This is a genomic window from Loktanella sp. M215 (assembly GCF_021735925.1).
Classification (GTDB): Bacteria; Pseudomonadota; Alphaproteobacteria; order Rhodobacterales; family Rhodobacteraceae; genus Loktanella.
In genome coordinates this window covers 2,121,768-2,177,480 of sequence record NZ_WMEA01000001.1, presented here as the reverse complement: position 1 = coordinate 2,177,480, position 55,713 = coordinate 2,121,768, and the positions used below count along the sequence as shown (strand labels likewise).

Here is a 55,713-nt window from a genome sequence, read left to right as displayed (position 1 = left end):
CTCGATCTCGCCCTTTTTATAGATCTCTTCAGCGCTGTAGGCGTCCAGCGCGCCCGGCGTCTTGCTGATCGTGCTGCCGCACCCGGCCAGCAGCGCAAGGGCGAGGACAACACCAAACCGTGCCCGCGCACCCGTGCCGATCAAGCTGCCTGACATGGAAAGTCCCCGCAAATTCTGCCTGTTGGGGATGTGGCATCCCCGGTTGTTCGTCGGTCTAGCAGAAAACAAACGGGGGCAAAATGCCTTTTGACCGGGTTGCATCAGTTGTGCGTCAATCGCGACCGTCCGGTGTCAGGCGACGGCGTGCAGGTCTGCGACCGACACACCGACGCCCGGCAGGCGCGCGGCAATCTGCGCGTCGCAGGTCACGGGGCGCCATGCGTCCGGGTGCGCGAACAGCGCACGCAGCAAGGCGTTGGTCAGGTTGTGACCAGCCTTGTAACCGGTGTAGCGGCCCAGAATCGGCAGCCCGGCGGTGTAAAGGTCGCCCAGCGCGTCCAGCATCTTGTGCCGCACGGGTTCGTCCGCGTGACGCAACCCGCCCGGCGTCAGCACCCGCGCACCATCGACGACCACCGCGTTTTCCATCGTCCCGCCTAGCGCCAGCCCATGACTGCGCATGTCGTCCACGTCCACGTTGCGGCAGAAGGTCCGGCTGTCGCTGAGGTTACGCACGAAGCTGCCGTTCGCCATGTTCAGCGTCTTGTGCTGGTGGCCGATGGCGGCATCGGGAAAGTCGATCTCGAAATCGATCTGCAGGCTGGTCGCGGGGCGCAGGCTGGCCCACGCGCCGTTGTGATCGACATGGACCTCGTCCAAGATCTCGATCGCGCGCAGGGGGGCTGCCATCTGGGTCAGGCCGGTGGACACGATGCCACGGACAAAGGCCGCGGCACTGCCGTCCATGATCGGCACTTCGGGGCCGTCGATGTCGACAATCACGTTATGGACGCCACAGCCCGACAGCGCCGCCATCAGATGTTCGATGGTCGAAATACTGACATCACCCTGCGTCAGCCGCGTGTTCAGCGGCGAGACTTCGACATTGTGCCACAGCGCCGCAATCCGCGCGCCCTGCCCCGCCGCGTCCGTGCGGACGAAGACGATGCCGGTGTTGGCGGCCGCCGGACGCAGCGTCAGCCGGGCGGGCGCACCGGAATGCAGGCCGCGGCCGTCGAAGGTCAGAATGGAACGCAGTGTCGTTTGCATGGGCTTCAACGCCTCGATCTTGATCTTGTTTCAGTCTTGCTTTGTTAACGCATCAGATAGAGGCAGGGCGGCGCGCCCGCAATTCACACATTGCAACGATCTGAAACATCCCTTCGCAGCTGCGGCAAGTCCATGTTTCACAAACGAAAAAGGCCGCCCCATGGGGGCGGCCTTGTCGCGTTTTTGTTACGCCGTAGGGCGCGATCAGTTGGCCTGGCGACGCAGGAAGGCGGGAATCTCGATCCGCTCCTGATCGGCATCGGCCTGCGGGTCGGCACGCGGCTGGTCGCGCAGGGCGCTGACCTGCGGTTGCTGGCGCGGTGCCGGCTGCGCCGGTGCCTCGCCCTGACCGGTCATGCGGTTGATCAAAGAGTTGATGCCGAAGCGGGGCTTTTCACCCTCGGCAGCACGGGGCGCCTGTTCGGTCACGCGCGGCACACCACCGGTCCGCGGTTGACGGCCGACAGCCGCCTGCAGACGGGCCATCGCCTCTGGCGTCGGGGTGCCGGGTGCCGGCGCGCGGGGTGCGACAAAGCTTTCAGACGCTTCGATTTCCGGCTCGGGACGGGGACGGTAGGCGGGCGGCGGCAGCGCGTCGTCGTCTTCGTATCCGGTGTCCTGCATGTCGGCGTAGTCGTCCTGCGGCTGCTGGCGACGGTCATCTTCCATGCTCTCGAACAGGGACCGCTCCTCGTGGCGCGGGGCGGACTGACGCTCTTCCTGACGCGGAGCGGGCTGGCGTGCGGCAGGCTGCTGACGCTCGTCCTGACGCGGTGCGGGCTGACGCTCTTCACGGGCGGTGGGCTGCTGGCGCGGTGCTTCGCGGTACTCGGGCTGCGGCGCACGGGCTGCGGCAGGTTCCTCGCGGCGCTGTGCGGGCTCGGGGTTGCGGATCGGCTGGGTCATCGACATCGACCGGCGCGGGACGGGCACATCGCCGGTCTTGGCCAGCGCATCGATACCGGTGGCCACGACGCTGACGCGCATCTTGCCTTCCATGCTGGTATCCAGGGTCGAGCCCACGATGATGTTCGCATCCGGGTCGACCATCTCGCGGATCTCGTTCGCGGCCTCGTCCAGTTCGAACAGGGTCAGGTCGTAACCGCCTGTGATGTTGATCAGAACGCCCTTGGCCCCCTTCAGGCTGATCTCGTCCAGCAGCGGGTTGGCAATGGCCTTCTGCGCCGCCTGCTTGGCGCGGTCCTCGCCCTCGGCCTCGCCGGTGCCCATCATGGCCTTGCCCATCTCGTCCATCACGGCGCGAACGTCGGCAAAGTCGAGGTTGATCAGGCCCGGACGGACCATCAGGTCGGTCACGCCCTTGACGCCCTGATACAGCACGTCGTCGGCCAGCGCGAAGGCTTCGGTAAAGGTGGTGTTTTCGGTCGCCAGACGGAACAGGTTCTGGTTCGGAATGATGATCAGCGTATCGACGACCTTCTGCAGGGCCTCGACGCCCTCCTCGGCCTGACGCATCCGCTTGTTACCTTCGAACTGGAAGGGCTTGGTCACGACGCCGACGGTCAGCACGCCCAGCTCGCGTGCGGCCTGCGCGATGATCGGGGCAGCACCGGTGCCGGTGCCGCCACCCATGCCTGCGGTGATAAAGCACATGTGCGCGCCGGCCAGCTGATCGACGATCTGCTCGATGCTCTCCTCGGCGGCGGCGGCACCCACGGTCGCGCGCGCACCGGCACCCAGACCCTCGGTCACCTTCACGCCCATCTGGATCTTGGCGGTGGACTTGGACTGCTGCAGCGCCTGCGCGTCGGTGTTCGCGACACAGAACTCGACCCCGTCCAGTTCCTTCTCGATCATGTTGTTGACCGCGTTGCCGCCAGCCCCGCCCACACCGAACACGGTGATGCGCGGCTTCAGGTCGTCGTGTCCGGGAAGGGAGAGGTTCAATGTCATGCTCAGTCCGCCTGTCTGTATGAGGGGCCCGTCCCACCGGGCAAATCGGTATTTGGGCTGATATTAACGCGTCATTGGTGTTTCGTCACCCGATATTGTCACAAAAGCAACAAAATATGGTAGGCTCTGCAGTCAGATCAGAGATATTTCGCCGACTGAACTAGATGTAGCGGCCCAGCGAAGAAACTCGCCAAGGCAAGACGCCGAAGTCGGCGTATTCCGGCTGACCCTGCAGCCGCGCTCTGTGTCGGATTGGGATGCCTGCCCGGCCGCCCCGCCTATCGCTGTCCTTCGACCTCTGTCGGGTCATTCCGGTAATTGTAACAGGCCCGAATCATCGCGTCATGCGAAAAAGCGTGTCCCGAACGACAAAAGGGCCCCGAAAGGCCCTTTTTCATGTCACGCATGCGCGAGCAGTCAGCTGTGCGGCGACCAGACCCGCATCCGGCGGACCGAACGTCACGTCCGGCCGCGCCGACGACACCACCACATTGCCAGACCTCGGCCATGCTCTGGCCGCGGATGCGCCCTACCAGTTGTCCTTGAACCACTTGACGGCCCGTTTCAGCGAACGCGCCGGATAAGTCTCGGCGGGGATGTCGAAATCCCACCATTCGTCCTGCGGGTGCGCGGCAAACAGCGCGCAGCCCACGGCACCGGAAAACGCAGGCCCGGTTGCCGCCTGCGGCAGACCCTGCACGCGCATCGGACGGCCCAGACGCACCTGCTGACCCAGGATCTTGGCCGCCAACCCGTCAAGGCCGGGGATCTGGCTGCCGCCGCCCGTCAGCACGATCTGCTGGCTGGGCAAATGTTCGAACCCTGCGGCGTCCAGCCGGGCGCGGACCTCTTCCAGAATTTCCTCGATCCGCGGACGCATGATGCCGATCAGCTCGGCACGGCTGACGGTCCGCCGGTCACGCTCCCAGTCGCCGGTATCGCCGCCGATCTCGATCTTCTCGCGGTCGTCCATGCCGGTCGCCACGACGCCGCCGTAAAAGGTCTTGATCCGCTCTGCCACCTGCATAGGCACCTGAAGGCCCATGCTGATATCGCCGGTCACGTGATCGCCACCCATCCGCACCGCGTCGGAATAGATCATGTGCTTCTTCATGAAGACAGAGATGCCGGTGGACCCGCCGCCCATGTCGATGCAGGCGGCACCCAGCTCCTGTTCGTCCTCGACCAGCGTGGAAAAGCCTGCGGTGTAGGCAGAGGACGCCAGACCCGCCAGTTCCAGATCGCAGCGCTTGATGCAGAAAAAGATGTTGCGGATCGCGGTGGCATCGACGGTCAGCAGATGCAGGTCGGTCGCCAGACGGTTGCCCACCTGCCCCCGCGGATCGGCCATGCCGCTGCGGTGATCGAGGGCAAAGTTCACCGGATGCGCGTGCAGCACGTCGCGGTCGTGGCCGAAATCCGGTGTCTCGCAGGACGCCAGCACCCGGCCGATATCGGCCTCGCTGACCATGCCGTCGGCGACATCGACAGCCCCGTCAAGGCCATAGGACCGCGGGTTGGCCCCGCTGAAACAGGCGATGACATGATCGACGCGGACCTCTGCCATCTTCTGCGCGGCCTGTACGGCGGTGCGGATCGCGCGCTCGGTCTCCTGCATCGCGTCGATCTCGCCAAAGCGGACGCCGCGCGACCGGGTGGTGGCGGCGCCGATCACGCGGAACTGCGACTGCCCCGCCAGCGCGCCGATCCCGTCCATCTGCGGCATCCGGCCCGGTCCGTCGAAACGCAGCACCAGGCAGGCGATCTTGGACGTGCCCACGTCCAGGATCGCGATCACGCCACGCTGCATCGCCGCCTTGCGCACGTTGCGCATCGCACGTTGTGTTTCGTAAAGGTCCCGCATCAGTTGTTCGCCCCTGTCGCCCCTGCGTTGCGTGTCGCCGCAACTGCATCATGTTGTAGTCTCACCGTCGGCCGGCCCGGATTGCGCATGTCCACGACCGAGACATCGCGCGCCAGCAGATCCTGCGTCGCTTCCATCTGCATCACCCGGTCCAAGGCCACCGTCGGTTTTTCCGTCGGCAGCATGATCCGCTGGCCCCGGTCCAGCACCATGTCCCAGCGCCGCTCGCCGATCCGCACCAGACCGCGCACGCGTTCGGCCACCGGGGCCGCCGTACGGAACAGGGCCAGCGCTTCGGTCAGGTCATCCTCTGCCCCATCCCCCGCGATCAGCGGCAGGTCGCGGCGCTCCGCCCGCTGTGCCACATCACCGGCAAAGACGCCGTCCGCATCGATCAACCGCAGACCCGCCGCGGTGCGCCACAGGGCGACGGGCTGGCGCGGCGTGATCCCGATCTCCAGCGCACCACCGTCGCCGACGCGGACAAAGACATCCTTGACCGCCGGCATCTCGGCCACCTTTTTGCGCATCGCCTCCAGATCCAGATCGAAGGACGAAACGGGAAAGACCACCGACACCAGTTCGGTCACGACATCGGCCAGTTCCTCGTCAGCGCCGGTGATCGCCAGACCCGTCACCATGAAGGCGGGGCGGTGCTGGATCGCGGCCTTGGCCTGCGTGTACTGCGCCACGATCATCGCGCGGTTCGTGTCATTCGCGGCCCAGGCCGTAACCATCAGACCCACCACCAGCAGCGGCACACCGACGCGCAGACCCGTCCGCACGCCCGGCGTCAGCATCCAGCGCTGCCAGCGATAGCCCCATTTGCTGGGGGCCGGATCGCGCACCGGACGGGTGCGCGGGCGTGCCGGTGCTGTCATCGTCCGCATGAGGCATCCTCCACCAGCCAGCGACACAGCGCGCCGAAGCTCAATCCCGCATGCGCCGCCTGTTCCGGCGAGAGCGATGTCGGCGTCATGCCCGGCTGGGTATTCGTCTCCAGCAGGATCAGACCGTCCATCCCGCGCGCTTCGTCCCAGCGAAAGTCGGTGCGGCTGATCCCACGACATCCCAGCGCGTCATGCGCGCGCACGGCGTAGTCCATGCAGGCCTCGAAAATGTCCGCAGGAATCTCTGCCGGCACCACGTGCCGCGACCCGCCGGGCTTGTATTTCGCGTCGTAGTCATACCAGCCGTCGGTCAGGATATCCGTAACCGTCAAGGCGCGATCGCCCATCACCGTCACCGTCATCTCGCGCCCCGGCGCATAGGTTTCCACCATCACGCTGTCCGGCATCTCGGCGGACAGCTGCGGCGGGCCGTTGGCGCCGTCGTGCACCAGATAGATGCCGACGCTGGACCCTTCATTGTTCGGCTTCACCACGTAAGGCGGCGGCATCACATGGCGCGACCGCACGTCGTCTGCGCTGGCGATCACGCTTTCGACCACCGGCAGCCCCGCCGCGCGGTACGCTGCCTTGGTCCGCTGCTTGTCCAGTGCGAGGGCCGAGGCGAGCACGCCCGAATGGGTGTAGGGAATGCGCATCCACTCCAGCAGGCCCTGAACGCAACCGTCCTCGCCCCAGCGGCCGTGCAATGCGTTAAAGACGACGTCGGGTGCGATATCGGCCAGCCGCGCCGCAAGGTCAGCACCCGCGTCCAGCTCCACCACATCGTATCCCTCGTCCCGCAAGGCCTGTGCACATTCGTGACCCGTCGAGAGTGAGACTTCACGCTCTGCGGACGGACCGCCCATCAACACTGCAACCTTGGGGCTTGTCCTGCTCGACATACCCGACCGCCTCTTCGCGGGTCTTTGCGACCCGTCTGTCATTATAAGCCCCCTGTCCGGGGGACCCCTTGGTGGGGCTTTTATGCATCATCGCGGGGGATGCGTTCGCCCACCCGCATAATTTCCCACTCTAGCGTGATCGCTTGCGAATCGTAAACCACTTTCCGCACGCGCTCGCCCAAATCTTCCAGATCGGCGGCACTGGCGCCGCCCGCATTGGTCAAAAAATTGGCGTGCATCGGGTTCATCACCGCACCACCCAAGGTTGCGCCCCGCATCCCCGCATCCTCGATCACCTTCCACGCCTTCAGATCATGGCTGTCGTCAGCCCGTCCGGTGCTGGAATGGCCCACAGGATTGCGGAACGTGCTGCCCGCCGTGCGATCCTTCGTCGGCTGCGTCTGGTCACGCTTGGCCAGCTGATCCGCCATCCGCTGCGCCAGCGCCTCCGGATCGCCCGCGGGCCCGGTCAGCGTGGCACCGATCAGCACGGTCCCCTCCGGCAGCGATGACGACCGGTAGGCAAAGGCCAGATCATCGCCCGCAAGCGTCACCGGCGATCCATCGCGCAGCACCGCCTGCGCCGCCTGAAAGACGTCCGCGACATAGGCGCCGTAACAGCCCGCATTCATCCGCACCGCCCCGCCGATGCTGCCGGGAATGGTGCGCAGGAACGTCAGGTCCACCCCCGCCTCTGCCGCGCGGCGCGCCACATGGGCATCCAGTGCCGCCGCACCCGCGGTGACCGTCGTCCCGTCGACGGCGATCCCGTTGAACCCGCGCCCCAGCCGGATCACCACGCCGCGCACACCGCCATCCCGCACGATCAGGTTGCTACCGACCCCCATCGGGAACACAGGCACGCTCGGATCGAGCGCTGTCAGAAAATCCCGCAGATCATCCACATCCGCAGGCTGGAACAACACGTCCGCCGGACCGCCGACGCGCAGCCACGTCAGATCGGCCAGTGGCCGGTCCATGGTCAGCGTCCCGCGGACGGAGGGCAGGATCATTCCACAGGCTCCGACCGCTTCGCCCCGCGCAACCACCGCATCAGATAGATCAGCGGCCAGCGCAGAACGCTCGCCCCCGCCGCCAGAAACAGCAGACCCACGATCGGCCCCTGCGTCCAGGTCACCCAGCCCAGCAGCGGAATGCCCAGCGCGATCATCACGTAGGCAAACCGCCAGTGGTAATCCTTGGTGGGCAGCAGGCCGCCCACGTTCACCGCGACCAGCCAGACCAGCGCCAGCAGCAGCGGCGCGCTCATTCGTAGATCTCCGGCGGCAGCGCCGGGTTCTGCCCCCGCGCCCGCGCGATCAAATAGCGCAGCGGATTACGAAACATCGACGCAAAGGCCAGCAGCCCGACCACCGCGACCGGCCAGCCGAAATCGACACCCAGCCACACGATCAGCACCGGTGCAGCGACCAGCAGCGCCACGCCCGGCACGAACTGCCGCCGCAACGGCAGGAACGCCGTGACAGTCGCGGCCAGCACCCAAAGGGCGGCAATGACCCCGGACCAGATCACTTGTCCAGCCTGTCGCGCAACCCGTAGGCCCAGGCGCTGATCGTGCCGGCCCCCAGACAGACCACCATGTCGCCCGGCCCCGCCTGCTCGCGCACCAGACGCTCCAGATCGTCTTCCGATGCCACGGCCCGCGCATGCCGGTGCCCGTGCCGGATCAGCCCCGCGACCAGCGAATCCCGGTCCGCCCCTGCAATCGGCTGCTCGCCCGCGGCATAGACCTCCGCGATGCCCACGACGTCGGCGTCGTTGAAACAGGCGCAGAACTCCTCGAAGTGATGGCTCAGCCGTGAATAGCGGTGCGGCTGATGCACCGCGATGACACGGCCCTCCGTCGCCTGACGCGCGGCTTTCAGCACGGCGGCGATCTCCACCGGGTGGTGACCGTAATCGTCGATGATCGTCACGCCACCCACTTCGCCCACGCGGGTAAAGCGGCGGTTGACCCCGCCAAAGGCCTTCAGCGCGCGGCGGATCTCGTCCTTCTTCATCCCCAGATGCCGGGCGACGGCCACGGCACTCAGCGCGTTGCTGACGTTGTGATCCCCCGGCATCGGCAGGGTGCAGCCCTCGATCATGTCGCCCTCGGCCTGCAGGGCCACATCGAAATGCGCCACACCCTTCTCGTAGGTCAGATTGACCGCCCGCACATCCGCCTGAGCGTTGAAACCGAAGGTCACGACGCGGCGGTCCGTGATCCGCCCCACCAGCGCCTGCACTTCCGGGTTGTCGGTGCAGCACACCGCCAGCCCGTAGAACGGAATGTTCGACACGAAATCCAAAAACCCCTGCCGCAGGTTCTCGATCGTGCCCCAGTGATCCATGTGCTCGGGATCGATATTGGTCACGACGGCGATGGTCGCGGGCAGACGGTTGAAGGTGCCGTCGCTCTCGTCGGCCTCCACCACCATCCACTCGCCCTGCCCCATCCGCGCGTTGGACCCATAGGCATGGATGATCCCGCCGTTGATGACCGTCGGATCAAGCCCGCCCTCGTCCAGCAAGGCCGCGACCATCGTGGTCGTCGTCGTCTTGCCGTGCGTCCCCGCAATGGCCACGTTGGATTTCAGACGCATCAATTCGGCCAGCATCTCGGCCCGCCGCACGACCGGCAGGCCGCGCGCCCGCGCCGTATCCAGCTCCGGGTTGCCGGTCTTGATGGCGGAGGAGATCACGATGACCTCCGCCCCCTCCAGGTTCTCGGCCCGCTGCCCGATGAACACCGTCGCCCCAAGACTTTCCAGCCGCTCGGTGATCGGCGTGGCCTTCAGATCCGACCCCTGCACCGTATAGCCGTGGTTGATCAGCACCTCGGCAATGCCGGACATGCCGATCCCGCCGATCCCCACGAAGTGGATCGCGCCCACGTCCAGCGGCAGTTTCGTCGGTGCCATCATCTTGAAATCCCCGTCCATCATTGCGTCCTTCCCGCCAGTTGTTCCACCAGCGCGACCAGCCGCGCTGTAGCGTCCGGTGTCCCGCACGACAAGGCGGCGCGCGACATCTGCAGCGCCCCCGACGGGTGCGTCAGCACCGTTTCCATATGTTCCGCCAGACTTTCCGCGTTGAACTTGCTCTCCGGCATCAGGATCGCGGCCCCCGCATCGACCATTTGGCGCGCGTTCGCGGTCTGGTGATCGGCGGCGGCAGCGGCAAAGGGGACCAGCACCGCAGGCCGCCCGATGACACACAGATCCGCGATCGTGCTCGCCCCCGACCGCGCGATGACCAGCTGCGCCTCGGCCAGCCGCGTCGGCATGTCATCGAAGAACGTCCGGATATCGGCCGCAATCCCGCGCGCCGCATAAAACGCATCCACCCGGTCCACATCCTCGGCCCGCGCCTGCTGAAACACCCGGATGTTGCGCCGCAGATGCTCCGGCAAGGCGGCGATCCCCGCAGGCACCACATCCGACAGGATCCGCGCGCCCTGAGAGCCGCCGACCACCAGTACCGACATCGGATAATCGCCCGGTGGAATATAGGGCGCGCCCGCCCGGTCCAGAATGGCCTGCCGCACCGGATTGCCGACGTGGCTCCCCTGCACACCCTCCGGCAAGACCGTGGGCCAAGTCCCGCAGGCGATCACGTCCACCCGCCTGGCAAAGACCTTGTTCACCCGCCCCAGCACACCGTTCTGTTCGTGGATCATCCGCGGCACGCGCAGCAGCGTCGCCGCCGTCATCGCCGGAATGGCCGGATAACCGCCAAAGCCCACCACCACATCGGGCCGGTCCCGCCGCATCGCCAGCACGGCACTCAGCGCGCCCCCCGCGATCCGTCCCGGCACGGCGAGCTTCGCCAGCGCCCCGCCCCGCGCGAAGGTCCCGCTATCAACCTGCACGACCTCGACCGCTTCGGGAAACCCACCGACATAGCGCGCGCCCCGCAGATCGGTGCTCAGCTTCACCCGCCACCCCAGCGCCAGCATCGCCTCGGCCAGCGCCTGTGCCGGAAACATGTGCCCGCCGGTCCCCCCGGCCGCCATCATCAACAGCGGCATGACGATCCTCGCTTTTTCCCCAAATACTCCGGGGGGCGGCCGCTGGCCGGGGGGCTGGCCCCCCTCCACGCCGCCACGATCGCTGCGCGCGGAAACATCACCGCCCCACACGCCGCATCAGGATATCCCCGATCTCGCCTTGCGGGCGCGTCCGCGTCAGCGCCAGCAACATGCCCACGGCGATGCCGCCCGCGATCAGGCTCGACCCGCCGTAACTCACGAAGGGCAGCGTCATGCCCTTGGCCGGCAACAGCCGCACGGCCACACCCATGTTGATCATCGCCTGCACGCCAAAGGCACAGGCCAGACCCGTCCCCGCCAGCCGGATGAACGGATCGCGCTCCTTCATCAGCCGCATCAGCGACCGCACCACGATGACGCCGTAAAGCGTGATGATCGCCATCACGCAGACCAGCCCGTATTCCTCGGCCGCGACGGCAATGATGAAATCCGTATGCGCGTCCGGCAGCGACCATTTCACCTGCCCCTCGCCGACACCCACGCCAAAGAACCCGCCCTCGCGGATCGCGTTGGTGGCATAGCCCAGCTGCGTGCGCGGATCGACATCGGGGCTCAGGAAGCCGTCGATGCGGCGGGCAAAGTGCTCGGACGCGGAATAGGCAAAGGTGCCCACAGCCACGACCGCCCCCGCCAGCCCCGCCAGCAGCACCATCGGCGCGCCGGCCACGAAATACATCACACCCCAGGAAAACAGCACGAGGCACGCCTGCCCGAAATCCGGCTGCAGCGCGAGGAACGCCACGATCACGACCGTCAGCACGAAGGAATAGAACCGACCCGGCGGCCCGCCCACGCTTAAGCCCGCCGCCATCAGCCAGGCCGCCATGACGACGAAACCGGGCTTCAGAAACTCGCTCGGCTGCACGGAGGCGAAGCCGAAGGAATACCAGCGCACGGCCCCCTTGCCGAAATCGGTCCCGAACACCGGCAGCAGCGCCAGCGCCAGAAACGCCAGCGCAAACCCGATCACCGCCAGACGCCGCACCATGACCGGCGTCATCATCGACACGCCGAACATCGCGATCATTGCCATGCCGCCAAAGAACGCCTGCCGCGTGACATAATAAAACGGGTTCAGACCGTTCTTCGCGGCCAAGGGGGGCGAGGACGCCAGCCCCAGCAGCAGCCCGATGCCGAACAGCGCCAGAATGCAGCACATGCTCCACTTGTCGATCGTCCGCCACCAGCGCGGCAGAACGGGATCGCCTGTCACGACGCGTGGCGCGCCATACACCATTTCGGTCATCGAAAAGTCCGCCTGATTTGCCTCTGCGCCCGCGTTTGCCACGGATCTATCCGCCCATGGTAACGCGCCTCGCGAATCATTTCCACTTCAAATCGCGCGGACGCCCCGCAAGGGCGGATTTTTCGGCACCACACCGCCCACCCCCTTGCAACACCAGACGACCTGCGCCACGTGGCGTGGATGCATGTGAACACCCTGATCCTCGGCGCCGGCGCCGCCGGCATGATGGCCGCGGCCCACGCCGGGCCCGCGACGCTCGTCATCGACCATGCCAAGGCGCCGGGGGAAAAGATCCGCATCTCGGGCGGCGGGCGCTGCAATTTCACCAATCTCGCCTGCGCCCCTGACCGCTTCATCAGCAAAAATCCCCATTTCGCGAAATCGGCGCTGTCTCGATATACGCAGCATGATTTCATCGCGCTGGTCGCGTCACACCGCATCGCGTACCACGAAAAGAAGCTGGGCCAGCTCTTTTGCGACGGCTCGGCCAAGCAGATCGTGCAGATGCTCCGCGACGAGATGGCGCGCGCCGGCGCCGACCTCTGGCTCGACACCACCGTCGGAGAGATCCGCCATGACGGCACCTTCCGCGTCACACTCACCCGCGACGGCCGCAGCCACGTCGTGACTGCGACGCACCTCGTCCTCGCCACCGGGGCCAAGTCGATCCCGGCGATGGGCGCCACGGACCTCGCCTACCGGATCGCCGCGCAGTTCGGGCTGGGCCTGATCACGCCGCGTCCGGGCCTCGTGCCCTTCACCTTTGCCAACGACCGCTTCAAGCCGCTCGCCGGCACCGCCCTGCCGAGCCGCGCCACCACCGGAGGCCACAGCTTCGAGGAGGCGACGCTCTTCACCCACCGCGGCCTCTCCGGCCCCGCCATTCTGCAGGCCTCCTCCTACTGGACCGAAGGCGAAGCGATCACGCTCGACCTGTCGCCCGACGCCCCTCTCGCCGACGCCCTCATCGCCGCCAAACGCAACGAAGGCCGCAAGAGCCTGACAACGATCCTGTCGCGCCACCTGCCTGCCCGGCTGGTGCAATACCTGTCGCCCGACTGGCCCACGGACCCCATGGCCGCCCTGCCAGACGCCACCCTGCGCGATCTGGCTGAAAGCCTGCACCACTGGCAGCTGACCCCGAGCGGCACCGAAGGCTACCGCACCGCCGAGGTCACGCTGGGCGGCATCGACACCGCCGCCCTCAACGCCCGCACGCTGGAGGCCAAGACCGTCCCCGGCCTCTACGCCATCGGAGAGGCGGTCGACGTCACCGGCTGGCTGGGCGGCTATAATTTCCAATGGGCCTGGTCATCCGGCTGGGCCGCCGGCACCGCCATCGCCGCAGCCTCCTGACGCGCCCCATTCGCCTGGCCCCATGAACGCCCGCCGGAGGCTGCCGTACCGCAGGCCCGGCCCTCAGCCCCCCGCCAGCACCAGCGCCGTGAAATCGTCGCCACGCGCGGCGAAACTGTCGTATTGGTCAAACGACGCACAGGCCGGGGCCAGCAGCACCACCTCGCCAGGCTCGGCATCGGCACTGGCCCGCGCGACGGCCACATCCATCGTGCCGCAGACCTCGGTCTCGATCCCCGGCAGCTGGCGGGCAAAGGCCTCTGCCTCGCGCCCGATGACATAGGCCGTCTTCACCGCCCCCAGATGCGGGATCAGCCCGTCCAGACCGCCCTCTTTCTGCAAGCCGCCGCAGATCCAGCGGATCGCCGGAAAGGCCTGCAGGGCCTTCGCCGCCGCATCCACGTTCGTGGCCTTGCTGTCGTTCACGAAGCGCACGCCGCCCCGCTCGGCCACCAGCTGGCTGCGGTGCGGCAGGCCCGGATAGCTGTGCAGCGCCGCCTCGATCCCCTTGGGTCCGATCCCCAGCGTCCGCACGGCCGCATAGGCGGCACAAGCGTTCTGGTGATTGTGCGCCCCGGGCAGCCCCTTGATCTCGCGCAGGTCGATGGCACCCACCTGCTTGCCCCGGCGATATTCGCTGAGGAACCCCTTGCGGGCAAAGACGCACCAGCCGTCCGTCAGCTTGCGCGTCACGCTGATGCGGATCAGCCGGTCGTCGGACAGATCCTCGACCAACTGGTTCGCCAGATAGCGTCCTTCGTCCTCGTCCACGCCGATCACCGCGCGATCCGGTCCACCTTCCGCGAACAGCCGCCGCTTGGCCGCGAAATAGCCGCCCAGACCGCTGTGCCGGTCCAGATGATCCGGGCTGATGTTGGTCAGCACCGCCACGTCCGGCGTCATGTGCCGCGCAAGGTCGGTCTGATAGCTCGACAGCTCCAGCACCACGACCTCTCCGTCGTGGGCAGGGTCCAGATCCAGCACACCGCGCCCGATATTGCCCGCCAGTTGTGCGGGGCGGCCGTTTTCCACCAGCACGTGATGAATCAGCGCCGCCGTCGTGGACTTGCCGTTCGACCCCGTCACCGCGATCACCCGCGGCGGGCTGTCGAACCCGTCCCACTCGTCGGTGGCGTAGGAGCGGAAGAACAACCCGATGTCGTTGTCCACCGGCACGCCCGCGTCCCAGGCCGCGGCGATTACCGGGTTCGGGGCGGGGTAAAGGTGCGGAATACCGGGCGAGACGATCAGCGCCGCGATCCCGTCAAAACCGCCGGGCTTGGTCAGATCGCGGACCGTCCACCCCGCGGCCTCGGCGACTTCGCGCCCTCGCGGGCTGTCATCCCAGACCACCGGGATCGCACCACCTGCGGCCAGCGCATGGGCCGTGGCAAGCCCCGACCGGCCCAGCCCCAGCACCGCGACGCTGCGTCCCTCGTATCCCTGAACTGGTATCATCCTGCATCCCCCGGCATTTTGCCGGACATTGCCCCGGCGTGCCTGCGGTATGCAAGGGGGCTGCCTACAGCACCGGCGGTGTCCCGTACCGGCGTGCGCCGCCGTCACCCGCCCCGATCGACCACATCGCCGCGATGAACTGGTGTGTCACCTGCGCGAACCCTTGGGCGTCCTGATGCACCAGCTTGCGCCAGGCGCCGTCGATCCGCAGGGCCAGCGCTTGGGGTTCAGCGTCCGGCGCCGGTCCGCCCGCCGCGACCCGCTGCCGTCTGATCCGGTCCGTCGCCACGACAAGCGCTTGCGCATCCGCTGCACGCCGGCCGGCAAAGAACACCGGCACCCGGTAACCCCGGTCGATGATACCCGTAAAGATAAAGTCGTGACGGTCGTTGCGCCGCGCGCCCGGCAACAGCTTCACGTCGAGGCGGCACAACTCCGTGCCGAACAGCCCCGCGTCCTCGTACCTTGGAGTCACAAGATGCGCCCCCAGCCGCTTGTTGATCATCGCACCACTCCGTCCGCATCGAAACAGCGCGATCCTACGACGCGCCGCCCTAACGAAGGGTAAACGCCTCAGCGCACTTTCAGCGTGGCCAGACCGATCATCGCAAGGATCAGGCTGATGATCCAGAAGCGGATCACGATCTGCGGCTCGGCCCAGCCCTTCTTTTCATAGTGGTGGTGGATCGGGGCCATCAGGAACACCCGCTTGCCGGTACGCTTGAAATACAGCACCTGAATGATGACCGACAGCGCCTCGACCACGAACAACCCGCCCACGATGGCCAGCACGATCTCGTGCTTGGTGGCGACCGCGATGGCCCCCAGTGCACCGCCTAGGGCCAGCGACCCGGTGTCGCCCATGAAAACGGCGGCAGGCGGCGCGTTGTACCACAAGAACCCCAGCCCGCCGCCGATCAACCCGGCACAGAACACCAGAATCTCGCCCGAGTCCGGGACATAATGCAGCCCAAGGCTTTCGGAAAAGTCCACGCGCCCCACGAAATAGGCGATGATCCCGAAGGTGCCCGCCGCAATCATCACCGGCATGATCGCAAGCCCGTCCAGGCCGTCGGTCAGGTTGACCGCATTCGCCGCCCCCACGATCACCAGGATCGAGAATGGCACGAACAGGATGCCGAGGTTGATCAGCGTATCCTTGAACACGGGCACCGCCAGCTGGTTCGTCAGCTCGACCGGGTGATACTGCGCCGCCCAGAAACCGGCGATCCCCGCGATCAGCAGGCCAAGGATGATCCGCACCCGGCCCGACACACCATTGGTATTCTGCTTGCTCACCTTCGCGTAATCGTCGGCAAAGCCGATGGCCGCAAAGGCCAGCGTCACGAACAGCACCATCCAGATATATGCATTGTCCAGCCGCGCCCACAGCACGGTCGACGTCGTCAGCGCGCCCACGATCAGCAGGCCACCCATGGTCGGCGTGCCGGCCTTGGCGAAATGCCCCTCCGGTCCGTCGGTGCGGATGGGCTGGCCCTTGCCTTGGGTCCGGCGCAGCACGTTGATCAGCGGCAACCCGAAAATGAACCCGAACACCAGCGCGGTCATGAAGGCCCCACCGGCGCGAAAGGTGATATAGCGGAACAGGTTGAAGAAATCGCCGCCATCCGACAGCTCTGTCAGCCAATACAACATCTGGGTGGTCCCTGCCTTGTGGTTCTAGCTGCGATGCCCGAGTTTGCGGATCGCGTCAACAACGCGGCTGATCTTGCTGCCCTTGGACCCTTTGACCAGCACGACATCGCCGGCATCGACCAGTTTGGCCACCTGCCCCGCCAGATCGTCCGCCTCGGGTGCCCATTGACCGCGCAGATCGCCGGGCAGTGCGTCGAACAGCGCCCGCATCCGCGGCCCCGCGCAATGGACGACATGGGCGCGCGCCAGATGCAGGTTCTCGGCCAGATCGGCATGCATCTGCATCTCGTCCGCGCCCAGTTCCAGCATGTCGCCCAGAATGGCGATCCGCCGCCCCTTGACCACCCGGCCGATGCCGTCGCGCGGGTGGCTTGCGGCCAGCACCTCCAGCGACGCCGCCATAGAGGTCGGGTTGGCGTTGAAGGCGTCGTCGATCAGGTCCAGCGTTTCCTCGGCGATGCCCTGGTCCAGCACGATGACCTCGCGCGTGCCGCGGCCCTGCGGCGGCGACCACTGGCAGATATCCTGCGCCGCCTGCACCGGGTCCGCACCCAGCGCCTCGCATCCCGCCAGCACCGCCAGCGCGTTCAGCGCGAAATGCCGCCCCGGCACCGCCAGCTTGAACAGATAATCCGTGCCGTCATGCCGCGCCGCGATGACCGTGGCACTGTCGGTGATCCGCACGTCGCCCAAGGCCCAGTCGCCCTGCGCGCCAAAGGTCACGACCCTGTGCCCGCCCGCCGCCGCATGATCCAGCAACACGCCAGAGGTCGGCAGGTCCGCGTTCAGCACCGCAACGCCGCCCGGTTCCAGCCCGTCCATGATCGTAGCTTTTTCGGCAGCGATCCCCGCAAGACTGCCAAAGGACTCCAGATGGGCGGCGGCGACGGTGGTCACCATCGCCACATGGGGCCGGGCCAGCTTTGCCAGCGGCGCGATCTCGCCGGGGTTGCTCATGCCGACCTCGATCACGGCATATTCAGTGTCCGCCGGCATCCGCGCCAGCGTCAGCGGCACGCCCCAGTGATTGTTATAGGACGCCTCTGCGGCGTGGGTCCGGCCCTGCGGATCAAGTGCGGCGCGCAGCATTTCCTTGGTGGATGTCTTGCCGACCGATCCCGTCACCGCGATCACGCGCGCCGCGGTGCGCGCACGGGCGGCAACGCCCAGCGCCTCCAGCCCGCGCAGCACATCCGGCACGATCAGCAGCGGTGCATCCCCGGCCACGCCTTCGGGCCGGTGGCTGACCAAGGCCGCCGCCGCCCCCTTGGCCAGCGCTTGGGCGACAAAGTCATGCCCGTCACGCGCTGCCGCCAGCGCCACGAACAGATCACCCGGCCGCAGGGTCCGCGTGTCGATCGACACGCCCGTCGCGGCCCAGTCGCCCACCGCCTCGCCCCCCGTCGCGCGCGCGGCATCGGCAGCGGTCCACAGCGGGATCATATCTTGCCCTCCAGCGCCGCCACGGCCACGCTGGCCTGCTCTGCATCGTCGAACGGCAGCACCGTGTCGCCCACGATCTGCCCCGTCTCGTGCCCCTTGCCCGCGATCAGCAGCGCGTCGCCCGGCCCCAGCGCGTCGATGCCGCGCAGGATCGCCTCGGCCCGGTCACCGACCTCGATCACCTCGGCGCCGCCTTTGGCCCCCGCCAGCACGGCGGCGCGAATGTCAGCCGGCCGTTCAGAGCGTGGATTGTCGTCGGTCACGATGACCAGATCCGCATTTTCAGCCGCGGCCTTGCCCATCAGGGGCCGCTTGCCCGCATCGCGGTCGCCGCCGGCGCCCAGAATGACCACCGTGCGGCCCATCACATGCGGCTTCAACGCCTGCAACGCGATCCGCACCGCATCCGGCGTATGGGCAAAATCGACAAAGACAGTGGCCCCGTTATCGCGCCGCGCCACCAGTTGCATCCGGCCCCGCACGGTCGTCAGCTGGTCCAGCGTGTCAAAGACATCGCCCGGGATCGCCCCCGCCGCGATGCAAAGACCGCAGGCGAGTGCCACGTTATCCGCCTGAAATCCGCCGATCAGGTTCAGCCGCGCCGTATGCGGCCGGTCCTGCCAGGAAAACCGCAGGTCCTGCCCGGTATCGTCGAACCGTTGGCCCAGAATGCGCAGCCGCGCGTCCGGATGACGGCCCACGCCGATCACCTCGATCCCGCGAGTGGTGCACAGGCTCGCCACCTCCTCGCCGCGCGGATCGTCAAGGTTCACCACCGCCACGCCGTCTTCGGTCAGGACGCGGGTGAACAGCGTCATCTTCGCCTCGAAATAGGCCTCGAACGTCTTGTGATAATCCAGATGGTCCTGCGTGAAATTCGTGAACCCCGCCGCGTGCAGCATCACGCCGTCCAGCCGCCGCTGATCCAGCCCGTGGCTGGACGCCTCCATCGCCGCATGGGTGACACCCGCAGCCTCCGCCTCGGCCAGCACCCGGTGCAGGGTGACGGGATCGGGCGTCGTATGGCCCAAAGGTGCCGACCACGCGCCTTCGACACCCGTCGTGCCAAGGTTGATGCCGATATAGCCCAGCGTCTCCCAGATCTGGCGGGTGAAAGTGGACACAGAGGTCTTGCCGTTCGTCCCCGTCACCGCGACCATGACCTCGGGGTGCGCGCCGAACCACAGCGACGCGGTCTGCGCCAGCGCGGCCCGCGGGTCTTCGGCAACGATCAGCGCCGCGTCGGATCCGGCCAGCGCCGCGGCGGCCAGTTGTGCACCGACAGCATCGGTCAGGACAGCACCAGCGCCCTTTTCCAGCGCCATGCCGATGAAGGCCGCACCGTGGACGCGGGTGCCGGGCAGCGCCGCGAACAGCTGCCCGCGCCGCACCGCACGGCTGTCGGTCGTCACACCGGTAATATCGGCCCGCCGTCCGCCCTGTGCGGTCAGCCCCAGTTGCGCCAGCGTCTTGGTCTGTGCCATGTCGTGGCCCTCACCCGTTCAGTTAGAGGTGAGTGTTACACTTGCCACGTCGGTGGATTCAAGCTGCGGTCGCAGGCCCAGCAGCGGCGCCACCCGGCGGATCATTTCCGCCGCCACCGGCACCGCCGTCCAGCCCGCCGTGCGACGGGGTTTTTCACCGGAATTCTCGCTCGGTTCGTCCAGCGTGACGATCAGCACATACTTCGGATCATCGGCCGGAAAGATCGAGGCGAAGGTCGCGATGACCTTGTCATCGTAATAGCCGCGCCCGTCGGTGCGGGGCTTGTCGGCGGTGCCGGTCTTGCCGCCCACCTCGTAACCCGGCACATCCCCCATTGACGCCGTGCCTTCTTCCACGACCCGGCGCAGCATGTGGCGCGCCTTGGCGCTGGTATCTTCGCTGACCACCCGCGCACCGTGCTGCACGACATTCGTCTTCAGCAGGGTCGGCAGCACCCGCGTCCCGCCATTCAGCAGCGACGCATAGGCCGACGCCAGATGCAGTGGTGAATCCGAAATACCGTGCCCAAAGGAAATCGTCATGGTCGAGATTTCGGACCAGTTCTTGGGCACCAGCGGCTGACCAGAGGGCGCCTCGGACAGTTCGACCTGCGTCGGTTCCGTCAGGCCAAGGCTGGCCAGAAACTTGCTCTGCCGGTCGCCGCCGACCAGCATCGCGATCCGGCCGGTGCCGACGTTCGAGGATTCAGCGATCACGTCCTCGACCGTCAGGGTCGCCGGCATGCTGTGGCTGTCGCGGATGCGAAACCGGCCCCAGGTCAGCGGCCCCTTGGTGTCGATGATGGTCTGCGGGTTCACCAGCCCGAGTTCCATCGCCTGCGCCACGGCAAAAATCTTGAAGGTCGATCCCAGCTCGTAAACGCCCTGCACCGCGCGGTTGAACAGCGGGCTGTCGGACTGGTCGCCCTTCAGCAGCACTTGTGGGCGGTTGTTCGGGTCGAAATCCGGCAGCGAGGCCAGTGCGATGATCTCACCCGTATGCACGTCCATCAGGACCGCCGCGGCACCCTTGGCGTTCATCAGCTTCATGCCGCCGTCCAGCACCTCTTCGGTCGCCGCCTGCACGGTGAGATCAAGCGACAGTTCCAGCGGCTTGCCCTCGTTGGCAGGATCGCGCAGCAGGCTGTCGAAACGACGCTCGATGCCAGCCACGCCGATCACCTCGGCGCTCGCCACATCCTCGCGACCATAGCTTGCCCCGCCCAGCACGTGCGACGCGATGGGACCGTTGGGATACAGCCGCATCTCGCGCGGGCCGAACAGCAGGCCGGGGCTGCCGATGTCATGCACCAGCTGCATCTGCTCCGGGCTCAACTGCCTGCGGATCCAGACGAATTTCCGCTTGCCGGTGAAATCCTTGATCATCCGCTCTTCGTTCAGTTCCGGAAAGATCGCCTTCAACTCCTTGGCGGCACGAATCGGGTCGATCATGTGCTGCGGCTGGGCGTAAAGGCTGTGCGTTTCCAGATTGGTCGCCAGAATACGCCCGTTCCGGTCCACGATATCCGCCCGCTGGCCGATGATCGGGTTGCCGGTGGCTGCGGTGCGCGGCTCTTCGGGCATCGAATTGGCGATCGTCCCCATTCGCAGCCCGATTGCGACGAAGGCCACGGCAAAGAATGCCCCCAGCACCAGCAGCCGGCCTTCGGCGCGCGCCCGCGACTTGTCGGCGATGGCCTCGTGACGCAGACGCAGGTTCTCGGCGGCGATGGCGCTCGGGTCCTCGCCCTTTTCGCGCGCCTTGAGGATGCGGGCCAGCGGGCGCAGGGGCGTGCGGATCATAGGGGGTCCTCCTCGCCGGACGGCGGGATCGAGTTGATGTCGACGGGGTTCGTGATCGGCAGGATGTCCGGCAGCGGATAGACGATGGCCTCGACGTCACCGAAGGCTTCCGGCGACAGCGGCAACAGGCCAAGCCGGTCAAAGTTGATCTCGGCCAGATCGATCAGCCGGTCGGGCCGGTTGAGGTAGGCCCATTCCGCCCGCAACATGCCCAGCCGTTCATGGGCGTCACCGATCTGCGCGTGCAGATGCCGGACCTGACTGATCGACTGCTGCGTGCGATAGTTTTCCTGATAGGCCCAGAAGGCCAGCCCCATGACGGTCAACGCCGCCACAACGTACATCACCGCCCGCATCATGCGCCGTCGCCCCTCATCATCGGCATCCCCATGTCCTTGCGGTCCATCGGCTGGGCGGGCGCATCCGTGCGGATCGCCACGCGCAGCTTCGCGGATCTGGAACGTGGATTGACTGCTACTTCTTCTTTTGACGCCACAATCGCCTTGCGAGTCCGCTGTGTAAAGGCCGGAGTGATCGATTCGAGCACTGGCGCATAGCGATTCGCATTGGGCGTCGTGGCGCTGCGCGTCTGGATGAATCGCTTGGCCATCCGGTCCTCGACCGAATGGAAGGTCACGACCGCCAGCTGCCCGCCGGGCGCCAGCGCGCGCTCTGCCGCTTCCATCCCCGACGCGAGCTCTCCGTATTCGTCGTTCACCGCGATCCGCAGCGCCTGAAACGTCCGTGTCGCCGGGTGGCTCTGGTTCGGCTTGGCGCGCGGCAGGCAGGATTCCACGATCCGCGCAAGCTGCGCCGTGGTGGTCACAGGCCGCGCCGCGACGATGGCCTTGGCGATCCGGCGCGACGCCCGCTCCTCGCCGTAAAGATAAATGATATCGGCCAGTTCCGCCTCGTCCCTCGTGTTGACAAGGTCGGCTGCGGACGGGCCACTCTGGCTCATCCGCATGTCCAGCGGCCCGTCCCGCATGAACGAAAATCCGCGTTCCGCCAGATCAAGCTGCATCGAACTGACACCCAGATCCAACACCACGCCATCCAGGTCGCTGCCATACTGATCCAGCTTGGAAAACTCGCCCGCCACTGGCACGATCCGGTCGCCGTAGTCGCCGATCCAATCCGCCGCCATTTCGAACGCCAGCGGATCGCGGTCCACGGCGATCACCCGCTCCGCCCCCGCCTCCAGCAGGCGCCTCGTATAGCCGCCGGCGCCGAATGTGCCGTCAAGCCACGTGCCGTGAATCGGGGCGCATGCCGTGATGATCGCATCGATCAGGACGGGGATGTGGGGGGCATCGGTCATCGGCGATCCTTACGGGACAAGACTCATGGGATCGAAATCGTCGCCCATCTCGGCCAGCCATTCGTCCAGAGGCGCATCGACCTCCGTCTCGAAGTTCTCGACCTTCCAGATCTGGAAATACTCGCCCAGACCCATGAAGGACAATTCGCCCTCCACCAGTCCCAGCTTTTCGCGCAACCGCAGGGCAAGGACGACGCGGCCGTCCTTGTCGATGGTCAGGTCTTCGGAAAAGCCCATGAACAGCTTGCGCAGCTTGTTCTTGTTGGGGTCAGAGTCAGGCATCGCCATGACGCGCGCGATCTTGGCGTCGAACGCCTCCATCGTCAGCACCTGCAGGCTTTCGCCCAGATGCTTGCCGTACAGGATCTTGGCGGTCATCGGCTGGTCGGGGGCCCAGGCCGGGTCGCCCGCCTCGATCACGCGTCGAAATTTCGCCGGGATCGACATACGACCCTTGGCGTCAACTTTCGACTGATACGTGCTCGTGAACGAGAGGTTCAACCTGTGACCTTCTGACTGCCCGTCCCCCGGAATTCTGTGCTAGATGTGAAAACGGCGGATTGAGGTAGCTGCCACTACTCAACCCGCCGCCTTCTGCCCTGTGAAGGGCTGGACCGACTGCGCGCGCCACCTGGGGGGATGTCTGCTCGCTCGCGCGCCGGATCGCTGTGTTGGTAAAAACGAGGCCTGTATGAAACCTGACATTTTGCCGGTGGGGTTCTTGTGATGCCCCTTGTTTGTCTGCCCGTCGTTACCGTGAGACTGTTTTGGCAGACCGGTTGGGATCGGGCAACGCCTAAATTGGGATTGCTGTGAACTTCACGGAATCTCCGGTCTTCTCACGGCCCTGTGATTCGGATCTTGTCCACAGGGCGGCGGTGGCATGTAGTATGCCTGTGGATAGTTTTCCCAATATATTGTATAAATCTGAAACGAACGGCGCGGGTCACAGCGCCCCCAAAAAAGTTTTGGCCCACCTCCGAGTCGGTCCAAAAGCGTGTCGCCGCAGACGCAGTCAATCCCCTAACGTAAAGGTTAATGCGCTAATTTTCGGCATTTGAAAACAGAATCGGGCCGCCCCAAGGGCGACCCGACATCGATTCACAAAGGTTCACGCAGAATCCGATTCGACGCTTAGGCCATCCCGCCGTCGATGAACCGCTGCGCGAGGGCGGCATAGGCCTCGGCCACCGGCCCGTCGCCCAGCGCCACCGGCGTCCCCGCATCCCCTGACAGCCGCGTGTCGAGGTCGATGGGCAGCGCGCCCAGGAACGGCACCCCCAGACGCTCCGCCTCGTGCGCGACGCCGCCATGGCCAAAGATCTGCGTCTCCTCTCCGCAATGGGGGCAATAGAAGGTAGACATGTTCTCGATCAGGCCCAGCAGCGGCGTGTTCAGCGTCTTGAACATGTCGATCGCCTTGCGTGCATCCAGCAATGCCACGTCCTGCGGCGTGGACACGATGACGGCGCCGGTGACACTCGTCTTCTGACAGAGTGTCAGCTGCACGTCCCCCGTCCCCGGCGGCAGGTCGATGATCAGCACATCCAGCTCGCCCCAGGCCACCTGCGTCAGCATCTGCTGCAAGGCGCCCATCAGCATCGGCCCGCGCCAGACCACCGCCTTGTCCGGGTCCACCATCAACCCGATCGACATCATGGTGACACCGTGGGCGTGCAGCGGGATGATCGTCTTGCCGTCGGGACTGGCGGGGCGTTTGCTCACCCCCATCATCCGCGGCTGGCTGGGACCGTAGATATCGGCATCCAGCAGACCGACCCGCCTGCCCTTTTTGGCCAGCGCCACGGCCAGGTTCGACGACACCGTCGATTTGCCGACGCCGCCCTTGCCCGATCCGATGGCCAAAATCCGGTCGACCCCGACAACGGGTGCGGGCCCCGCCTGCGGCGTCGGATGCCGCCCCACCTTCAGACTGGGCGGCGCCGGGGCCGCAGGCGCCGCCCCATGCGCCGTCAGCACGGCCGAGACCGTCAGCCCGTCCGTCATTTGCTGCACCGCAGCAACAGCCGCCTGCCGCACCGGCTCCAGCGTCGCCGCCGTCGCGGCATCCGGCGCCTCGATCACGAAGCGGACGCTGGCCGCATCGACCTGCACCGCGCGCACCATGTCACGCGACCCCAAAGTACCGCCGCCGGGCACAGCGATCGCTGCAACACAGGCCTGAATTTCCTCTTTTGACGCTGGCATATACATATTTCCTTCACAAACCCGGTCGCGATCATCAGTTGACGCGCACCCTGTGTCCCGACACCCAGCGGCGCAAGCCCCTATTTTCCATGGTGTACGCAGGGCCGTTGCCCGGTTGTTGGGCGGATTAATAACTGTCCCAGAGTAACCTTGCATCTGCTGCATAGCAGCATTGTCGATACAGCCGTTGTGCAGGTGCAGCATTATCATACATCATGGACACAAGCAGAACGACAAACACATCGCTCTGCACCGGACTTTAAGAAAGACGAGATGAAAATGGCATACGCAAACACGACGACCACCGCACCGCGCACCACTGGCCTGATGGCCCGCCTGTCCGACGCTCTGGCGGCGCGCAAAGTGTTCCGCACGACCATGACCGAACTTCAGGCGCTGGACAACCGCGATCTGGCCGACCTGGGCATCAGCCGGTCGATGATCCGTTCGATCGCTCACGAGGCGGCCTACGGCAAGTAATTCACTTCGGGATCGGCCAACCTCCTCCCTGGTCCGATCCTGACCCGCGCCGCCGCAACCTCCTCCCTGCGGTGGGCGCGAACGACAAGACGGTGACCCGACCTCCTCCCCGGGTCACCGTCTTAAACAAGATTAAGAAATATGGGAACCTGCACCTCCTCCCGCAGTTGCCCATACGGTCCCCAGGCCGCCAACCTCCTCCCTGGTTGGCTTGCGGATCACAGACCGGACGGCCCGCAACCTCCTCCCTGCGGATCCGTCCACCCTCGATCGGTGGTGGTCACCTCCTCCCGGCCACCACCGACAAGAGTTTCAGATCGGAACCGCGCACCTCCTCCCGCGCTGGTTCTGACAGGTTCGACAGGCGCCCACCTCCTCCCGGGCCGACCGTCGGACCTTCGACCCGGACGGCCCGCAACCTCCTCCCTGCGGCGCAGTCCAACACAGATCGGTGGTGGCCACCTCCTCCCGGCCACCACCGACTGACCTGATACGGGCGCTGCACCTCCTCCCGCGGTAGCCCGGATAGTCCGACCGACGCCCACCTCCTCCCGGGCTGACCGTCGGACCTTCGACCCGGACGGCCCGCAACCTCCTCCCTGCGGCACCGTCCAACCCAGATCGGTGGTGGCTACCTCCTCCCGGCCACCACCGACTGACCTGATACGGGCGCTGCACCTCCTCCCGCGGCCAACCCGGATACGCCCGCTGCCGCAACCTCCTCCCTGCGGTCCGGGCACCAGATGCGGGCTCTTACCTCCTCCCGAGGGTCCACATCCAAATGAAGGCGATGCGCACCTCCTCCCGCGCATCGCCTTTTTTGTTGGCGGCGTTCCCTGCGGCGCATACTGTCGCAACCGTATCGCCCGGCCCCCGAACGCCGAACCGCATCGCCCGCAGGATCTCCCCACGCAGACCGCACCCCCGCGCCGTTGTCATCGGTACAATTTACCGGGTGAACCGCGCGGCAATCGGCGCTACTGCAGCCGCATGACCCACGTCACCCTCTTCCTGCTGATCCAGTTCGCCTTCGCCAGCTCGATCACCCCCGGCCCCAACAACCTGATGCTGATGGCGTCCGGGGCCAACTACGGCATGCGCCGCACGATCCCGCACATGCTGGGCGTCAGCCTCGGCCATGCCTTCATGGTGCTGATGATCGGCCTCGTGCTCTTGCGCGCCTTCGCGGCGTTTCCGATCCTCAACACCCTCCTGACCATCGGCGCGACCGTCTACATGACCTGGCTCGCCTGGAAGATCGCGACCGCCGTCCCGCCAGAGGCGCGGGCGGTCGAGGGTCGCCCCTTCACCTTCCTGCAGGCCGCAGCCTTCCAATGGGTCAATCCCAAGGCCTGGGTCATGGGCATCACCGCGATCACCGCTTTCGCACCGCAGGACTGGTCCGTCTTCGCAGGCTCACTGCTGGTCGCAGGCGTCTTCCTCTGCACCAATTTGCCCAGCATAACCGTCTGGGCCGCCCTCGGCGTGCAGGTCCGGCGTTTTCTCGGCACGTCACAGCGGCTGCGAATCTTCAACGTGACAATGGCGGTGCTGCTGATCGCCTCGCTCTACCCGATGCTGGTCCACTGACCGCACAACAAAGGGCGCATCCCGCGATGCGCCCCCATCCTCTGGATCACCGGATCACTTCGAAGGTCTGGCCTGCCGATCCGCCTGCGCCATCACCAGAGGGGGCACCGTCACCGGCGGCCCGTCGACCTTCGTATTCCTGGCCCCCCACGCCAAGGTGCCCACTGGCGCCTGAGACCCCCGCCGCACCTGACGACAGGCCGTCAAAATCCCTCGGCCAAGGCCAGCCCAACGCGTGCAGCGCCCTGCGCTAAAGCCGGCCCCGCCAAAACGCTGGCACATCTGTCACAGCACCCGACGGGCTGCGGGACGGCGGGCGGGGCGCCTTCGGCGCGTCAGCGCCGAACAGCGCCGTCCCGCCGTCCCCTCAGAACGGCACGTCGCTCGCCGCGTCAGCGCTCACCACGAACTTCGCCACGACCTTCTTCGACCCGGCCTTGTCGAATGCGATATCCAGCTTGTCGCCCTCGATCCCGTCGATCACGCCATAACCGAACTTCTGGTGAAACACCCGGTCGCCCGTCGTGAACGCACTCACCGCATCCAAATCGATCACCATGTTGCGCGCCTCGGCGGGCTGCGCCATGCCGCGCGCCTGCCCCCGCGCCTGCAACCGCCGCCACCCCGGAGAATTATAGACATTCGCGTCATGCGCCTTCTGGTGCAGGTCCGACATGCTCTCTTCGCGCAATTTCGGAGAAGCCGCCGCCGCCATCCCCGCCGCGCCGTAGCCGCCACCGTACAGACCCGGTGGCGTCAGCACCTCCACGTGATCCTCGGGCAATTCGTCGATGAAGCGCGACGGCAGCGCGCTCTGCCATTGGCCGTAGACTCGCCGGTTCGCGGCGAATGACACGGTGCAGATCGCCTCGGCCCGCGTGATCCCGACGTAGGCAAGGCGGCGTTCCTCCTCCAGCCCCTTCAGCCCCGATTCGTCCATGCTGCGCTGCGACGGAAACAACCCGTCCTCCCAGCCCGGCAGAAAGACGGCGGGAAACTCCAGACCCTTGGCGGCGTGCAGGGTCATGATGCTGACCTTCTCGCCCTCCTGCTCCGTCTCGTTGTCCATGATCAGCGCGACGTGCTCCAGAAACCCCTGCAGGTTCTCGAAATTGTCCAGCGCCTTCACCAGTTCCTTCAGGTTCTCCAGCCGCCCCGGTGCCTCGGGCGTCTTGTCGTTCTGCCACATGCCCGTATAGCCCGATTCATCCAGAATCATCTCGGCCAGTTCCTGATGCGTGTCGGCCTCGGCCCGGACCTGTCCGTGCCAGCGGTCCAGCCCGTCCACCAGCAGCGCCAGTTCGCGCAGCCCCTTGCCGCCCAGCAGTTTCGCCTGCACCACCAGACGCGCGCCCTCGACCAGCCCCACGCCGTTCGACCGCGCCGTCATCTGGATCGTCTGGATCGCCTTGTCGCCAAGGCCGCGCTTGGGCGTGTTCACGATCCGCTCGAACGCCAGATCGTCGTCGGGACTCACGGCCAGCCGGAAATAGGCCATCGCGTCCCGGATCTCCAACCGCTCATAGAATCGCGGCCCCCCGATCACCCGGTAGGGCAGACCGATCGTCAGGAACCGGTCCTCGAAGGCGCGCATCTGGTGCGACGCCCGCACCAGAATCGCCTGATGATCCAGCCCGACCTTGTCCAGCCCGCGTGTCCCGCGCTGCAAGGCCTCGATCTCCTCGCCGATCCAGCGCGCCTCTTCCTCGCCGTCCCAGTGGCCGATCAGGCGCACCTTTTCGCCGCCCGTCGCTTCGGTGAACAACGTCTTGCCCAGCCGCCCCTTGTTGGCCGCAATCACGCCAGAGGCGGCGGCCAGAATATGCTCGGTCGAGCGATAGTTCTGCTCCAGCTTGACGACCGTGGCGCCGGGAAAATCCTTCTCGAACCGCAGGATGTTGCCCACTTCGGCCCCGCGCCAGCCATAGATCGACTGGTCGTCGTCACCCACGCAGCAGATGTTCTTGTGCGCCGCCGCCAGCAGCCGCAGCCACAGATACTGGGCCACGTTCGTATCCTGATACTCGTCCACAAGGATATACCGGAACCGCCGCTGGTATTGCGCTAGCACGTCCGCATGGGTCTGAAAGATCGTCACCATGTGCAGCAGCAGATCGCCGAAATCGCAGGCGTTCAGGTCCAGCAGCCGCCGCTGGTAGGCAGCATAAAGGTCGACGCCCTTGTGATCGAAAGCCCCCGCATCGGCCAGCGGCACCTTGTCGGGCGTGAAGGCCTTGTTCTTCCAGCCGTCGATGATCCCCGCCAGCATCCGCGGCGGCCAGCGCTTCTCGTCGATGCCCTCGGCCACGATCAGCTGCTTCATCAGGCGGATCTGGTCGTCGGTATCGAGGATGGTAAAGTTCGACTTCAGCCCCACCAGCTCCGCGTGCCGCCGCAGCAGCTTGACGCAGATTGCATGGAACGTGCCCAGCCACGGCACCCCCTCGACGGTCTCGCCCATCAGGCGACCGACGCGGTTCTTCATCTCGCGCGCGGCCTTGTTGGTAAAGGTCACGGCCAGAATCTCCTGGCTCCGCGCCGTCCCCGTCACCAGCAGATGCGCGATCCGCGCGGTCAGCGCCCGGGTCTTGCCCGTGCCCGCCCCCGCCAGCATCAGGACCGGTCCGTCCAGCGCCAGCACCGCGGCGCGCTGCGCGGGGTTCAGCCCCTCCAGATAGGGACCGGCGCCACGGCTGGGCATCGCCCGCTGGCTCAGGGGGACCGCTGCCGCCTCGAAGGCGTCGTCTTCGGAATAACTGCTCATGCGCCCAAGATACGTCCGAACACCCGACAAAGAAACCCCTTGTTCACGATCCGTTCACAACTTATGTCCGACATCCCCGCTTCTTCTGGTTTCAAATACTTCCGCCGGAGGCATCGGTTTTTCCACGGGAAAAACCGCCCCCCCTTCCCAAACCCTGTGGCCCGCCCTAGCGTCGCCTTCATGAGTTTGCACAGCCGCTACCCCGCCATCGCCGACCTGAAATCCCGCGCCCGCACGCGGATTCCCCATTTTGTCTGGGAATACCTCGACAGCGCGACGGGCGACGAATCGGCCCTGCGCCGCAACCGCGCAGCCCTCGACGCGGTGCTGCTGCGCCCGTCGATCCTGCACGGCGAATTCACGCCGGACCTGTCCACCACCCTGATGGGCCAGTCCCACCCCCTGCCCTTGGGCATCGCCCCCGTCGGCATGTCGGGCCTGATCTGGCCCGACGCCGAACGCCTGCTGGCAAAGACCGCCGCGGCGGAGGGGATCCCCTATGGCCTCTCCACCGTCGCCACCCAGACGCCGGAAACACTCGCCCCCCATATCGGCGATCAGGGCTGGTTCCAGATCTACCCGCCCCGCGACCCCGACATCCGCGCCGACATGCTGGCCCGCGCCAAAAAGGCCGGCTTTCACACGCTGGTCCTGACCGTCGATGTGCCCGTCGCCTCGCGCCGCGAACGCCAGACGCGCGGCGGCCTGACGAACCCGCCCAAACTGACGCCGCGGCTCGCCGCCCAGGCCGCCCGCTGCCCGGCATGGCTCGCGGGGATCCGCAAGACCGGCATGCCGCGGATGCGCCTGATCGACAGCTACAGCGAAAATATGGGCGCCCTCCCCTCGACCCAGCACGCGGGCTACCTGCTACGCACCTCGCCCGACTGGGACTACCTGCGCGCGCTGCGCGACGGCTGGGACGGCAAACTGGTGGTCAAGGGCGTGCTGAACGACATCGACGCCGCCCGACTGACCGACGAAGGCATCGACGCGATCTGGGTCAGCAACCACGCCGGCCGCCAGTTCGCCGCCGCTCCGGCCTCTGCCAGCGTCCTGCCCGCGATCCGCGCGGCGACGACCCTGCCGGTGATCTGCGATTCCGGCGTCGAAGGCGGCCTCGACATCCTGCGCCTTCTCGCGCTCGGCGCGGATTTCGTCATGCTGGGCCGCGCCTTCCACTATGGCCTCGGTGCCCTCGGCGACGGCGGTGCGGCCCATGTCGTCGACATCCTGCGGCAGGACATGATCGCCAACATGGGCCAGATCGGCGCCCGCACCCTCTCGGACGTCCCCAAGACGCTCATTTCCTAGGCAACGGCCTGGGCGCCCGGCCACCATTCCGGACGCCAGGCCCGGAATACCCCCTTCATTGGGATGAACCCTGCAGTTGTGTCACTGGACATCCCAAAAGCTGCGCTTAACAATGCTGCAACTGCAAAAGGAATGACCATGACCGACTTCAAGAAAATCCTGATTGCGAACCGTGGTGAAATCGCGATCCGCGTGATGCGCGCCGCCAACGAAATGGGCAAGAAGACGGTCGCCGTCTATGCGGAAGAGGACAAGCTCTCGCTCCACCGCTTCAAGGCCGACGAGGCCTACCGCATCGGCGAGGGGATGGGTCCGGTCGCGGCTTATCTGAGCATCGCCGAGATCATCCGCGTCGCCAAGGCCTGCGGCGCCGACGCGATCCATCCGGGCTACGGCCTGCTGTCGGAAAACCCCGATTTCGTCGATGCCTGCGACGCCGCCGGCATCGTCTTCATCGGCCCCAAGGCCAAGACGATGCGCGAACTCGGTGACAAGGCCTCCGCCCGTCAGGTCGCCATCGCCGCCGGCGTCCCCGTCATCCCCGCCACGGACGTGCTGGGCGACGACATGAAGAAGATCAAGAAGCAGGCGGCAGAGGTCGGCTATCCCCTGATGCTCAAGGCCTCATGGGGCGGCGGTGGCCGCGGCATGCGCCCGATCAATTCCGAAAAGGAACTGGAGGAAAAGGTCCGCGAGGGCCGCCGCGAGGCCGAAGCCGCCTTCGGCAACGGCGAGGGTTATCTGGAAAAGATGATCATCAAGGCCCGCCACGTCGAGGTGCAGATCCTCGGCGATCAACAGGGCAACATCTATCACCTCTGGGAACGCGACTGCTCCGTCCAGCGCCGCAACCAGAAGGTCGTCGAACGCGCGCCCGCGCCCTACCTCTCCGGTGCACAGCGCGAAAAGATCTGCAATCTCGGCAAGAAGATCTGCCAGCACGTGAACTACGAATGCGCCGGCACCGTCGAATTCCTGATGGATATGGAGACGGGTGAATTCTACTTCATCGAGGTGAACCCCCGCGTGCAGGTCGAACACACCGTGACCGAAGAAGTCACCGGCATCGACATCGTCCGCGCCCAGATCCTGATCGCCGAGGGCAAAAGCCTGATGGAGGCGACGGGCTGCGCCTCTCAATACGACGTGAAACTCGACGGCCATGCGCTGCAATGCCGTGTCACGACCGAGGACCCGCAGAACAACTTCATCCCCGACTACGGCCGCATCCAGATGTACCGCTCGGCCACCGGTCCGGGCATCCGCCTTGACGGCGGCACCGCCTACACCGGCGCCGTCATCACGCGCTACTACGATTCGCTGCTGACCAAGGTCACGGCCCGCGCGCCGACGCCGGAAATGGCGATCGCCCGCATGGACCGCGCCCTGCGCGAATTCCGCATCCGGGGGGTGTCGACGAACATCGCCTTCGTCGAAAACCTGCTGAAACACCCGACGTTTCTGAACAACGAATACCACACGAAATTCATCGACCAGACGCCAGAGCTCTTCGATTTCAAGGCCCGCCGCGACCGCGCGACCAAGATCCTGACCTACGTGGCCGACATCACCGTGAACGGTCACCCGGAAACCGCAGGCCGTGCGCGCCCCGCGGCAGAGGTGAAATTGCCCGTCGCCCCGGTGAAATCGCTGGACCAGATGATCCCCGGCACCCGCCAGATCCTTGACGAGCAAGGCCCCAAAGCGGTCGCCCAGTGGATGAAGGACCAGCCGCAGCTGCTGATCACCGACACCACGATGCGCGACGGCCACCAGTCCCTGCTGGCGACGCGTATGCGGTCCATCGACATGATCGCGGTCGCCCCCACCTACGCCGCCAAGATGCACCAGCTGTTCAGCGTCGAATGCTGGGGTGGTGCCACCTTCGACGTCGCCTACCGCTTTCTGCAAGAATGTCCGTGGCAGCGCCTGCGCGACATCCGCGAAAAGATGCCCAACATCATGACGCAGATGCTGCTGCGCGCCTCGAACGGCGTGGGCTACACGAACTATCCCGACAACGTGGTGCAAAGCTTCGTGGCACAGGCCGCGACCTCTGGCGTCGACGTGTTCCGCGTGTTCGATTCGCTGAACTGGGTCGAAAACATGCGCGTCGCCATGGACGCCGTGATCAAGGCGGACAAGGTCTGCGAAGCCTCGATCTGCTATACCGGCGACATGCTTGACCCTGACCGGTCCAAGTACGACCTGAAATACTACGTCGGCATGGCCAAAGAGCTTGAGGCCGCAGGCGCCCACGTCCTCGGCCTGAAAGACATGGCCGGTCTGCTGAAGGCTCCCGCCGCAGCCCAGCTGTTCAAGGCGCTGAAGGAAGAAGTCGGCCTGCCGATCCACTTCCACACCCACGACACCTCGGGCGCCGCGATCTCGACCGTGCTGGCCGCCTCCGCCGCCGGGGTCGATTGCGTCGATGCGGCAATGGACAGCTTCTCTGGCAACACCTCGCAACCGACGCTCGGGTCCATCGTCGAGGCGCTGCGCCGCACCGACCGCGACACCGGCCTCGACATCGCGGCGATCCGCGAGATTTCGAACTACTGGGAACACGTCCGCGCCCATTACCTCGCGTTCGAGTCCGGCCAGCAGGCCCCCGCGTCCGAAGTCTATCTGCACGAAATGCCCGGCGGCCAGTTCACCAACCTCAAGGCGCAGGCGCGCTCTCTCGGGCTGGAAGAACGCTGGCACGAGGTCGCCCAGACCTATGCGGACGTGAACCGCATGTTCGGCGACATCGTCAAGGTCACGCCATCGTCGAAAGTCGTGGGCGACATGGCCCTGATGATGGTCAGCCAGGGCCTGACCCGCGCGCAGGTCGAAGACCCTGCCGTCGACGTCTCCTTCCCCGATTCGGTCATCGACATGATGCGGGGCAGCCTGGGCCAGCCCCCGGGCGGCTGGCCGGACGGCATCCAGAAAAAGGTGCTGAAAGGTGAAAAACCCACGACCGACCGCCCTGGCAAGCACCTCAAGCCCGTCGATCTGGACAAAGTCCGTGCGGAGCTGGCCGAGAAAGTCGGCTTCGCACCCGACGACGAGGATTTGAACGGCTACCTGATGTATCCCAAGGTCTACACGGACTACGCCGCGCGCCACGAGATTTATGGCCCCGTCCGCGCCTTGCCGACCAAGACCTTCTTCTACGGCATGGAACCGGGCGAAGAGATCAGCACGGAAATCGACCCGGGCAAGACGCTGGAAATCCGCATGCAGGCGGTCAGCGACATGAACGAGGACGGCGAGGTGAAGGTCTTCTTTGAACTCAACGGCCAGCCCCGCACGATCCGCGTGCTGAACCGCCTCGCCTCTGCCGACAAAGTGAAGAACCGCAAGGCCGAACCCGGCAACCCCGCCCAGATCGGCGCACCGATGCCCGGCGTCGTGGCGACCGTGGCGGCGCAGGCCGGGGCGAAGGTGAAAGCCGGCGACCTGCTGTTGACGATCGAAGCGATGAAGATGGAAACCGGCATCCACGCCGAACGCGACGCGGTGATCAAGGCAGTGCTGGTCAGCGCCGGCAGCCAGATCGACGCCAAGGACCTGCTGATCGAGTTCGAGTGACTGATTTGGCCCCCCCGTGCCGGGGGGCCAAGCGCGCCGCGCGGGAGTATTTAAGAAAAAGCGAGGACCTTGCGGCGGGGGCTCCGTTATAGGGACCGCGAAAAATCTCTTGATCCTTGCGGATTTTCCCTTGCGGCGACGCGTCAGTGTTTATAGATCACCGCTACCGATTGGCGCGCGGGCGTAGCTCAGGGGTAGAGCATAACCTTGCCAAGGTTAGGGTCGAGAGTTCGAATCTCTTCGCCCGCTCCATCGGTCAAACGAAAAGGGTCGCCCTGCGGGGCGGCCCTTTCGCGTTTCAGGGTGTCGCGATTTTTTGCAGGATTGCCTCTTGCAGCCGCCGCGCCGGTTTTGTAGATCGCCCCTACCGACGGCGCGCGGGCGTAGCTCAGGGGTAGAGCATAACCTTGCCAAGGTTAGGGTCGAGAGTTCGAATCTCTTCGCCCGCTCCATCGGTCAACGAAAAGGGTCGCGCTGCGGGGCGGCCCTTTCGCGTTTCAGAACGCCTTGTCAGAATGCCTTGAACGTCAGGGTCGTCAGGGTCCGCTCTATCCCCGCGATGCCGGCCACGCTTTCGTTGATGAAATGGCCCACATCCCGGTCGGCGGGCACATAGGCCTTCATCAGCAGGTCGAAATCGCCGCTGGTGGAATACAGCTCTGAATGGATTTCGCGCAGGGCGATGGCGTCGGCCACATCGTAGGTGGTGCCGGGCTTGCAGCGGATCTGGACGAAGACGCAGGTGGTCATGGGGGGGCCTTTCGGGTGGGTTGCGCCGAACTTGCACCAGTGGCGCACGCGGCGCAATCGGTGCCTTGGCGCAGCAGCACGCCCCCCCTATAAGGCCAGCAGCCAAAGGGGAGACGCCGATGCGCACCGCCACCATCACCCGCAAGACCGCCGAGACACAGATCAGCGTGACGCTGAACCTGGACGGCACCGGGGTCTATGACAACAAGACCGGGATCGGGTTCTTTGATCACATGCTGGACCAGCTGTCGCGGCACGCCCTGATCGACATGACGATCCGCGCCACGGGCGATCTGCACATCGACGATCACCACACGGTCGAGGATACGGGCATCGCCATCGGGCAAGCATTGGTCGCGGCGCTGGGCGACAAGCGCGGCATCCGCCGCTATGCGGATTGCCACCTCGCGATGGACGACGCGCAGGTGCGCTGTGCGCTGGACCTGTCGGGGCGACCCTACCTTCTTTGCAACCTCGACCTGCCTTACGGCAAGATCGGGCCCAGCTTCGACACCGAACTGGTGCGCGAATTCTTTCAGGCCCTGTCGACACACGGCGGCATCACCCTGCACATCGACCGGCTGCACGGCTTCAACGCGCACCACATCACAGAGGCGGCCTTCAAGGCCGTCGCGCGGTCATTGCGCGACGCGGTCGAGGTCGACCCGCGCAAGGCCGACGCCATCCCCTCGACCAAGGGCAGCCTGTGACCACCGTTCTGATCGACTATGACAGCGGCAACCTGCATTCGGCGCAAAAGGCGTTCGAGCGGATGGCGCGCGAAACGGATGCCGGCCCGGTGATCGTCACCGACGATGCCGATGTGGTGGCACGCGCCGACCGCATCGTGCTGCCCGGCGACGGCGCCTTTCCGCACTGCCGGGATGCCCTGTTCGGCCGCAACGATCTGGCGCAGGCGATTGTGGAGGCGGTGGAGCAGCGCGGCGTGCCGTTCCTTGGCATCTGCGTCGGCATGCAGATGCTGGCGACGACCGGTCACGAATACCGGTCCGTCCCCGGATTCGGCTGGATCGACGGTGACATCACGCGGATCGCACCCGCGGACCCCGCGCTGAAGATCCCGCATATGGGGTGGAACGATCTGGTGATCGACCGGCCCCACCCGGTGCTGGCGGGGCTCTCGACCGGCGATCACGCCTATTTCGTGCATTCCTACGCCATGCAGGTGGCAAACCCCGCCGATCTGCTGGCACACGTCGACTACGGCGGCGACGTCACCGCCATCGTGGGCCGCGACACCATCATCGGGACTCAGTTCCATCCGGAAAAGAGCCAAGCGGCAGGCTTGCGGCTGATCGCCAATTTCCTGGGCTGGCGACCGTAGGGATCGGATCGCTGCGCGATCCGATCCGCCGGGGGCGCTGCCCCCGGACCCCCGAAGTATTTTTAACCAGAAGAAGGGGCGAGCGTGCCACTCAGCCCTTGAGGAAGGCCAGCATGTCGTCGACCAGTTGGTCCTTGTGGGTGGCGGTCAGGGCGTGGGGGGCGCCGTCATAGACCTTGTAGCTGGCGCCTGAGATCATCTTGGCGGCCTTGGCGCCCGCACCCTCGATCGGAACGATCTTGTCGGCATCGCCGTGTACGACCAGCGTCGGCACCTTGAAATGGGCCATGTCCGGGCGGAAGTCCGTCGTGCCGAAGGCCGTGACGCAGTCGATCGTGGCCTTAGGGCTGCCCATCATCGCCATGCCCCACATCCAGTGGCGCGCGGCGTCTGACACACCGCCCTTGTCCGTGCCTTCGCCAGTGAAGTCCTTGAAGAACGCCTGCAAAAACCCCTGACGGTCGTCGCGCAGCCCCGCCTTCATGTCGGAAAAGACCGATGCATCGACGCCCTCGGGGTTGTCGTCGGTCTTTTCCATGTAGGGCGCCACCGACGAGATCAGCATGGCCTTCGCCACGTTCTTGCCCGCGTGGCGCGACATGTAGCGGCTGACCTCGCCGCCGCCCATCGAGAAGCCCGCGATCACCGCATCCTTCAGGTCCAGCGCCGCGATCACGTCGGCCAGATCGTCAGACAGCGTGTCGTAATCGTAACCGGCAAAGGGCTGGTCCGACCGGCCAAAGCCGCGGCGGTCGTAGGACACGACGCGGTAGCCCGCCTCGGCCAGTTTCACCGACTGGTATTCCCAGCTGTCGGCGTTCAGCGGCCAGCCATGGATAAGCACAACGGGCTGCCCCTGCCCCCAGTCATTGACGTAAAGCCTTGTTCCGTCGCGGGTTTCGATCATTGGCATGGTCTGTCCTTTCGGTCATTGTCTGTCGCGGGATCAACCGCACGGCGCGGGCCGGGGTTCCATCACACATCCGGTGGAGAGAGCTATGGACATCGCGGCGATCCTTGATGACATCGGCGCCACCATGGCGCGCGCGACCGACCGCGGCACCGTCGCGCGCTACATCCCGCAACTGGCTCGCGTCGATCCGCGGCACTTCGGCATGGCGGTCGCCCTGCCCGACGGGCAGGTCTTTACCACCGGCGATGCGGGCGTTCCCTTTTCGATCCAGAGCATCAGCAAGGTCTTCACCCTCGCCTTGGCACTGGGGCGGCTCGGCGACCAGATCTGGGCCCGCGTGGGCCGCGAACCCTCGGGCCAAGCCTTCAATTCGATCCTGCAGCTGGAGCATGAACTCGGAATCCCGCGCAATCCCTTCATCAACGCCGGGGCCATCGTGACGACCGACGCGGCCCTTGCCGGTCACGCGCCGCGCGAATTTCTGGCGGAACTGCTGCTGTTCATCCGCGCCGCGGCCGGCGACGACGACATCCACATCAACGACAGAATTGCCGCGTCTGAACAGGCGACCGGCGATCTGAACCGGGCGCTGGCCTATTTCATGGCCGCCCACGGCAATATGGTGAACCCGGTGGAAATGACGCTGGGCGCCTACTTTCATCAATGCGCTGTTGACATGACCTGCGTGCAGCTGGCCCGCTCCGCCCTGTTCCTGACCGGAGCCCCCGGTGCGCCGGGTCTGGTCTCGGCGGCGCGGCGCAGGCGAATCAACGCGATGATGATGCTGTGCGGGCACTACGACGCCTCTGGCGATTTCGCCTACCGCGTTGGTCTGCCGGGAAAAAGCGGCGTGGGCGGCGGAATCATGGTTGTCGCACCGGGCCGCGCGGGCATCGCCGTCTGGTCGCCGGGCCTGAACGCGCAGGGCAATTCCAAGCTCGGCACCGAATCGGTCGAGATGCTGGCCCGCGCCACCGGCTGGTCGGTCTTCGACTAGGCGGGTCCGCGCATCCACTGGCGACATCTCGCCGACGTTTTTCCACCTTGTTTACGCAAGACGCTGCGGCAGTCTAAGCCCGTCACAGGTTCAACAGTGACGGATGACGGCAAAATGCGGCAGATGCTTCGCGGAACGTGTGTGATGATGTCATTGGTGGGCCTGTCGGCCTGCATGAATGTAACCGCTCCGCCAGAGGCCATGTCCTTCGCCGCGATGGCCCCCAAGGCCCCGGCCGTCGACCTGACGATCCCGATGCACGCCGGCGAGACGCGCGAACTGCGGGCCCTGATCCAGAAATACGCCGCCCTCTACGACGTGCCCGAAAGCCTGCTGCACCGCGTCATCATCCGCGAAAGCGGCCACAACCCCGCCGCCCGCAACGGCCCCTACTACGGTCTGATGCAGATCCTGCCCGCCACCGCCCGCGGTATGGGCTTCAAGGGTGACAACAACGACCTGCTGGATGCGGAAACCAACCTGAAATACGCGGGCAAATACCTGCGCGGGGCTTGGCTGCTGTCGGACGGGTCCGAAGCGACCGCCGTGAAATGGTACAGCCAGGGCTACTACTACGAGGCCAAGCGCCGCGGCATGCTGGTGCAGACCGGCCTGCGCAAGGCCTGACGGCGCGTTCCCGACTTTCGACGCACACGCAAACGTCCCGCGCCTCAGGCGCGGGACGTTTGCGTTTCAATCACTTGACGCGCGCCCAATCCTGGCTGGCGCAGAACAACCCGCCCGCCACGCAGCCCTGCAGCCGCAGCGCATTGCCGCTGACCTGCATCTTGCCGATGTAGGTCTTGCCGTTCGACGGACGGTAAACCTGCCCCGCGTAGGTGCCGTCGCCCTTGGGCGCCATGCCGATGACGATCTGGCGGCCGATGTTTTCCGACTGATAGGGCGTGCCATCCGCCTTGTAGGTATTGACGATCGTGCCGCAGACCGCACCGGCACAGGGCGTCATGCTGACATGGGCAAAGGCGCCGTCGTCCACCTCGGTCTGCCAGGTGCCGATGGCGGCGTCCTGTGCCGTAGCGGCGCTGGCAAAGGTTGCGGCCAGCAAGGCCGCGATCAGACGTGTCATCATTGGGTCTCCTCCCCTTGAAACTGCGTGCACCTTGGCGCACCTGCGTTTGCGATCAAGTCTGACGCCACGTCGGTTGCTTTTCCCTTAAGCATTGCGCACAAGACCGCAAAACCGCCGGAGACCTGCTCATGATCCTCTACCCCGCAATCGACCTGAAGGACGGTCAGGCCGTGCGCCTCGTCCACGGTGAAATGGACCAGGCCACGGTCTTCAACGACGACCCCGCCGCACAGGCGCAGGTCTTCGTCGATGCGGGCTGCCAGTGGCTGCACCTCGTCGACCTGAACGGCGCCTTTGCCGGCACGCCCGTCAACGCCGCCCCGGTCGAGGCGATCCTGAAACGCTGCAAGGTGCCCACGCAACTCGGCGGCGGCATCCGCGACATGGCCACGATCGAACGCTGGCTGACGCTGGGCCTCACCCGCGTGATTCTCGGCACGGTCGCGGTCGAGGATCCGGCCCTCGTGCGGCAGGCCGCCCGCGCCTTCCCCGGTCAGGTCGCCGTCGGCCTCGATGCACGCAACGGCCGCGTCGCCACCCGTGGCTGGGCCGAGGAGACGGACATCATGGTCACTGACCTCGCAAAATCCTTCGAGGACGCAGGCATCGCCGCGATCATCTACACCGACATCCTGCGCGACGGCGCGATGAAGGGGCCGAACATCGCGGCCACCGCCGACCTTGCGCAGGCAGTGGAGATTCCGGTGATCGCCTCAGGCGGCGTGTCTTCCTTGGCCGACCTTACCGCGCTCCGCGACACCGGTGTCATCGCCGGCGCGATCTCGGGCCGCGCCCTCTACGACGGCGCACTCGACCTGCGCGCCGCCCTCGCCGCCTTGGCCTAGTCGGCCACCGCCGCGTCGGTCAACTTCTCCAGCGCCGCGTCGATCTGCGCGCGGTAGGGTGCATCTTCGGGGATGTCCAACCCCGCAAACAAGGTTGCGGTGTCGGCCCAGACGACCTGCGTGGCGCCCGCGGCATCTGCCATCACCTCGACCCGCAGCGGCAGCACCAGCCCGGCCGTCGTGTCATCCGCAATCGCCTGCGACCCCAGCGCCGGGTTGCCAAAGATCAGCAGCTGCGCCTCTGGCAATTCGAACCCCGCATCGGCCCCACCCGCCTCGTGATCGACGACGGCAAAGACCGTGGCCCCCGCCCCGGTCACAGCCGCCATCAATGCGGTCATCGTCTCGTCGACGGTCTTGGGGCTCGGTTTCATATGCACCTCGGCCATGGTAGGCCCCGCCAGCAGCATCGCCGCCATCATCGTGGTCTTGAACATCTTGCAAACTCCTTCTTTTGCGCCCCAACCCAAGGTGCCCCGCGGATGTTCCCTTCCCTCGCCGCGCAATCCGGCCTAAAAGGCCGCCATGCTCAAGACCCGCATCATCCCCTGCCTCGACGTCGCAAACGGCCGCGTGGTCAAAGGCGTCAACTTCGTCGGCCTGCGTGACGCGGGCGACCCGGTGGACGCCGCCATCGCCTACAATGCCGCGGGTGCTGACGAGCTTTGCTTTCTCGACATCATGGCGACCGAGGAAAACCGCGGCACGATGTTCGACCTCGCTACGCGTACGGCAGAGGCCTGCTTCATGCCGCTGACCATCGGCGGCGGCGTGCGCACCCACCACGACGTCCGCGCCCTGCTGCTCGCGGGCGCCGATAAGGTCAGCTTCAATTCCGCCGCCGTCGCCAACCCCGACGTGGTGACAGAGGCCGCCCTGCGCTTCGGCTCGCAATGTATTGTCGTCGCCATCGACGCCAAGACCGTGGCCCCCGGCCGGTGGGAGATCTTTACCCACGGCGGCCGGCGGGCCACCGGCATCGACGCCGTGGAATTTGCCCGGACGGTGGTGGAAAAGGGCGCGGGAGAGATCCTGCTCACCGCAATGGACAACGACGGCGTGCAGACCGGCTACAACATCCCCCTGACCCGCGCCGTGGCCGACGCGGTCGACGTGCCCGTCATCGCCTCCGGCGGGGCCGGCACCCTCGATCATCTGGTCGAAGGCGTGACCCAAGGCCACGCCAGCGCCGTGCTCGCCGCCTCGATCTTTCACTTCGGCACCTTCACGATTCCCCAGGCCAAGCAGCACATGGCCGACGCCGGCATCCCCATGAGGCTTGCATGACCCTCGACGACCTCGCAGCCACCATCGCCGCCCGCAAGGACGCCGACCCCGACACCAGCTGGACAGCGAAACTGCTGGCCAAAGGCCCCGCCAAATGCGCCGAAAAATTCGGCGAAGAAGCGATCGAGGCGATCATCGAGGCCGTCCGCGGCGACAAGGCCGCCCTCACGTCAGAGGCCGCCGACACCCTCTACCACCTGCTGGTGATGCTCACCGCCTGCGACGTCCCCCTGTCCGACGTCATGGCCGAACTCGCCCGCCGCCAAGGCACATCCGGCCTCGCCGAAAAGGCCGCCCGCCAGCCCTGACCGGTCCACTTCTTCTGGTCAAAAATACTTCGGAGGTCTGGAGGCCGCGCCTCCAGTCGGCCCGCAGGGCCGATCGCACGTCCCCCCGCGCCCCGCCGTCACGTCAGCCGCGACGAAATAACCCCGGTATTGAACCCACCCATCCGCAACTCGCCGAACAGCCGCTGATACTCGATCTTCGGACAGCGATCCTGCACCACCGTGACACCCCGCGCGCGGGCCACCGCAGCCGCCGCATCGTGGCGCACCCCCAGCTGCAACCAGATCACGTCCAGCCCGGGCCAGCGCGCCAGCGCCTCCTCCACGATCCCCGGCACCGCATCCGACCGGCGGAACACATCCACCATGTCGACATCAATGGGGACATCGGCCAGCGTGGCATACACGCGCGCGCCCAGCAGATCCTGCCCCGCCAGTCCGGGGTTCACCGGCACGATCCGATACCCCTTCAACTGCAGATAGCGGGCCACGAAATAGCTGGGCCGGACCGGATTGGCCGAGACACCGACAATGGCCACGGTCTTCACCCGGTTCAGGATCGCCTTCAATGCTGCGTCGGGTATGGCATCGCTCATGACCCAACCCTCAAACGAAAAAACGCCCGGGTCAAGCCCGGGCGCAAAGGTGTGGAACGAGGGATATGTCTGCGGGCAGGTCCGGTTCCGCAAACCTGCTCTGTGTTATCAGATGGGGCCACCAGCGCCCCGCCACCAGTGCCCCTCGCAACCCTGTGAAGGGCGCGTCCAAGGTCGGGCGGGCGGGCGTCGCGGCCACAGGCCGCGCGGTGGCCCGGCCAGACCCGACTACTCGGCCCGTGCCGCGTAAAGCGCCACCGCCGCCGCGTTCGACACGTTCAACGACCCGAACCCGCCCGCAGCCCCGATCCGCACCAGCGCGTCGCAGGTGGCCAGGCTCTTCTCGCGCAGGCCCGGTCCCTCGGCGCCCATGACCAGCGCCACGGGACGGTCCCGCTTGCCCTCCACCGCCTGCGCAATCGTCATCTCGGCCTCGCCATCGAGGCCCAGCACGAGGTATCCCATACCCTGCAACTGCGTCATCGCATCCGCCAGATTGCGCACCCGCAGATAAGGCTGCCGCTCCAGCGCGCCGGACGCCGTCTTGGCCAGTGCGCCAGTCTCGGGCGCCGCATGCCGCTGCACGGCCACCACGGCCCGCGCGCCAAAGACCTCGGCCGACCGCAGGATCGCGCCCACGTTGTGCGGGTCGGTCACCCGGTCCAGCAGCACGATGCGCGCAGGCGTCGGCCCATCACCCAGTGCGATGTCCTCAAGGCTGCCCCAGTCCAGCGGCTTCACCTCCAGCGCGGCCCCTTGGTGCACCGACCCCGGGTCGATGGGTGCTGCGAACTTGCGCGGATCGCTGATCTCTGGCTCCAACCCGGACCCCGCGACCGCGTCCTCCAGCTTGTCCAGTGCGTTGCGCGTCACCACCAGCCGCAGCTTCACGCGCTTGGGGTTCAGCAGCGCGTCGCGCACCGCATGCAGGCCGAACAGCCAGATCGTCTCCGACGCGGCCATCCGTTTGGCCTGTTCCTTTTCGATCACCCACTTCGGCTTTTGCATCTGACATCCCCTGACTGTTGCCCCCCGTTACAGGATATCCATGCCCCTGTGAAGCAACCGCCAGATCTGCCGCGTTTTGCGTTTGGCGCCCGCCTTTTTGCGGTTGACGCCCCCCGCCCCCACAGCTATTTCGCCTCTCAGTGGGCGACAGGCCGCAAGGTGTGGCAGGAGACTGTAACTCTCTCGCGGAGACGCACGCCTGGTTCGATTCCAGGGTCGCCCACCACTAATTTTCCTCTTCTTACCATGCCGGTCTCAGGCATCACTGCGGCGCAGAGCCTGCGCTGTCGCGGCCCCCTTCTTCTGGTTGAAAATACTTCGGGGGATTGGGGGCTGGCCCCCAAGGCCGACGGTCCGTCGAAAGACCAAAGAGCCCTTTTTGCGGGCGCCGCGCGCCAAAAAGGCCCGGTCGCAGGGACCGGGCCTCTCATGTCGCAACGCTGTCGTCGGCTCAGTAGATGACGACGCCGCGGATGCTTTCGCCGCTGTGCATCAGATCAAAGCCCTTGTTGATGTCGTCGAGCGGCATCGTGTGGGTGATCATCGGGTCGATCTCGATCTTGCCCTGCATGTACCAGTCCACGATCTTGGGCACGTCCGTCCGGCCGCGCGCACCGCCGAAGGCCGTGCCGCGCCAGCTGCGCCCGGTCACCAGCTGGAACGGCCGGGTGCTGATCTCGGCGCCCGCGGGGGCCACGCCGATGATGATGCTCTCGCCCCAGCCCTTGTGCGCCGATTCGAGCGCCGTGCGCATGACCTGCACGTTGCCCGTGGCGTCGAATGTATAATCCGCGCCGCCGCCCGTCAGCTCGACCAGGTGGCCGACGAGGTCGCCCTTGACCTCTTTGGGGTTCACGAAATCGGTCATGCCGAAGCGTTTGCCCATCGCAACCTTGTCGGGGTTGATGTCGACGCCGACGATCTGCGACGCCCCCGCCATCCGCAGGCCCTGGATCACGTTCAGACCGATGCCGCCCAGACCGAAGACGATGGCGCGCGACCCGTATTCCACCTTGGCCGTGTTGATCACCGCACCGATGCCCGTCGTCACACCGCAGCCGATGTAGCAGACCTTGTCGAAGGGCGCGTCGTCGCGGATCTTGGCCAGGCTGATTTCGGGCAGGACCGTGTGGTTGGCGAAGGTCGAACAGCCCATGTAATGCAGGATCGGCGTGCCATCGAGCATGCTGAACCGGCTGGTCCCGTCCGGCATCACGCCCGCCCCTTGGGTCGTGCGGATCTTCTGGCAGAGGTTCGTCTTGGGGTTCAGGCAATACTCGCACTCGCGGCACTCGGGCGTATAAAGCGGGATCACGTGATCGCCGGGCTTGAGGCTGGTCACCCCCTCGCCCACCTCCAGCACGACGCCGGCGCCTTCGTGGCCCAGGATCGCGGGGAAGGCACCTTCGGGATCATCGCCGGACAGGGTGAAGGCGTCGGTGTGGCACAGGCCGGTCGCCTTGATCTCGACCAGCACCTCGCCGGCCTTCGGCCCCTCCAGGTTCACCTCCATCACTTCGAGCGGATGTCCGGCCTTCAGGGCCACGGCTGCACGGGTTCGCATGGATTCACCTCTTGTCAGAATTTCGGCGCCAAGGTCGGGGAAAATACGCCGGACCGCAAGCCCGGTGCTTGCAAACCCCTGCCCGGTCGCGGCAAGATGACGCCATGAAACAATATATATCCCTGTTTATCCTGCCGCTGCTTGCAGCCTGTGCGTCCCCGAACGTGGACGGCGCGTCCACGCCGCAACGTGGCGGTGGCGATGCCTGCAACGCCTCGGCCTATGCGGGTGATGTCGGCCAGTCGATGGGCACCGCACGGTTCCCCGCAAACACCGAGATGCGACTGATCAATCCCGGCGAGATGGTGACGCAAGAGTTCGTGCCAACCCGGCTGAACGTCGAAGTGGACCGTGCCGGACGGATCGTGGCGATCACATGCGGCTGATCGCACTTGCCCCCCTGCTGCTGGCTTCGGCCTGCGCCAGTGGTCCCGTCGTGCGCAGCGATGCGGGCCGCGCGCCGCAGGCGGTCGACGTGAGTGCCGTGCCGTCCGGTGCGGGGGTCGAGAATTCCTGCGGGGCGCGGCGGCAGATCAGCCTGCTGGGCAAGGATGCCACGGTGCTGGAGAAGGTGCTGATCATGGGTCCGGTGCAGGTGCTGCGGCCGGAAAGCATCGCTGCACAGGATTTTCAGCCGGACCGGATCAACTTCATCATCGGGCCGGACAACAGGATCACGCAGATCACCTGTGGCTGACCTTGCGGGGTCGGTAGAGGGGAGAGAGAGACATGCAAGGCACCGACGTCACGCACTGGGTGGGGGCTTTCACGCGCGACGCCGGCTTGCCTTGCAATACAACTGGTTTAGTCCGCCCGCGTGACGCAAAGATGGGCGCTTTGCGGCCTGTGCTGGATCGTTTCGTGGCGAAATCGGGGCGGCGTCTTGATTTGGCGCGGGCAGTGCGCAACTCTGAGGCATGACGATTCAAACGCCTCCGCCTTTTGTTGCCACGTCCGATGACCGCGTGTCGTTCCATCGCACCGAACTGGGGCCGATCCTGACGCTTTATGGGCGGATGGTCGCGGCGGGCGAGTGGCGCGATTACGGGATTTCAGCGCTGCGCGATCTGGCGGTGTTCAGCGTGTTCCGCAGGACGGCCGAGAACCCGCTGTACCGGATCGAAAAGCGGCCCAAGCTGCGGATGAAGCAGGGGCAATATGCGGTCGTCAGCATGGACGGGCAGATTTTGAAGCGGGGCAATGACCTTGCCGCGGTGCTGCGCGTGCTGGAGCGGAAGCTGATCCGGCCGGTGGACTGACACCGGGCGACAGAGGATTACATTACAGAACCAAAATGTTTCGCATGCGATACATATTATGTAATCTTTAACAGTATCTTAACTCAGATTGACAAACCTTCTACGCGGCGGCGGGAGGTGACTTCGCTGTTTTCCACGGTGCGGATGCGCAGGATCGCGTTGGCGAGGGGTTCGTAGGTGACGGCCATGGCGTTGCCGTTGGCGTGGATCATCGTGGCGGCGTCCACCATCATGCCGACGTGGCCGGGCCAGAAGATCAGGTCGCCGCGTTGCAGATCGGCGTCGGGGGCGAGGGCTTCGCCCAGGGCCGCCTCTTGCAGGTCGGCGTCGCCGGGACAGGGGATGTCGCAGGCGTGCAGCGCGGCGGCGACCAGGCCGGAGCAGTCGAGGCCGCGGGTCGAGTTGCCGCCCCAGAGATAGGGCACGCCGAAGTGCAGCTGTGCGATCGTCGCGGGGCTGGTGAAGGGACGGTCGAGGGGGCGGAGGTGCTTTTTCGGGATGAAGCCCTGCGGTGTTTCGAAGAAATGACGCCGTTCGTCCAGCACGCGGACCCGCGCACCGAAGGGCAGTTGCAGGACGTCTGGGGATTTCAGGTCGTCGTCCGCATAGGCGTGGGTGGCGAAGGTGCCGACGCGGTGGGTGGGCACCACGTCCGCGGTCAGCCGGTCCGAGGGCACGTAGCCCACGTAGCCGTCGTGGCCGTGCACGAAGGACCAGCCGTCGCGATCCTCCAGCACGCTGACGTCCGCGCCCAGCAGAAGCTGGCGGTCGCGGCGCCCGTCGGGGGCGGTCATCAGGTCGGTGACGGGATGCGTCAGGGTCGCGGGGGTGCCGTCGACCAGCGTGAGGCCGTCCACCTGCCCCGCGAGGGTCCGGTGGGCGACGCGGGCATTGGCGGGCCAGAGGCGGCGGTCTTTTGTCGTGGCGGCGGTCACAGCTTCAGCAGGTCGGGCAGTGCGGCGAGGATCGCGCGAGCGCCCATGCCGACGCCGCCCTTGGGGCGGGCGGGTTTTGCGCTGGGGTTCCAGCCGTAGATGTCGAAGTGGATGTAGGGTTTGTCGGTGAAGCGGCGCAGGAACAGGGCCGCCGTGATCGACCCTGCGAAACCACCCGATGGCGCGTTGTCGAGGTCGGCGATACCGGGTTCGATCATGTCCTCGTAGGGGTCGTAAAAGGGCAGACGCCAGACCGGGTCGGCGACCGTTGCGGCAGCGCGGGTCAGGGCCGTCGCGGTGTCTTCGTTGTCGGTGAAGAAGGGTGCGAGGTCCGGGCCGACGGCGACGCGGGCGGCCCCGGTCAGGGTCGCCATGGAGATCACGAGGTCGGTGTGGGATTCGCAGGCGAGCGCCAGCGCGTCGGCCAGCACGAGGCGGCCTTCGGCGTCGGTATTGTTGACCTCGACCGTCAGCCCTTTGCGAGAAGTCAGGATGTCCTGCGGGCGGAAGGCATTGGCAGAGATGGAGTTTTCGACCGCAGGGATCAGGACGCGCAGGCGGATCGGCAGCCCCAGCGCCATGATCATGTGCGCAAGGCCCAGAACGGTCGCGGCACCGCCCATGTCCTTTTTCATCAGGCCCATGGAGCTGCCGGGTTTGATGTTCAGACCGCCGGTGTCGAAGCAGACGCCCTTGCCGACCAGCGTCAGGTGCGGACCGGTGTCGCCCCATGACATATCGATCAGGCGGGGCGGCGTGGCGCTGGCGCGGCCGACCGCGTGGATCATCGGAAAATTGGACGACAGCAGGTCGTCGCCGGTGATGACGCTGATCTGGGCGTCATGGCGGCGGGCGAGGCTGCGGGCCGCATCTTCGAGGTCCGCGGGGCTCATGTCGCTGGTGGGCGTGTTGATCAGGTCGCGGGTCAGGGCCTCTCCGGCGGCGATCGCTTCCAGCCGGGGGGCGTCGATGCCGTCGGGGGCGATGAGGCGTGCGGCGCCGGGTTTCGGCTTGGTGTAGCGGTCGAAGCTGTAGGATTCGAGCAGCCAGCCCAGTGCTGCCTCCTCCAGCGCGGCGTCGGTCAGGCCGGAGGCGATGGCATAGGTGCCGGCGGGCAGCTTGCGCGCGGCGGATGCGGTGACGAAGCGGGTGCGGCGGCGGCTGGCGGCACTGCCCTGCCCCACCAGCGCCATGGCGATGCCGCCGTCCGCATCGGGGATCAGCAGCGTCGCGCCGGCAGCCCCGGTAAAGCCGCTGGTCTGCGCCCACATGCGCGCGGCCGCCGGGATCGCGTCGGTGGCGTCGGCGTCGATGATGTGAAGGGGGATGGCCGCGGTGTCGGGGGCGGCGAAGGTGGCAGGCGTACGGTCGGTCATCGGGGGTTCCATTCTAGCTCCCCCACAGCGTAGCGGTATGGCCGGTGACGGCAAGGCCGGATCAGAAGTCGCGGAAGTCCCAGATCTGGGAAATCGCCAGATCGAAGCCCCGTTCGAGGCGCGAGAGCGTCGCTTCGAGTGCGATGCCGTTGCGCTGGCGCGCACAGGTGCCGACGTGGCGGGCGGCGATGGCGACCTCTGTCAGGCCGATGCCCTGCGCGACGGCCGCCATGCGGCCGGACTGGCGCGCCAGTTCGTCGAAGCCCGCGATGGCACGCACGTCCTGCAGGCGGTTCAGGCGGATCGCCAGATCCTCCAGCGCGCGGCAGATCGTTTCCTCGGCGGCCTTGTCGCCCAGATCCTTGTAGATCTCGCTGAGGGGGCCGGGGTCCATCGCAGGGTTGCGGGTGCATTCAAGAACGGTAACGATGCTCATGGGATCGGGCCTTTGGTAAGGATGTTGTCGGTGATTTCTTCTAGGCGGGTGTGGTCACCATTTGGTTGACGCCAATCCACGAAATCCCTCGAAATCCCGTCAAATACACCTTAATCCTGTGACAAATGCCGAAGGAGTGCGCCCGATGCAATTCGCCAAACCGCTGCCCGAGTATCTGGTCAAGCGCTATCACGGCTGGAAGGCCACCACCTATGCCGAGAACCGCAGCTGGTACATGCGGCTGGCCGAGGATGGTCAGCATCCGCGCGCGATGATCATCTCGTGCTGCGACAGCCGGGTGCATGTGACCTCGATCTTTGGCGCGGATCAGGGCGAATTCTTTATCCACCGCAACATCGCCAATCTGGTGCCGCCGTTCGCGGCGGACGGGCAGCAGCACGGCACCTCGGCGACGGTGGAATATGCGGTCACGGCGCTGAAGGTGGCGCATATCGTGGTGCTGGGACATTCCAGCTGCGGCGGCGTGCAGGGCTGTTTCGACATGTGCGAGGGCAAGGCGCCGGAGTTAGAAGAGAAGACCAGCTTTGTCGGGCGCTGGATGGACATCCTGCGGCCCGGTTACGAGCGGCTGGCGAGCGGCGACGACAAGAGCCGTCTGCGGTCGCTGGAAAAGGAGGCCGTATTGATCAGCCTCGAAAACCTGATGACCTTTCCCTTCGTCAAGCAGGCGGTGGACGACGGGATGCTGTCGCTGCACGGGCTGTGGAACCACATCGGCGAGGGTACGCTGGAATGCTACGATCCGAACACGCGCGCCTTCACGACGGTCTGAGGAGGCGGCAGCATGGCTGACAGGATCAAGGGCCCGGCCTCTTACTTTCCGGCGATCGAGGCAAAATACGGTCGTCCGATCGCCGCATGGAAGGCGCTGATTCGTGAACAGACGGGTCTGACGCACATGCAGCTTGTCGGTTGGCTGAAAGAGACGCACGGGATGGGCCACGGCCATGCGAACGCGCTGGTGGCCGATACGCTGCGCGAGACGCCAAAGGACTAAAGCGCGCCGTATGTCGCCGGGTCACGGATCGGGTCAGCGGGTGACCGGCGACGACCGGGCCATGCGCTTAGCGGGTGTGACAAGAGACGTCTCAACACGATTTCAGCCGACGTGATGTCCTGGAATGCCCTGGCTGATAGGGACTAATATCATGGACCCCACAGCGTCGCTGTCGGGGACCGACCATTCAAAAAAGTGTTTTTGTCGGGTTTACTTTCCTGACCGATTTTGTAGAGATTGCTGCAAGACTTCGGGATCGAAAGGACACACCCCTGATGACGCGTGCATGTATCATGATGATGACAGTCGCCGGATTTGCCTCTCAGGCACAGGCCGAGACGTCACGGGCGCAGGTGGTGGAAACCTATGCCGACATCGCCGCCGCCGCCTATCAGGACAGCCTGACGACGGCGCAGAGCCTGCGGGATGCGGTCGCGAAACTGACGGAATCGCCCTCTGACGCGACGCTGACGGCAGCGCGCGCGGCGTGGCTCGCGGCGCGCGATCCTTACATGCAGACCGAGGTTTTCCGCTTCGGCAATCCGATCGTCGACGACTGGGAAGGCCGCGTGAACGCCTGGCCGCTGGACGAAGGGCTGATCGACGGCGTGGCGGACGGATACTACGGCGCCGGAGAGAATGAATTCGCGCAGCTGAACGTGATTGCCACGCCCCGCTTTACCCTGTCGGGGGAGGAGGTCGATGCCTCGGTCATCACCCCTGCCCTGCTGTCGGAGGTCTTGCAGGAAGCGGACGGCAGCGAGGCGAACGTGGCCACCGGTTATCACGCGATCGAGTTCCTGCTGTGGGGGCAGGATCTGGTCAGCGACGCGCCCATGGCGGGGCAGAGGCCCTGGACCGATTATGCGCAAGGTGCCGATTGCACCGGCGGCAACTGCGACCGGCGGGCGGCCTATCTGACCGTGGCGGCGGATCTGCTGGTGGATGACCTGTCGTTCATGGCGGACCAGTGGGGCGACGATGGCGCGGCGCGGGCGGCGGTGACGGCGGACCCGCAGGCCGGGATCGCGGCGATGCTGACCGGCATCGGCAACCTGTCCTACGGCGAAATGGCGGGACAACGGGTCAAGCTGGGCCTGATCCTGCACGATCCGGAGGAAGAGCACGACTGCTTTTCCGACAACACGCCGAGCAGCCATTACCATGACGTGCTGGGCATGCAGAACGTCTGGCTGGGGACCTATACGCGCACCGACGGGGCTGTGGTGAGCGGTCCAGCACTGAGCGACGTCGTGGCCGAGGCCGACCCGGCGCTGGCCGCGGCCCTGACGGGCGAGCTGGCCGCGACGGTGGCGGCGGCGGATGCGCTGCGCGTGGCACAGGCGGGCGGTATGCATTACGACATGCTGTTGCAGGTCGGCAATCCGCAGGGCGAGGCGCTGATCAACCCGCTGATCGACGCGCTGGTGGAGCAATCAAGGTCGATCGAGCGGGTCTCTCGGGTCTTGGGCGTGAACGGCGTGGTGGTCGAAGGCGACGACACGCTGGAGGCGGCGGGCGAGGTGTTCCAGTGATGTCATCCCGCGCGCTCATATCCGTGCTGGCCCTGATGGCGGCGGTCCCTGCGGGGGCCGCCCCTGCGCTGGATGCAGAGACGCCGCTGCTGCCCCGCACGGCGGAGGAGGCGGCGCGGATCGCCGCCGTCACCGCACCCACCACGGATTTCAGCGCGCCCGAACGGTTCGAGGACAAGCCCGGTGGTGGGGCCAGTGTGCGGGCGCGGACCACGGCGGATGCGTTTTCCGACCCCTCGGCCAATATCGGGCTGGAGGGGCGGATGACCTTCAACCTTGGCAACGGGCTGTTCACGCGCAACTGGGTGTCGGCGCCGGCGTCCACCACCGCATCGGACGGGCTGGGGCCGCTGCTGAACGCCGCAGCCTGTCAGGCCTGCCACGTCAAGGACGGGCGCGGACGGCCCCCTGTCAGTGAAGGCGAGGCGCCGGTGTCCCTGTTCCTGCGCCTGTCGGTGCCCGCACCTGACGCGCTGGAGGCCGAGATGGCGCAGGTGGCCGGGTGGATGGCGAGCGCGCCGGACCCGGTCTATGGCGGGCAGTTGCAGACGTTTTCCCTGCCCGGCGTGCCCGCCGAGGCGCGGATGCTGGTGGATTATACGGAAAGCCCGGTGACGCTGGCGGGTGGCGAGGTCGTGTCGCTGCGCAAGCCGACCTATACCATCGCGGACCCGGCCTATGGCGATCTGGCGGCGGACCTGATGACCTCGCCCCGCGTGGCACCCCAGATGATCGGGATGGGTCTGCTGGAGGCGATTCCGGCGGCAGAGATCATGGCGCTGGCAGACCCCGACGACGCGGATGGCGACGGAATCTCGGGCCGGGCCAACGTGGTGATGTCAGCCGTGCAGGGCGCGCCTGTGCTGGGGCGGTTCGGGCACAAGGCGGGGATGCCGTCGGTGCGCGAACAGTCGGCGGCGGCGTTTTCCGGCGACATGGGGTTGTCCACGTCCTTGCATGTCAGCGCTGGCGGCGATTGCACCGCGGCACAGGTCGCCTGCATGGCCGCACCCTCTGGCGCCGATCCTGCGACGGGGGTGGAGGTGAGCGACGAGAGTCTTGATCTGGTGACCTTCTACGCCCGCAATCTGGGTGTGCCGGAGCGGCGGGATGCGGCTGATCCGACCGTGCTGCGCGGCAAGCGGGTGTTCTATGACGCGGGCTGCACGTCCTGCCATACGCCGAAGTTCGTGACCGGGCGGGATGCCGAAAATTCCGCGCAGAGTTTCCAGCTGATCTGGCCCTACACCGACCTTCTGCTGCACGATATGGGCGAGGGTCTGGCCGACCACCGGCCGGAGGAACGCGCCACCGGGACCGAGTGGCGCACGGCGCCGCTGTGGGGGATCGGGTTGACCGAGCAGGTGACAGGCCACGCCAGTTTCCTGCACGATGGCCGCGCCCGCACCCTGATGGAAGCCATTCTGTGGCACGGTGGCGAGGCGCAGGCGTCACGCGATACCGTGGCCGCCCTGCCCAAAGATGACCGCGACGCCCTGATCCGTTACCTGGAAAGTTTATGACATGCGCCTGATGACCCTCGCCCTGCTGACCCTGCCCCTGCCCGCGCTGGCCGACGATGCCGTTGACCGGGTGCTGAACGATTATGCCGTGCCCCATGTGGCGACCTTTGCGGAGGCGACCGCCGGGCTGGCGCAAGCGGCGGAGGCGGATTGCACGCCGGGCAGCGCTGATCTGGTATCGGCGTGGAACGGCGCGATGGATGCCTGGCTGGGGGTGCAGGATCTGCGCTTTGGCCCGTTGGAGCAGGGCAGCCGGCGCCAGGCGATCGCCTATTGGCCCGACGTTGACGGCCACCGGCCCCGTGCGCTGTCGCGCATCCTGACCGGGCAGGACCCGGTGCTGGACAAGCCAGAGACGTTTCCGGGGCAGCCGATCTCGGCCCGGGGGCTTTATGCGGTCGAGGCGATGCTGTTCGATCCGGATTTCAACACCTATGCCGCTGGCGATCCGGGCTGCGTGCTGGTGCGGGCGATGACGCAGGATCTGGCGGCCTCTGCCGCGGCGGTGCAGGAGGCGTGGCAGAGCGATTTCGTGACCGTGATGCGGACGGCGGGCAACAAGCGGAATGCGCGCTTTCTTGATGCGAGCGAGGCGCGACAGGTCGTTTTTACCGCGCTTTTGACCAGCATGCAGTTCGACATCGATGAGCGGCTGGGGCTGCCGCTGGGCACCTTCGACCGGCCCCGGCCCAAGCGGGCGGAAGGCCGGCTGTCGGACCGGTCGCAGCGCAATCTGGCGCTGTCGCTGGCGGGCCACCGGGATCTGATGGTCGCACTGGTGCCTGATCCGGCGGACGCAGCCCGCAGTTACGCGGATTTCGACCGGGTGATCGGGCTGGCGGAGGGGCTGGACGATCCCGACTTCTCTGGCGTGGATGACCCGGCGGGGCGGTTCCGGCTGGAGGCGTTGCAGACGGCGCTGATCGCCCTGCGGGCGGATGTGCATGCGGAACTGGGCGAGACGCTGACCGTCACCATGGGCCTGAATTCACTGGACGGAGACTGAGCCATGACCACGCGCCGCGCTTTCCTTGGCAGCCTGCTGGCCGCCGGTGCCCTGCCCCGGCTGAGCTGGGCCGATGCGGGCAGTCCCGCATTTCTGGCCGCGGCACAGGAGCCTGACGGCGGCTTTGCCGTCTTTGGCCTGACGCAGACCGGGGCCGAGACATTCCGCGTGCCCTTGCCCGCGCGGGGCCATGCGGGGGCGGCGCATCCCAGCGCGCCAGAGGTCGTGGCCTTTGCCCGCAGGCCCGGTACCTATGCGCTGGTGATCAACGCGGCGTCCGGTGCCGTGACGCATCGGCTGTCAGCGGAGGACGGGCGCGAGTTCAACGGGCATGGCGTGTTTTCCGAAGACGGCGCGCTGCTTTATACCTCGGAGGTCGTGGCGGAGAGCGGCGAGGGCCGCATCGGGGTCTGGTCGCGGGACGAGGGATATGTGCGGGTTGCGGAGTTCGCATCCGGCGGAATCGGGCCGCATGAGGTGATCCGCCTGCCGGGCCGTGATACGCTGGTGGTGGCGAACGGTGGCATCCGCACGGGGGCCGGGGATCGCGAGAAGCTGAACATCGACACGATGGCACCGAACCTGACCTATCTCACGCCGGAGGGCGACGTGGTGCAGAGCGTGGCGCTGGGGGCCGCGCGGCATCATGCCTCGATCCGGCATCTGGCGGTGAACGCGGGGCGCGTGGCCTTTGCGATGCAGTGGGAGGGGGAGGTAAGCGCCGCCCCTGCCCTGCTGGGTCTGCATGATCTGGGCGACGCGGAGGCGCGGCTGGTGCAGGCCGACGCGGCGGCCCATGCGGCGATGCAGGGCTATGCGGGATCGGTGGCGTTCTTTGCGGAGGGCCGCCGGGTCGCGATATCGTCACCCAAGGGCGGGCGGGCACAGGTCTTTGATGACAACGGCGCGTTCCTTTACGAGATCGCGCGGGCGGATGTCTGCGGGTTGGCGGGGGTGGGCGACAGCCTCGTGCTGACTGACGGGTTCGGCACGGTTCTTGGGATGCAGGACGAGACGCCTGCCTGGCACACGCGGTTCAGGCGCGCCTGGGACAATCATATCGTCAAGGTCTGACGCCCCTTGCCTTTGCCCGCGCCGGATGCGGACATGGGTGCAGGGAGGACGGCAATGAGACATGGCGTGACACTGGTGGCCCTGATCGCGATCGTGGTGTCGCTGTTCGTCTTGCACGACGCGCGGCGCGGGCTGGAGATGACCTCGCTGACGGTCGGAGAGACTCCGGTCACGCGCTATGCCCTGCCCGGTGCCGACGGGCCGGTGGTCGTGGTGGCGCATGGCTTTGCCGGGTCGCGGCAGATGATGCAAGGCTATGCGCTGCCGCTGGCGCAGGCGGGATACCGGGTGTTTGCCTTCGATTTTCAGGGCCACGGGCGCAATCCGGTGCCGA

Annotated in this window: 55 protein-coding genes and 3 tRNA genes (2 of these 58 running past the window's edge); 25 read left to right on the top strand and 33 right to left on the bottom strand. The window is 66.3% G+C overall.

Annotated features, from left to right (window positions below; all coding sequences use genetic code 11):
- The 12 genes from GLR48_RS10660 to GLR48_RS10605 all read right to left on the bottom strand — a co-directional run.
- Positions 1–156 carry the 5' end (the start) of an outer membrane protein assembly factor BamD gene (locus GLR48_RS10660; RefSeq protein WP_237061243.1) on the bottom strand. The gene continues 696 nt to the left of window position 1, outside the view, so only the first 156 of its 852 coding nucleotides appear in the window; its start codon is at positions 154–156; its stop codon lies beyond the left edge, outside the window.
- 135 nt (positions 157–291) lie between these two features.
- A complete protein-coding gene (gene lpxC, locus GLR48_RS10655; protein ID WP_237061241.1) occupies positions 292–1,209 on the bottom strand; it encodes a UDP-3-O-acyl-N-acetylglucosamine deacetylase in 918 nt (305 codons plus the stop codon).
- A 204-nt stretch (positions 1,210–1,413) separates the two neighbouring features.
- Positions 1,414–3,123: a cell division protein FtsZ gene (gene ftsZ, locus GLR48_RS10650; protein WP_237061240.1), complete on the bottom strand. Its 1,710-nt coding sequence runs from the start codon at positions 3,121–3,123 to the stop codon at positions 1,414–1,416.
- 529 nt (positions 3,124–3,652) lie between these two features.
- Positions 3,653–4,987: a cell division protein FtsA gene (ftsA, locus tag GLR48_RS10645; protein WP_237061239.1), complete on the bottom strand. Its 1,335-nt coding sequence runs from the start codon at positions 4,985–4,987 to the stop codon at positions 3,653–3,655.
- On the bottom strand, positions 4,987–5,877 hold the full coding sequence (locus GLR48_RS10640) for a cell division protein FtsQ/DivIB (RefSeq protein ID WP_237061238.1): 891 nt from the start codon (positions 5,875–5,877) through the stop codon (positions 4,987–4,989). Before GLR48_RS10640 ends, ftsA begins: the two co-directional genes overlap by 1 nt.
- Complete coding sequence (locus GLR48_RS10635; RefSeq protein WP_237061237.1) at positions 5,865–6,779, bottom strand: D-alanine--D-alanine ligase; 915 nt, start codon at positions 6,777–6,779, stop codon at positions 5,865–5,867. Before GLR48_RS10635 ends, GLR48_RS10640 begins: the two co-directional genes overlap by 13 nt.
- Positions 6,780–6,859: 80 nt before the next feature.
- Positions 6,860–7,792, bottom strand: coding sequence for a UDP-N-acetylmuramate dehydrogenase (murB, locus tag GLR48_RS10630; protein ID WP_237061227.1), 933 nt, complete (start codon positions 7,790–7,792; stop codon positions 6,860–6,862).
- A complete protein-coding gene (locus tag GLR48_RS10625; RefSeq protein ID WP_237061226.1) occupies positions 7,789–8,049 on the bottom strand; it encodes a DUF2484 family protein in 261 nt (86 codons plus the stop codon). The genes murB and GLR48_RS10625 overlap by 4 nt, the downstream gene beginning before the upstream one ends.
- Entirely contained in the window at positions 8,046–8,312 is a 267-nt protein-coding gene (locus GLR48_RS10620) for a DUF2484 family protein (protein WP_237061225.1), read from the bottom strand. The genes GLR48_RS10625 and GLR48_RS10620 overlap by 4 nt, the downstream gene beginning before the upstream one ends.
- Positions 8,309–9,706 (bottom strand): UDP-N-acetylmuramate--L-alanine ligase, encoded by a 1,398-nt coding sequence (gene murC, locus GLR48_RS10615; protein WP_442915837.1) that lies wholly within the window; start codon positions 9,704–9,706, stop codon positions 8,309–8,311. The genes GLR48_RS10620 and murC overlap by 4 nt, the downstream gene beginning before the upstream one ends.
- 17 nt (positions 9,707–9,723) lie before the next feature.
- On the bottom strand, positions 9,724–10,818 hold the full coding sequence (murG, locus tag GLR48_RS10610; RefSeq protein ID WP_237064516.1) for an undecaprenyldiphospho-muramoylpentapeptide beta-N-acetylglucosaminyltransferase: 1,095 nt from the start codon (positions 10,816–10,818) through the stop codon (positions 9,724–9,726).
- A 91-nt stretch (positions 10,819–10,909) separates the two neighbouring features.
- The gene (locus GLR48_RS10605) at positions 10,910–12,079 is read right to left on the bottom strand and encodes a peptidoglycan glycosyltransferase FtsW (protein ID WP_237061223.1); all 1,170 of its coding nucleotides are present in this window, start codon (positions 12,077–12,079) and stop codon (positions 10,910–10,912) included.
- A 180-nt stretch (positions 12,080–12,259) separates the two neighbouring features.
- Between GLR48_RS10605 and GLR48_RS10600 the strand changes: the two genes are divergently transcribed.
- Positions 12,260–13,435, top strand: coding sequence for an NAD(P)/FAD-dependent oxidoreductase (locus GLR48_RS10600; RefSeq protein ID WP_237064515.1), 1,176 nt, complete (start codon positions 12,260–12,262; stop codon positions 13,433–13,435).
- Positions 13,436–13,498: 63 nt separating this feature from the next.
- Here GLR48_RS10600 and murD read toward each other — a convergent pair whose 3' ends face one another.
- The 10 genes from murD to GLR48_RS10550 all read right to left on the bottom strand — a co-directional run bounded on the left by murD (position 13,499) and on the right by GLR48_RS10550 (position 24,808).
- Positions 13,499–14,893 carry a UDP-N-acetylmuramoyl-L-alanine--D-glutamate ligase gene (murD, locus tag GLR48_RS10595; RefSeq protein ID WP_237061222.1) on the bottom strand — a complete coding sequence of 465 codons (1,395 nt, stop codon included), beginning with the start codon at positions 14,891–14,893 and terminating at the stop codon, positions 13,499–13,501.
- A gap of 64 nt (positions 14,894–14,957) precedes the next feature.
- A complete protein-coding gene (locus GLR48_RS10590) occupies positions 14,958–15,398 on the bottom strand; it encodes a hypothetical protein (protein ID WP_237061221.1) in 441 nt (146 codons plus the stop codon).
- Positions 15,399–15,466: 68 nt separating this feature from the next.
- A complete protein-coding gene (gene mraY, locus GLR48_RS10585; protein ID WP_237061220.1) occupies positions 15,467–16,549 on the bottom strand; it encodes a phospho-N-acetylmuramoyl-pentapeptide-transferase in 1,083 nt (360 codons plus the stop codon).
- Between the two features lie 24 nt (positions 16,550–16,573).
- Positions 16,574–17,992 carry a UDP-N-acetylmuramoyl-tripeptide--D-alanyl-D-alanine ligase gene (locus tag GLR48_RS10580; protein ID WP_237061219.1) on the bottom strand — a complete coding sequence of 473 codons (1,419 nt, stop codon included), beginning with the start codon at positions 17,990–17,992 and terminating at the stop codon, positions 16,574–16,576.
- Complete coding sequence (locus tag GLR48_RS10575; RefSeq protein ID WP_237061218.1) at positions 17,989–19,476, bottom strand: UDP-N-acetylmuramoyl-L-alanyl-D-glutamate--2,6-diaminopimelate ligase; 1,488 nt, start codon at positions 19,474–19,476, stop codon at positions 17,989–17,991. The genes GLR48_RS10580 and GLR48_RS10575 overlap by 4 nt, the downstream gene beginning before the upstream one ends.
- Positions 19,477–19,494: 18 nt before the next feature.
- On the bottom strand, positions 19,495–21,279 hold the full coding sequence (locus GLR48_RS10570; protein ID WP_237061217.1) for a peptidoglycan D,D-transpeptidase FtsI family protein: 1,785 nt from the start codon (positions 21,277–21,279) through the stop codon (positions 19,495–19,497).
- Complete coding sequence (gene ftsL / locus GLR48_RS10565; RefSeq protein WP_237064514.1) at positions 21,276–21,635, bottom strand: cell division protein FtsL; 360 nt, start codon at positions 21,633–21,635, stop codon at positions 21,276–21,278. The genes GLR48_RS10570 and ftsL overlap by 4 nt, the downstream gene beginning before the upstream one ends.
- Positions 21,635–22,600: a 16S rRNA (cytosine(1402)-N(4))-methyltransferase RsmH gene (gene rsmH / locus GLR48_RS10560; protein WP_237061216.1), complete on the bottom strand. Its 966-nt coding sequence runs from the start codon at positions 22,598–22,600 to the stop codon at positions 21,635–21,637. Before rsmH ends, ftsL begins: the two co-directional genes overlap by 1 nt.
- A 9-nt stretch (positions 22,601–22,609) precedes the next feature.
- Complete coding sequence (locus GLR48_RS10555; protein WP_237061215.1) at positions 22,610–23,101, bottom strand: division/cell wall cluster transcriptional repressor MraZ; 492 nt, start codon at positions 23,099–23,101, stop codon at positions 22,610–22,612.
- A gap of 633 nt (positions 23,102–23,734) precedes the next feature.
- Positions 23,735–24,808, bottom strand: coding sequence for an Mrp/NBP35 family ATP-binding protein (locus GLR48_RS10550; protein WP_237061214.1), 1,074 nt, complete (start codon positions 24,806–24,808; stop codon positions 23,735–23,737).
- A 279-nt stretch (positions 24,809–25,087) separates the two neighbouring features.
- Here GLR48_RS10550 and GLR48_RS10545 point away from each other — a divergent pair, with 279 nt between their 5' ends.
- Positions 25,088–25,288 (top strand): DUF1127 domain-containing protein, encoded by a 201-nt coding sequence (locus tag GLR48_RS10545; protein ID WP_237061213.1) that lies wholly within the window; start codon positions 25,088–25,090, stop codon positions 25,286–25,288.
- A gap of 990 nt (positions 25,289–26,278) precedes the next feature.
- Complete coding sequence (locus GLR48_RS10540) at positions 26,279–26,878, top strand: LysE family translocator (protein WP_237061212.1); 600 nt, start codon at positions 26,279–26,281, stop codon at positions 26,876–26,878.
- A gap of 367 nt (positions 26,879–27,245) precedes the next feature.
- On the opposite strand, the gene GLR48_RS10535 is transcribed toward GLR48_RS10540, so the two are convergent.
- Positions 27,246–29,642, bottom strand: coding sequence for an ATP-dependent helicase (locus tag GLR48_RS10535; protein ID WP_237061211.1), 2,397 nt, complete (start codon positions 29,640–29,642; stop codon positions 27,246–27,248).
- A 180-nt stretch (positions 29,643–29,822) separates the two neighbouring features.
- Here GLR48_RS10535 and GLR48_RS10530 point away from each other — a divergent pair, with 180 nt between their 5' ends.
- The 4 genes from GLR48_RS10530 to GLR48_RS10515 all read left to right on the top strand — a co-directional run bounded on the left by GLR48_RS10530 (position 29,823) and on the right by GLR48_RS10515 (position 34,987).
- A complete protein-coding gene (locus tag GLR48_RS10530) occupies positions 29,823–30,956 on the top strand; it encodes an alpha-hydroxy acid oxidase (protein WP_237061210.1) in 1,134 nt (377 codons plus the stop codon).
- Between the two features lie 138 nt (positions 30,957–31,094).
- A complete protein-coding gene (locus GLR48_RS10525) occupies positions 31,095–34,535 on the top strand; it encodes a pyruvate carboxylase (RefSeq protein WP_237061209.1) in 3,441 nt (1,146 codons plus the stop codon).
- A gap of 177 nt (positions 34,536–34,712) precedes the next feature.
- Positions 34,713–34,787 (top strand) — tRNA-Gly (locus tag GLR48_RS10520).
- Positions 34,788–34,912: 125 nt separating this feature from the next.
- Positions 34,913–34,987: transfer RNA gene (locus GLR48_RS10515), tRNA-Gly, on the top strand.
- A 58-nt stretch (positions 34,988–35,045) separates the two neighbouring features.
- Here the strand turns inward: GLR48_RS10515 and GLR48_RS10510 are convergent.
- Complete coding sequence (locus tag GLR48_RS10510; protein ID WP_072857620.1) at positions 35,046–35,285, bottom strand: Lrp/AsnC ligand binding domain-containing protein; 240 nt, start codon at positions 35,283–35,285, stop codon at positions 35,046–35,048.
- 119 nt (positions 35,286–35,404) lie between these two features.
- Here GLR48_RS10510 and hisB point away from each other — a divergent pair, with 119 nt between their 5' ends.
- Both hisB and hisH read left to right on the top strand, forming a co-directional pair.
- Entirely contained in the window at positions 35,405–35,995 is a 591-nt protein-coding gene (gene hisB / locus GLR48_RS10505; RefSeq protein WP_237061208.1) for an imidazoleglycerol-phosphate dehydratase HisB, read from the top strand.
- Positions 35,992–36,630 (top strand): imidazole glycerol phosphate synthase subunit HisH, encoded by a 639-nt coding sequence (hisH, locus tag GLR48_RS10500; protein WP_237061207.1) that lies wholly within the window; start codon positions 35,992–35,994, stop codon positions 36,628–36,630. Before hisB ends, hisH begins: the two co-directional genes overlap by 4 nt.
- A gap of 91 nt (positions 36,631–36,721) precedes the next feature.
- On the opposite strand, the gene GLR48_RS10495 is transcribed toward hisH, so the two are convergent.
- Positions 36,722–37,543 carry an alpha/beta fold hydrolase gene (locus tag GLR48_RS10495; RefSeq protein WP_237061206.1) on the bottom strand — a complete coding sequence of 274 codons (822 nt, stop codon included), beginning with the start codon at positions 37,541–37,543 and terminating at the stop codon, positions 36,722–36,724.
- Positions 37,544–37,628: 85 nt separating this feature from the next.
- Here GLR48_RS10495 and GLR48_RS10490 point away from each other — a divergent pair, with 85 nt between their 5' ends.
- On the top strand, positions 37,629–38,540 hold the full coding sequence (locus GLR48_RS10490) for a glutaminase (protein ID WP_237061205.1): 912 nt from the start codon (positions 37,629–37,631) through the stop codon (positions 38,538–38,540).
- 144 nt (positions 38,541–38,684) lie between these two features.
- On the top strand, positions 38,685–39,167 hold the full coding sequence (locus GLR48_RS10485) for a transglycosylase SLT domain-containing protein (RefSeq protein WP_442915783.1): 483 nt from the start codon (positions 38,685–38,687) through the stop codon (positions 39,165–39,167).
- Positions 39,168–39,237: 70 nt separating this feature from the next.
- Here the strand turns inward: GLR48_RS10485 and GLR48_RS10480 are convergent, their stop codons facing one another.
- On the bottom strand, positions 39,238–39,630 hold the full coding sequence (locus GLR48_RS10480) for a DUF2147 domain-containing protein (RefSeq protein WP_237061204.1): 393 nt from the start codon (positions 39,628–39,630) through the stop codon (positions 39,238–39,240).
- Positions 39,631–39,758: 128 nt separating this feature from the next.
- On the opposite strand from GLR48_RS10480, the gene hisA reads away from it, so the two are divergent.
- Positions 39,759–40,475, top strand: coding sequence for a 1-(5-phosphoribosyl)-5-[(5-phosphoribosylamino)methylideneamino]imidazole-4-carboxamide isomerase (hisA, locus tag GLR48_RS10475; RefSeq protein WP_237061203.1), 717 nt, complete (start codon positions 39,759–39,761; stop codon positions 40,473–40,475).
- Here the strand turns inward: hisA and GLR48_RS10470 are convergent.
- Positions 40,472–40,912 carry a DUF302 domain-containing protein gene (locus GLR48_RS10470; RefSeq protein WP_237061202.1) on the bottom strand — a complete coding sequence of 147 codons (441 nt, stop codon included), beginning with the start codon at positions 40,910–40,912 and terminating at the stop codon, positions 40,472–40,474. The genes hisA and GLR48_RS10470 overlap by 4 nt on opposite strands.
- Before the next feature lie 88 nt (positions 40,913–41,000).
- Here GLR48_RS10470 and hisF point away from each other — a divergent pair, with 88 nt between their 5' ends.
- Both hisF and GLR48_RS10460 read left to right on the top strand, forming a co-directional pair.
- The gene (hisF, locus tag GLR48_RS10465) at positions 41,001–41,762 is read left to right on the top strand and encodes an imidazole glycerol phosphate synthase subunit HisF (protein ID WP_237061201.1); all 762 of its coding nucleotides are present in this window, start codon (positions 41,001–41,003) and stop codon (positions 41,760–41,762) included.
- Complete coding sequence (locus GLR48_RS10460) at positions 41,759–42,070, top strand: phosphoribosyl-ATP diphosphatase (RefSeq protein WP_237061200.1); 312 nt, start codon at positions 41,759–41,761, stop codon at positions 42,068–42,070. Before hisF ends, GLR48_RS10460 begins: the two co-directional genes overlap by 4 nt.
- A 98-nt stretch (positions 42,071–42,168) precedes the next feature.
- On the opposite strand, the gene GLR48_RS10455 is transcribed toward GLR48_RS10460, so the two are convergent.
- Positions 42,169–42,645 (bottom strand): CoA-binding protein, encoded by a 477-nt coding sequence (locus GLR48_RS10455; protein ID WP_237061199.1) that lies wholly within the window; start codon positions 42,643–42,645, stop codon positions 42,169–42,171.
- Between the two features lie 228 nt (positions 42,646–42,873).
- The gene (gene rlmB / locus GLR48_RS10450) at positions 42,874–43,653 is read right to left on the bottom strand and encodes a 23S rRNA (guanosine(2251)-2'-O)-methyltransferase RlmB (protein ID WP_237061198.1); all 780 of its coding nucleotides are present in this window, start codon (positions 43,651–43,653) and stop codon (positions 42,874–42,876) included.
- 142 nt (positions 43,654–43,795) lie between these two features.
- Between rlmB and GLR48_RS10445 the strand changes: the two genes are divergently transcribed.
- Positions 43,796–43,879 (top strand) — tRNA-Tyr (locus tag GLR48_RS10445).
- Positions 43,880–44,104: 225 nt separating this feature from the next.
- On the opposite strand, the gene GLR48_RS10440 is transcribed toward GLR48_RS10445, so the two are convergent.
- On the bottom strand, positions 44,105–45,217 hold the full coding sequence (locus GLR48_RS10440; protein ID WP_237058496.1) for an S-(hydroxymethyl)glutathione dehydrogenase/class III alcohol dehydrogenase: 1,113 nt from the start codon (positions 45,215–45,217) through the stop codon (positions 44,105–44,107).
- A 104-nt stretch (positions 45,218–45,321) separates the two neighbouring features.
- On the opposite strand from GLR48_RS10440, the gene GLR48_RS10435 reads away from it, so the two are divergent.
- The 3 genes from GLR48_RS10435 to GLR48_RS10425 all read left to right on the top strand — a co-directional run bounded on the left by GLR48_RS10435 (position 45,322) and on the right by GLR48_RS10425 (position 46,476).
- A complete protein-coding gene (locus GLR48_RS10435) occupies positions 45,322–45,603 on the top strand; it encodes an I78 family peptidase inhibitor (RefSeq protein ID WP_237061197.1) in 282 nt (93 codons plus the stop codon).
- A complete protein-coding gene (locus GLR48_RS10430; RefSeq protein ID WP_237061196.1) occupies positions 45,594–45,914 on the top strand; it encodes an I78 family peptidase inhibitor in 321 nt (106 codons plus the stop codon). Before GLR48_RS10435 ends, GLR48_RS10430 begins: the two co-directional genes overlap by 10 nt.
- Positions 45,915–46,134: 220 nt before the next feature.
- On the top strand, positions 46,135–46,476 hold the full coding sequence (locus tag GLR48_RS10425; protein ID WP_237061195.1) for a DUF2794 domain-containing protein: 342 nt from the start codon (positions 46,135–46,137) through the stop codon (positions 46,474–46,476).
- A gap of 83 nt (positions 46,477–46,559) precedes the next feature.
- On the opposite strand, the gene GLR48_RS10420 is transcribed toward GLR48_RS10425, so the two are convergent.
- From GLR48_RS10420 to GLR48_RS10410, 3 genes are all read right to left on the bottom strand, one after another.
- Positions 46,560–47,411, bottom strand: coding sequence for a C40 family peptidase (locus tag GLR48_RS10420; RefSeq protein ID WP_237061194.1), 852 nt, complete (start codon positions 47,409–47,411; stop codon positions 46,560–46,562).
- Positions 47,408–48,787 (bottom strand): leucyl aminopeptidase family protein, encoded by a 1,380-nt coding sequence (locus GLR48_RS10415; RefSeq protein ID WP_237061193.1) that lies wholly within the window; start codon positions 48,785–48,787, stop codon positions 47,408–47,410. Before GLR48_RS10415 ends, GLR48_RS10420 begins: the two co-directional genes overlap by 4 nt.
- Before the next feature lie 61 nt (positions 48,788–48,848).
- Complete coding sequence (locus tag GLR48_RS10410) at positions 48,849–49,223, bottom strand: hypothetical protein (RefSeq protein WP_237061192.1); 375 nt, start codon at positions 49,221–49,223, stop codon at positions 48,849–48,851.
- A gap of 145 nt (positions 49,224–49,368) precedes the next feature.
- Between GLR48_RS10410 and GLR48_RS10405 the strand changes: the two genes are divergently transcribed.
- The 7 genes from GLR48_RS10405 to GLR48_RS10375 all read left to right on the top strand — a co-directional run.
- Positions 49,369–50,016 (top strand): carbonic anhydrase, encoded by a 648-nt coding sequence (locus GLR48_RS10405; RefSeq protein WP_237061191.1) that lies wholly within the window; start codon positions 49,369–49,371, stop codon positions 50,014–50,016.
- A gap of 12 nt (positions 50,017–50,028) precedes the next feature.
- On the top strand, positions 50,029–50,241 hold the full coding sequence (locus tag GLR48_RS10400; RefSeq protein ID WP_237061190.1) for a DUF4287 domain-containing protein: 213 nt from the start codon (positions 50,029–50,031) through the stop codon (positions 50,239–50,241).
- 293 nt (positions 50,242–50,534) lie between these two features.
- On the top strand, positions 50,535–51,776 hold the full coding sequence (locus GLR48_RS10395; RefSeq protein ID WP_237064512.1) for an imelysin family protein: 1,242 nt from the start codon (positions 50,535–50,537) through the stop codon (positions 51,774–51,776).
- A complete protein-coding gene (locus GLR48_RS10390) occupies positions 51,776–53,299 on the top strand; it encodes a di-heme oxidoreductase family protein (RefSeq protein ID WP_442915782.1) in 1,524 nt (507 codons plus the stop codon). Before GLR48_RS10395 ends, GLR48_RS10390 begins: the two co-directional genes overlap by 1 nt.
- A 1-nt stretch (position 53,300) precedes the next feature.
- Positions 53,301–54,305 (top strand): imelysin family protein, encoded by a 1,005-nt coding sequence (locus tag GLR48_RS10385; protein WP_237061189.1) that lies wholly within the window; start codon positions 53,301–53,303, stop codon positions 54,303–54,305.
- A gap of 3 nt (positions 54,306–54,308) precedes the next feature.
- Entirely contained in the window at positions 54,309–55,379 is a 1,071-nt protein-coding gene (locus GLR48_RS10380; RefSeq protein WP_237061188.1) for a DUF1513 domain-containing protein, read from the top strand.
- A gap of 54 nt (positions 55,380–55,433) precedes the next feature.
- A protein-coding gene (locus GLR48_RS10375; protein WP_237061187.1) for an alpha/beta hydrolase crosses the window boundary here: on the top strand, positions 55,434–55,713 show its beginning. It continues 1,166 nt past the right edge of the window; only the first 280 of its 1,446 coding nucleotides appear in the window; its start codon is at positions 55,434–55,436; the stop codon falls past the right edge of the window.

Excerpts from the sequence above, each read along its gene's own strand:
- lpxC (WP_237061241.1), bottom strand. The coding sequence starts at position 1,209 with ATGCAAACGACACTGCGTTCCATTCTGACCTTCGACGGCCGCGGCCTG.
- ftsZ (WP_237061240.1), bottom strand. The coding sequence starts at position 3,123 with ATGACATTGAACCTCTCCCTTCCCGGACACGACGACCTGAAGCCGCGC.
- ftsA (WP_237061239.1), bottom strand. The coding sequence starts at position 4,987 with ATGCGGGACCTTTACGAAACACAACGTGCGATGCGCAACGTGCGCAAG.
- GLR48_RS10640 (WP_237061238.1), bottom strand. The coding sequence starts at position 5,877 with ATGCGGACGATGACAGCACCGGCACGCCCGCGCACCCGTCCGGTGCGC.
- GLR48_RS10635 (WP_237061237.1), bottom strand. The coding sequence starts at position 6,779 with ATGTCGAGCAGGACAAGCCCCAAGGTTGCAGTGTTGATGGGCGGTCCG.
- murB (WP_237061227.1), bottom strand. The coding sequence starts at position 7,792 with ATGATCCTGCCCTCCGTCCGCGGGACGCTGACCATGGACCGGCCACTG.
- GLR48_RS10625 (WP_237061226.1), bottom strand. The coding sequence starts at position 8,049 with ATGAGCGCGCCGCTGCTGCTGGCGCTGGTCTGGCTGGTCGCGGTGAAC.
- murC (WP_442915837.1), bottom strand. The coding sequence starts at position 9,706 with ATGATGGCACCGACGAAACTGCCGCTGGACGTGGGCGCGATCCACTTC.
- GLR48_RS10605 (WP_237061223.1), bottom strand. The coding sequence starts at position 12,079 with ATGACCGAAATGGTGTATGGCGCGCCACGCGTCGTGACAGGCGATCCC.
- GLR48_RS10600 (WP_237064515.1), top strand. The coding sequence starts at position 12,260 with ATGCATGTGAACACCCTGATCCTCGGCGCCGGCGCCGCCGGCATGATG.
- murD (WP_237061222.1), bottom strand. The coding sequence starts at position 14,893 with ATGATACCAGTTCAGGGATACGAGGGACGCAGCGTCGCGGTGCTGGGG.
- GLR48_RS10590 (WP_237061221.1), bottom strand. The coding sequence starts at position 15,398 with ATGATCAACAAGCGGCTGGGGGCGCATCTTGTGACTCCAAGGTACGAG.
- mraY (WP_237061220.1), bottom strand. The coding sequence starts at position 16,549 with ATGTTGTATTGGCTGACAGAGCTGTCGGATGGCGGCGATTTCTTCAAC.
- GLR48_RS10580 (WP_237061219.1), bottom strand. The coding sequence starts at position 17,992 with ATGATCCCGCTGTGGACCGCTGCCGATGCCGCGCGCGCGACGGGGGGC.
- GLR48_RS10575 (WP_237061218.1), bottom strand. The coding sequence starts at position 19,476 with ATGGCACAGACCAAGACGCTGGCGCAACTGGGGCTGACCGCACAGGGC.
- GLR48_RS10570 (WP_237061217.1), bottom strand. The coding sequence starts at position 21,279 with ATGATCCGCACGCCCCTGCGCCCGCTGGCCCGCATCCTCAAGGCGCGC.
- ftsL (WP_237064514.1), bottom strand. The coding sequence starts at position 21,635 with ATGCGGGCGGTGATGTACGTTGTGGCGGCGTTGACCGTCATGGGGCTG.
- rsmH (WP_237061216.1), bottom strand. The coding sequence starts at position 22,600 with ATGACCGATGCCCCCCACATCCCCGTCCTGATCGATGCGATCATCACG.
- GLR48_RS10550 (WP_237061214.1), bottom strand. The coding sequence starts at position 24,808 with ATGCCAGCGTCAAAAGAGGAAATTCAGGCCTGTGTTGCAGCGATCGCT.
- GLR48_RS10545 (WP_237061213.1), top strand. The coding sequence starts at position 25,088 with ATGGCATACGCAAACACGACGACCACCGCACCGCGCACCACTGGCCTG.
- GLR48_RS10540 (WP_237061212.1), top strand. The coding sequence starts at position 26,279 with ATGACCCACGTCACCCTCTTCCTGCTGATCCAGTTCGCCTTCGCCAGC.
- GLR48_RS10535 (WP_237061211.1), bottom strand. The coding sequence starts at position 29,642 with ATGAGCAGTTATTCCGAAGACGACGCCTTCGAGGCGGCAGCGGTCCCC.
- GLR48_RS10530 (WP_237061210.1), top strand. The coding sequence starts at position 29,823 with ATGAGTTTGCACAGCCGCTACCCCGCCATCGCCGACCTGAAATCCCGC.
- GLR48_RS10525 (WP_237061209.1), top strand. The coding sequence starts at position 31,095 with ATGACCGACTTCAAGAAAATCCTGATTGCGAACCGTGGTGAAATCGCG.
- GLR48_RS10510 (WP_072857620.1), bottom strand. The coding sequence starts at position 35,285 with ATGACCACCTGCGTCTTCGTCCAGATCCGCTGCAAGCCCGGCACCACC.
- hisB (WP_237061208.1), top strand. The coding sequence starts at position 35,405 with ATGCGCACCGCCACCATCACCCGCAAGACCGCCGAGACACAGATCAGC.
- GLR48_RS10495 (WP_237061206.1), bottom strand. The coding sequence starts at position 37,543 with ATGCCAATGATCGAAACCCGCGACGGAACAAGGCTTTACGTCAATGAC.
- GLR48_RS10490 (WP_237061205.1), top strand. The coding sequence starts at position 37,629 with ATGGACATCGCGGCGATCCTTGATGACATCGGCGCCACCATGGCGCGC.
- GLR48_RS10485 (WP_442915783.1), top strand. The coding sequence starts at position 38,685 with ATGATGTCATTGGTGGGCCTGTCGGCCTGCATGAATGTAACCGCTCCG.
- GLR48_RS10480 (WP_237061204.1), bottom strand. The coding sequence starts at position 39,630 with ATGATGACACGTCTGATCGCGGCCTTGCTGGCCGCAACCTTTGCCAGC.
- hisA (WP_237061203.1), top strand. The coding sequence starts at position 39,759 with ATGATCCTCTACCCCGCAATCGACCTGAAGGACGGTCAGGCCGTGCGC.
- GLR48_RS10470 (WP_237061202.1), bottom strand. The coding sequence starts at position 40,912 with ATGTTCAAGACCACGATGATGGCGGCGATGCTGCTGGCGGGGCCTACC.
- hisF (WP_237061201.1), top strand. The coding sequence starts at position 41,001 with ATGCTCAAGACCCGCATCATCCCCTGCCTCGACGTCGCAAACGGCCGC.
- GLR48_RS10460 (WP_237061200.1), top strand. The coding sequence starts at position 41,759 with ATGACCCTCGACGACCTCGCAGCCACCATCGCCGCCCGCAAGGACGCC.
- GLR48_RS10455 (WP_237061199.1), bottom strand. The coding sequence starts at position 42,645 with ATGAGCGATGCCATACCCGACGCAGCATTGAAGGCGATCCTGAACCGG.
- rlmB (WP_237061198.1), bottom strand. The coding sequence starts at position 43,653 with ATGCAAAAGCCGAAGTGGGTGATCGAAAAGGAACAGGCCAAACGGATG.
- GLR48_RS10440 (WP_237058496.1), bottom strand. The coding sequence starts at position 45,217 with ATGCGAACCCGTGCAGCCGTGGCCCTGAAGGCCGGACATCCGCTCGAA.
- GLR48_RS10435 (WP_237061197.1), top strand. The coding sequence starts at position 45,322 with ATGAAACAATATATATCCCTGTTTATCCTGCCGCTGCTTGCAGCCTGT.
- GLR48_RS10430 (WP_237061196.1), top strand. The coding sequence starts at position 45,594 with ATGCGGCTGATCGCACTTGCCCCCCTGCTGCTGGCTTCGGCCTGCGCC.
- GLR48_RS10425 (WP_237061195.1), top strand. The coding sequence starts at position 46,135 with ATGACGATTCAAACGCCTCCGCCTTTTGTTGCCACGTCCGATGACCGC.
- GLR48_RS10415 (WP_237061193.1), bottom strand. The coding sequence starts at position 48,787 with ATGACCGACCGTACGCCTGCCACCTTCGCCGCCCCCGACACCGCGGCC.
- GLR48_RS10410 (WP_237061192.1), bottom strand. The coding sequence starts at position 49,223 with ATGAGCATCGTTACCGTTCTTGAATGCACCCGCAACCCTGCGATGGAC.
- GLR48_RS10405 (WP_237061191.1), top strand. The coding sequence starts at position 49,369 with ATGCAATTCGCCAAACCGCTGCCCGAGTATCTGGTCAAGCGCTATCAC.
- GLR48_RS10400 (WP_237061190.1), top strand. The coding sequence starts at position 50,029 with ATGGCTGACAGGATCAAGGGCCCGGCCTCTTACTTTCCGGCGATCGAG.
- GLR48_RS10395 (WP_237064512.1), top strand. The coding sequence starts at position 50,535 with ATGATGATGACAGTCGCCGGATTTGCCTCTCAGGCACAGGCCGAGACG.
- GLR48_RS10390 (WP_442915782.1), top strand. The coding sequence starts at position 51,776 with ATGTCATCCCGCGCGCTCATATCCGTGCTGGCCCTGATGGCGGCGGTC.
- GLR48_RS10385 (WP_237061189.1), top strand. The coding sequence starts at position 53,301 with ATGCGCCTGATGACCCTCGCCCTGCTGACCCTGCCCCTGCCCGCGCTG.
- GLR48_RS10380 (WP_237061188.1), top strand. The coding sequence starts at position 54,309 with ATGACCACGCGCCGCGCTTTCCTTGGCAGCCTGCTGGCCGCCGGTGCC.